The sequence below is a fragment of the Pseudoflavonifractor sp. genome (genome assembly GCF_050943825.1).
Lineage (GTDB): Bacteria > Bacillota > Clostridia > Oscillospirales > Oscillospiraceae > Pseudoflavonifractor.
The window spans coordinates 1-57,308 of record NZ_JBMNPX010000005.1 but is presented as its reverse complement, the minus strand read 5'-3'; the positions used below and the strand labels follow the sequence as shown (position 1 = coordinate 57,308).

Below are 57,308 nucleotides of genomic sequence, written 5' to 3'. Positions count from 1 at the left end.
ACTCTCCAGCGGATTTATCCCAGGTGAAGTCAGCGGTCATGCCTGCCTTCATCAGGCCCTGCCAGGCCTTGGGGTTGTTGTGGTACAGGTCCACAGCCTCGTGAAGGACCCACATCATGTCGTGGGCACTGATATTGGCGAAGGTGAAGCCGCGGCCCTGGCCGGTGAACTTGTTGTAGGGCCAGACGGTATCCTTCAGGCCGCCGGTCTCACGGACCACGGGGATGGTGCCGTAACGCATGGCGATCATCTGGGACAGGCCGCAGGGTTCGGCCTCGCTGGGCATGAGGAACAGGTCGGCGCCGCCGTAGATGGCGGTGGACAGGGAGGCGGAGTACATCATGTGAGCGGCAAAGCGGCCGGGGTACTGGGCCGCCGCATGGCGGAAGGCCTCCTCATAGTTCCAGTCGCCGGTGCCCAGCACCACCATCTGTACGTTCATGCCCATAATCTCGTGGATAGAGGAGGTGACCAGGTCAAAGCCCTTGTGCTTGACCAGGCGGGAGACACAGGCAATGATGGGCACATCGGGGTCCTGATTCAGGCCGGCGGCCTGCTGGAGGGCGGCCTTGCAGGCCTTCTTGCCGGACAGGTCGTCGGGACTGAAGGCGGCGGCCAGGCCGCTGCCGGTGGCGGGGTTGTACAGGTCGGCGTCAATGCCGTTGAGGATGCCGCGGATCTTGTTCCGGTTGTCGGCCACCACGCCCTCCAGGCCGTGGGCATAGAAGGCGTACTGGAGCTCCTGGGCGTAGGAGGGGGAGACGGTGGTGACATAGTCGGCGGCATAGATGGCGCCCTTCATCAGGTTCACGTCCCCGTGATACTCCAGCATATGCTCGTTGAGATAGCCCGGCGCCAGACCCAGCAGGTCCCTGAGCACCTGGCTGCCGTACCGGCCCTGATACTCGATGTTGTGGATGGTGTACACACTCTTGGCATCCTTCAGCTCGGGCACCACATAGCGCTCCTCCAGCAGGTAGATGGGCACCAGAGCGGTCTGCCAGTCGTTGCAGTGGATCACGTCGGGCCGGAAGCCGATGTGGCCGGGGGTCTCGATGATGGCCCGGGAGAAGAAGGCGAACCGCTCACCGTCGTCATAGTGGCCGTAGATCTGGGCGCGCTTGAAGTAGTACTCGTTATCCACAAAGTAGTAGGTGACGCCGTCCCGCTTCAGCTCGAAGATGCCGCAGTAGGGGGTACGCCAGGCCAGATGGACATGGAAATTGCACACGAATTCCATCTGATTGCGCCAATCCTGGCCGATGCCCTCATAGAGCGGGAGGATGACCCGAACATCATGCCCCATGGCGGCCAGCGCCTTGGGCAGAGAGCCGGCCACGTCCGCCAGTCCGCCAGTCTTGATGAAGGGGGCCACTTCGGAGGAGGCAAAGAAGATATTCATATGGGAGCTCCTTTCAGGGCCGGTCGCGTCCGCGGCCGGAACAGTTTGAATTAAGGGAGTATGCGCGCGAGAGACGAAGCCTGTGGGGCTCCGTCTCTCGCAGTTTCAGCGGTGCGCCGGCCGCCGTTATTATACGGTTTCGTCCTTGGCGATGGCCAGAGGATAGGTGGCATGGCCCATGAGCATCCGGCCGGGATTCACATGGACGTTCTTATCGGTGATGGTGTACTTGAGGACCGCGCCCTGCTGGATGGTGGTGCCCTGCATGAGGATGCAGTTCTCCACATGGGCGCCCGCCTCTACCCGCACGCCGCGGAAGAGGATGGAGTTGGACACAGTGCCCTCAATGATGCAGCCGTCGGCCACCAGGGAGTTGACCGATCTGCCCTCCTCACCGTAATAGGTGGAGGGGTTGGACTGGTCCTTGGTCTTGATGGGGCGGTCGGGCACGAACAGGTCGGCACGGACCTTGGGATCCAGCAGCTCCATGCTGCGGGCAAAGTAGCCGGGGACAGACTGGAGCCGGGCGGCATAGCCGTCAAAGATGTAGGGGACAATGTTCAGCGTGTGGACTCTGGACTGGAGCACGCCCTGGCTGAAGGAGGGGATGTTGTGGGCGGCGCAGTCATCCACCAGGGAGAGCAGCAGGCTCTTGGAGAGGATGTACACCTCCAGGGACTCACAGCCCTCCGGGGCGTAGGGGTGGACAAATACGTCGGTCACCCGGCCCTCAGCGCCGATGGTGAAGTAATCGGAGGACTTGGGGTCGCCCTTGGGGTTGCGGGTGCACACGGCGGTGATGTCAGCGCCGCTCTTGATGTGCTGCTCATAGATATCCCGCATGGGCAGGTTGACGGCGATATCGCCGCCGGCCAGCACCACGTGCTCCTGCTTGATGTTCTTCAGGTAGGAGTAGACGCCCTCCAGGGCATCCATACGGCCGCGGCACACGCCGCCCCGCTGCTTATTGGCATAGCCGAAGGGGGGCAGGATGCGCAGGCCGCCGTGCTTGCGGGACAGGTCCCAGTCCTTGCCGGAGCCCAGGTGGTCCAGCAGGGACTGATAGTTGGCGTGGACGATGATGCCCACATCCACCATACCGGCGTTGACGAAGTTGGAGAGCATGAAGTCAATGGTGCGGTAACGGCCGCCATAGGGCACGGAGCAGGTATTACGATGCTGGGTCAGCTCCCGCAGGTCGGCGTTGGAGCGATAAGCGAAAATGATGCTGTGCAGTTTGTTCATCATTTCGCAGCACCTCCTTCCACATTACGGGTAATCATGGCGTTGGCGGGCACGACGGCACCGTCGCCAACCTTGACGTCCTGGGCCACCACGGTGATGCCCCAGTCCTCCGAACCGCCTTCCGGCGGCGGTGTGCCGACGGTGGCGTTCTCACCGATGACGGCGTTCTCGGCCACAATGGCGTAGTCCACCACGGCGCCGGCCTTGACCACGGTTCCGGGCATCAGGATGGAGTAGCGCACCGTAGCGCCCTCCTCCACGATGACGGAGTGGAAGAGCACCGAGTTCTTAACGGTACCGTACACCTCGCAGCCGCCGGTGACCATGGAGTGAGAGATCTTGGCGTCGGGGCCGGTGAAGTGAGGGGGCTTGGTGGCAGGGCGGGCATAGATGGGCCAGCTGGGATCGTAGGGGTCGATACCCGTGCCGATGGACAGCATGTCCATGTTGGCATCCCACAGGGAGCTGATGGTGCCCACGTCCTTCCAGTAGCCCTTGAAGCGGTAGGCGGACATCTTCTCGCCGGCGTTCAGCATGGCGGGAATGATGTCGTGGCCGAAGTCGTTGGAGGAGTCAGGATTGGCCTCGTCGGCGATGAGGTAGTCGCGCAGCTTGGACCAGGTGAAGATGTAGATACCCATGGAGGCCAGGTTGCTCTTGGGCTGCTTGGGCTTCTCCTGGAACTCGTAGATGTTGTCCTCGCCATCCACGTTCATGATGCCGAAGCGGCTGGCCTCCTCCATGGGGACCTCCAGCACGGAGATGGTGCAGGCGGCGCCCTTCTCCTTGTGGTAGGCCAGCATGGCGCCGTAGTCCATCTTATAGATGTGGTCGCCCGAGAGGATCAGCACATATTCGGGATTGTACAGCTGCAGGAAGCCGATATTCTGGTAGATGGCGTTGGCGGTACCCTTGTACCAGGTACCGGAGTCGCCCTTCTGAACATAGGGGGGCAGCAAATGGACGCCGCCGTCGGACCGGTCCAGGTCCCAGGGCTGTCCGTTGCCCAGGTAGGCATTGAGCTCCAGGGGCTGGTACTGGGTCAGCACGCCCACGGTGTCAATACCGGAGTTGATGCAGTTGGAAAGCGGGAAATCGATGATGCGGTACTTTCCCCCAAAGGGGACGGCGGGTTTTGCCACGCGGCTGGTCAGGGCGTAGAGACGGCTGCCCTGTCCTCCGGCCAGCAGCATAGCGACACATTCCTTTTTCATTCCTAACACCTCTGCTTATTTGGTGGTAATGCGCACAAATTATGTACCTTTCCGCCGGCAGCGGGCCCATGGGGCGGACTGCCGGAGAAAAATCAGGATTTCTTGGCCGTGGAACGCTTCTTGCCCACGGGGGTCAGCTTGACGGCGCTGCCAGCCTTGGCGGCGGCCTTTTTCTTCTTGAGGGCGGGCTTCTTCCGGGTGCACCGGTAGATGACGCCGCTCATGGGCGGGATATCGATGACCAGAGACTGGTCCTGGCCGTGCATGGGGATGTCCTCGGAGCTGAGAGGCTCCTTGTCGCCCAGACCGGAGCCGCCGAAACGCTCGTCATCGGAGTTGAACACACACTGATAGGTGCCGCGGCAGGGGACGCCCAGCCGGTACCCGGGCCGGTGGACCGGGGAGAAGTTGCACACAGCCAGAATAAAGTCGCCCTTGCTGTCCTTGCGCAGGAAGGAGGCGCAGTTATTCTGGTTGTCGTCGGCGCAGATCCACTGGAAGCCCTCCCAGGAGAAGTCCAGATCCCACAGGGGCTTGTTCTCCAGGTAGAAAGCGTTGGCCGCCTGGAAGAAGGCCTTGATGTCCCGGTTTTCCTTGTTCTCCATCAGGTGCCAGTCCAGGGAGTACTCGTAGTGCCACTCATTCCACTGGCCAAACTCGCTGCCCATCATCAGCAGCTTCTTGCCCGGGTGGGTGAGCATGTAGGTGTAGAAGGCCCGGACGCCGGCGAATTTCTCCTCGTAGGGGCCGGGGATCTTGTTGAGGAAGGAGCCCTTCATGTGGACCACCTCGTCGTGGGACAGAGGGAGGATGAAGTTCTCCGAGAAGGCGTACATCAGCGAGAAGGTGATGTCCTTGTGATTAAACTGCCGGAAATAGGGGTCCAGCTTCATGTAGTGGGTGATGTCGTTCATCCAGCCCATGTTCCACTTCAGGTTGAAGCCAAGGCCGCCCTCGTCCACGGGGTGGGACACCAGGGGCCAGGCGGTGGACTCCTCGGCGATCATGAGCACGTCGGGATGGGGAACAAAGATATGTGTGTTGAGGGTGCGCAGGAAGTCGATGGCCTCCAGATTCTCATGGCCGCCGTACTTGTTGGGCACCCACTCGCCGCTCTGGCGGCTGTAATCCAGGTAGAGCATGGAGGCCACGGCGTCCACCCGCAGGCCGTCGATGTGGTACTGCTCCAGCCAGAAGAGAGCGGAGGAGAACAGGAAGGAGCGGACCTCCTTCCGGTCGTAGTCAAACACCCGGGTGCCCCAGTCGGCGTGCTCGCCCTTCCGGGGGTCGGCGTACTCATAGCAGGGTTCGCCGTCAAACTCGTACAGGCCGAAGGCGTCCTTGGGGAAGTGGGCGGGCACCCAGTCCAGAATCACGCCCACGCCGGCCTGGTGGAGCTGGTCGATGAGGTACATCAGGTCGTGGGGCACGCCGAAGCGGCTGGTGGCGGCAAAGTAGCCGGTGCACTGGTAGCCCCAGGAGGCATCCAGGGGATGCTCGGTGATGGGCATCAGCTCCACGTGGGTGAAGCCCATCTCTTTCACGTAGGGCACCAGCCAGCTGGCCATATCCCGGTAGCTGAGGAACTCGCCTTCGCCGGTGCGCCGCCAGGAGCCCAGGTGCATCTCGTAGATATTCAGCGGATTGTGGTAGACCGGATGGCTCTTGCGGTACTCCAGCCACTTCTGGTCACCCCACTGGTAGCCGGACAGGTCGTAGAGCTTGGAGGCGTTGCCGGGGCGGGTCTCGGCGTGGAAGGCGTAGGGGTCGGACTTGGCCAGCACCCGTCCGTCCCTGGCGTGGACGGCGTACTTATAGGTGTCGTACTGCTTCATGCCCGGGATGAACAGCTCCCAAACGCCGCCGTCCAGCTGGTTCATGGGGTGGGAATCCTCGCTCCAGCCATTGAAGTCGCCCATCACGGACACGCCCCTGGCGTGGGGGGCCCACACGCGGAAGACATAGCCGTCCTGCCCGTCTATGCTGGCGGGATGGGCGCCCAGATAGTCCTGCGCGTGACAGTTATCCCCCTGCAGAAAGTGAAAAAGCGGTGTGTCGGGCTGCTGAGGGGGCAGAGTTGCCTGATCCGTGTGGGACATAGGGAACACCTCCAGAAAATTGGAAAAAAGTTACAAAAACGAAACTTAATGAGCGGTTTTGATTGTCGAATTGACACAAATGACTGTTTTTAGCAGAACTTATTTGTATAAATTATACAACAATACAATGGGGCAGTCAAGTATGGAACAAGTAAAAAGTAAAATAGATCCAAAAGCAAAACGCCCTGAGGGGAAAAAAGGGGAATAAAGGCGCTCAAAAGGGACAAGCAGAAACAAAGGGAGGGAGGCCTGTCCGTCAATATCGGGCACAGCCCCGGGGAAGGAGCGGAAAGGGTGCAGCAACCCGGTTTATGCCCAGCAAAAAAGCAGACGGACTGCGATCAATCCGTCTGCCTGCCGGAGGCAGTCTGGTGATCCTGCTCCATGGACTCAAAGGCGCGGAGAAAGGCAGCCCGCTGCCGGGCATAGCCCTCCTCCCCCAACTGGGTGAGACAGGTACCCAGGATCAGAGCCAGCTGAGCCGAGAGCCAGGCGCTGCCATACATACCTTCCTGATTGTAATACTGTGCATTTTCCGCCAGTTCTCTGGCCTCTGCCAGGCGGCCCTCGTCCAGGGCCTCCTGGGCGGCGGCGGCGCCGGCCAGGGCGTGGAGCAGGTAGCCCTCGTCCGTGGTACCGGCCTTGTTGTCCGCCTCCAGGGCGGTGAGGCAGTCTGTCCAGCGGTGCTCCCGGTAGGCGGCCCGGGCCTCGTCAAGGCCATCGGGGGCGGTGCCGTCGGACACAGGGGCGTCAGAGAGAAAATATCCGGTGGGAAAGCCCAGGGCGCCAGCCAGATATTCCAGGGTGCGTACAGAGGGGACCGCGCTGTCATTCTCGATTTTGGAGAGCATATTGCGGGTAATATAGTCACCCACCAGCTCCTTCTGGGTCATGCCCTTGCTCTGACGGGCCTCTCTGATCTTCTGCCCAAGGGTCACAGTGAGTCCCTCCCTGCGTAACTGAAATTTACTTTTTCATTGTAACAGGTACAGGGAGAATTTACAATTGGAAAAAGAAGAGATTTCCCGCCGCGCTCAAGGGGTGGGGTAAGGCCCTGCTAACGTAATAGAGAGAAATGCGTTGGAGTAATTGGGCGTAGCGGGGAGTGAGACAGGTGTATTGTTGTCGGCAGAATCCACATGGATGCTCACCAGAAAGTTGGGAAGGAGAGGAACAGCAATGGTCCGGCTGACCATAACGCCGTTGGACAGGGGAGTGCGGGCCCAGGTGAGATAGCCCCCGGGAGTAATGCCAATGGTGATATAGTGAGGCAGGTCGGTGTTCGCAAGGGCGCCGAAGCTGATGAGATAGAGCCCGGCAGTGGAGATAACGGCATACTGTCCGCCGGAGCTCTGGGTGATGCCATTGCCGTTAAACTGGTCAAAGACGATGGAGCCGTAGAGCGGCGCGGAAAAGGTCTGGCCCGCGCTGCTGGAAAAATTGCCGTATACAGCGGGCAGGGAGGGACCGGTAGGCCCGGTCGCTCCGGTAGCGCCTGTGGCACCATTCTGGCCGTCGGTACCTGCCGGACCGGTGGGGCCTGTTACTCCCGTGGGCCCGGTGCTGCCGGTGGGCCCTGTGGGACCTGCTGCTCCCGTGGGCCCAGTGCTGCCGGTGGGCCCGGTGGGGCCTGCTGCTCCCGTGGGCCCAGTGCTGCCGGTGGGTCCGGTGGGGCCTGTTGCTCCCGTGGGCCCGGTGCTGCCGGTGGGCCCTGTGGGGCCTGTTACTCCCGTGGGCCCGGTGCTGCCGGCGGGCCCTGTGGGGCCTGTTACTCCCGTGGGCCCGGTGCTACCGGCGGGGCCTGCTACTCCCGTGGGCCCGGTGCTGCCGGTGCTGCCGGTGGGGCCGGTGGGGCCTGCTACTCCCGTGGGCCCGGTGCTGCCTGTGGGCCCGGCCGGTCCGGTTGCCCCTGTGGGGCCGGGGATGGAGCATACGGTTACCGTGGAGCAGGGACACAGCGGACAGCCGGGATTTTGATTGCCGCAAAACTTGTTCATAGTCAAAACCTCCGCCCCAGTATATGACGGGAGAAAGAGACAGGGGAGAAAAAGAAAACCGCCCCAGCCCGGAGAGATCCGGACAGGGGCGGCGGATATGGTTTGCGGTTGGGATGGAATCAGCCTACGGGCAGTACTTCCACGATACGACAGACAATGGAGTTCTCGGAGATACGGTCGTTGTTGGCCATCAGCTCGGCCAGGACATCCTGGTCCTCCTCCAGCTCCAGCTTGACCACAGCGCCTCTGTGGCGCTCTTCCTTGGTCTCGGCGGCAGTGTTGGGGATGTCGAACACCATCTTGGCCACCTTGTCCCGCAGGATATTGGTCTTGGTGGCGTTGTCGGCCAGTCCAAAGACAATGTGGCTGTCATCTCCGGCGGCGCCGGGGGTGAAGATGGCGATGTTGGGGGTGCCGTCGGCATTGACGGTGGACACCACGGACACGCCGCTGTAAGCGGCGATCTCGTCCAGCAGCTCCTGCTGGGTCAGATTGCCATACAGGCCGGTGGTGACGGAGGCGGTGGTGACGGCATCGGTGCTGCCGTCGGTGGGAGCGGGGGCGCTTTCACCGGCATCGGGCTGGCTGCAGGCGTTGAGACTGAGCGCCATAACACCGGCCAGAGCCAGAAGCACAAGAGAATTCTTCTTCATAACGATAAAACTCCTTCCTGTTTGGAACCTCATATGGGAGGTGAAGGGTATTCTATCGTATTGTTTGAAAATTGTCAAAGGTCAAATGTACAAAATGCGCATAAAACAATGAACTAAAAACTGTTACAAGGTAAAATTGCTATATTTAATAGGTATATTGTTCAGAGCTTCCCTTCCATGGGGCAGGGAGCGCCGTAGGAGGAGTAGGAGGCGGCGATGTCCAGGAAGCGCCGCAGAGTGTCGCTGATGACCTTGTTGCGGTGGTAGCACAGCAGGAAGGAACGCTGCCAGGCGCAGCCCTCCACGTTGACCCGATGCAGCTCACCCCGGGAGAGCTCCCCGCTGACCAGCCGGGCGGAGAGAACCGCCAGCCCATACCCCCGCATAACGGCCTGCTTGATGGCGGCGGTGCTGCTGCATTCCCACTTGACGTTGAGGGGCAGACGCCGGCGGGCCATGAAGGACTCAAAGAGGGCACGGGTGCCGCTGCCCTGCTCCCGGAGGACAAAGGGCTGTCCGGCCAGTTCCTCCGGATCCACCGACTTCCGGGCGGCAAAGGGGTGGTCGGGGGCGCAGACCAGGATGAGGCAGTCGCTGATAATGGGGGAGGAGAGAATCTCCTCCCGGTGGATGATACCCTCCACAATGGCCGCGTCCAGCTCGTTCTGGAGGAGCTTGCTCTCAATGGTGCGGGTGTTGTCCACCTGAACCGACAGATCCACATTGGGCCGGACGGAACGCAGCTCGTCAAGAATGGGACAGAGCACTGTGCTGCCCACGGTGAGGGTGGCGCCAATCCGCAGTGAGGGGCGCTCTCCCTCGCCCTGCATGACTTCGTCCAGCCGGTCAAATGCCTCTACCGCCAGGAGGGCCTGGGCGCGGAGGGTGCGCCCAGCCTCAGTGAGAAAGAGCTCCTTGGGGTAGCGCTCAAAGAGCCGGGCCTTGTACATCTTCTCCAGCTCGCCAATGGTCTGGGAGACCGTGGGCTGGGACACATAAAGCCGGGCGGCGGCCTCGCTCATGTTCCGGGTCTCGGCCACGGTGAGAAAAATTTTCAGGTGGCGGATGGTGATCAAGTCTGTCCCCTCCTTTGTGGGTATCGGTTTTTCTGATTGGGTCTATCCAATTTTACTATTTTACCAATAGCAGAACAAGTGATAAAATGAAGACAAAGTTTGAAAGGCGGGTCAGCCGCCGGAAAGGATGGATATTCCCGTGAAGATTTTGGTTATCGGCGGCGTAGCCGCAGGCACAAAGACGGCCGCCAAGCTCAAGCGCGAGGACCCCACGGCGGAAGTGACCATTCTCAACAAGGGTCAGGACATCTCCTATGCCGGCTGCGGCCTGCCCTACTATGTAGGCGGTCTCATCCACGAGCGGGGAGAGCTGATTGTCAATACCCCCGCCAAGTTCGAAAAGCTCACCGGCGTGACGGTGAAGTGCGGCGTGGAGGCTGTGGCTCTGGACCGGGCCGCCAAGACTGTCACCGCCAGAAATCTCTCCGACGGCAGCGAGAGCGTGTACAGCTACGACAAGCTGGTGGTGGCCGTGGGCGCCTCCCCTGTGAAGCCTCCCATTGAGGGTGTGGACCTGAAGAATGTGTTCTTCCTCCGTACGCCCGAGGACGCCGTGGCCCTGCGCCAGGCCGCCGAGAGCGGCGAGGTCCGCCGGGCCGTGGTGGTGGGCGGCGGCTACATCGGCCTGGAGGCCGCGGAGAACCTGGCCGCCCGGGATATCCGCACCACCGTTCTGGAGATGGCCCCCCAGATTCTCCCCGGCTTTGACAAGGAGATGGCCGCCTGGGCGGAGAATCATCTGGCCGAGGAGGGCATCATGGTCTTCACCGGCGAGCGGGTTACCGCCATCACCGGCGAGGGCAAGGTGGAGAAGGTTCTGTGCGAGAACCGGAAGATGAAGGCCGACCTGGTGGTGCTGTCCACCGGCATCCGGCCCAACACCGCCTGGCTCTCCGACAGCGGCCTGGACATGGTGAAGGGCACCCTGCTCACCGACCTCCACGGCCAGACCAACGACCCGGCTATCTGGGCTGTGGGCGACTGCGCCATGGTCCACAACCTGATTACCGGCGCCCCCGCCTGGTCCCCCATGGGCTCCACGGCCAACATCGCCGGCCGCAGCGCTGCCGTAAACCTGGCGGGCGGAGAGAGCGAGTACATGGGTGTGCTGGGCACCGCTGTGTGCAAGCTGCCTGGACTCAACGCCGGCCGCACCGGCATGAGCATGGAGCAGGCCGCGGTTGCCGGCATTGACGCTGAGAGCGTGGTGTGCGTCCTGGGCGACAAGGCCCATTACTATCCCGGTTCCGGCGACTTTATCATCAAGCTCATCGCCGCCAGAGAAGACCAGCGGCTCCTGGGCATCCAGGTGCTGGGCAAGGGCGCGGTGGACAAGATGGTGGACGTGGCCGTCACCGCCATCACCCTGAAGGCCCGCCTGGCCGACCTGGCCAACATGGACATGGCCTACGCGCCCCCCTTCTCCACCGCCATTCACCCCTTTGTGGCCGCGGTGCAGATTCTGCTCAACAAGCTCTCCGGCCGTCTGGTGAGCATGGGCCCCGCCGACTTCCAGGCTGGAAAGGCGGAGGGCCGCCGTATCATTGACGTGGGCCCCGCTCCCTCCCTGGAGGGTGCGCCCTATCTGGACTTCACCGCTCTGCCCAATGGGCTGGAGGGCATCGGCAAGGACGAGAAGCTCCTTCTGGTGTGCGCCAAGGGCAAGCGGGCCTACCTGACCCAGAACCGGCTGCGTGCCCTGGGCTATACCGACACCGTGGTGCTGGAGGGAGGCACCACCGTCAACGGCACCGACCTGGTGAAGTAAAACAAGACACATCCTGCGCTGAAATACAAAATAATTAAGGAGAGGTAATCAATTATGGCCTGCACCATCAAGCCCGAGGATATCAAGCGGGTGAAAGCCTTCGGCTTTCTCCACAACAAGGGAACCGACTGCTTTAACGGACGGATTATCACGGTAAACGGCAAGATCACCGCCAAGCAGAACCAGATCATCGCCGAGGCCGCCGAGAAATTCGGCAACGGCACCGTGGCCTTCACCACCCGCCTGACCGTGGAGATTCCCGGCATCCACTACGACAACATCGAGCCCTTCCGGGCCTACATCGCCCAGGCCGGGCTGGAGACCGGCGGCACCGGCTCCAAGGTCCGCCCCGTGGTGGCCTGCAAGGGTACCACCTGCCAGTACGGACTCCACGACACCTTCGGCCTCTCCGAGGAGATCCACGAGCGGTTCTACAAGGGCTACCACAATGTCCGCCTGCCCCACAAGTTCAAGATCGCCGTGGGCGGCTGCCCCAACAACTGCGTCAAGCCCGACCTGAACGACCTGGGCATCATCGGCCAGATGGTCCCCAACTTCGACCCCGAGGAGTGCAACGGCTGCAAAAAGTGCGGCGTGGCCCAGGTGTGCCCCATGGGCGCGGCCAAGCTGGCCGACGGCGAGCTGACCATTGACAAGGACGTGTGCAACAACTGCGGCCGCTGCATTGACAAGTGCTACTTTGACGCCATGGACGGCGGCACCTTTGCCTACAAGATCTACATCGGCGGCCGCTGGGGCAAGCGCACCGCCACCGGCCGTCCCCTCAGCAAGCTCATCACCACCAAGGAGGAGGCCCTGAACATCATCGAGAAGGCCCTTCTTCTGTTCCGTGAGCAGGGCAAGACCGGCGAGCGCTTTGCCGACACCATCGAGCGCCTGGGCTTTGAGCACGTGGAGAAGGAGCTCCTCTCCGACGACATCCTCTCCCGCAAGCAGGCCATTCTGGACGCTCAGCTCCACATCACCGGCGGCGCCACCTGCTGAGCCCCAAAAGCCAATACCACCAGAAAAATCCTCCGGACAGTGTGTCCGGAGGATTTTTTTGTCCACATGAGAGCGCGGTGGTGTGGAAAAAGATTCACAATTAATTTACAGACTAATCAGTCTGTTTGTATTAAAATAAAACAGACGGTACGGTCTGCTTTTTGAGTTGGGCGGGCCTGACGGAATAACGCTGTAAAAGAGGGAATCTGAGATGGTAATCGAGGAACTCATCCGGCTGCTCCTGACCGTAGGAGTGGCGTTCGTGGTGGGAAAGCTGGTGTCAAAGCTGCGGCTGCCCGCCATTCTGGGCTGGCTGCTGACGGGAATGGTGCTGGGGCCCCACGCCTTCGGCCTGCTGGACAACACGGTGCTGGACGCGGCGTGGTACGGTACGGCGGAGCACATTCTGGAGTGCATTGTGGGCCTGATGATCGGCACCGAGCTGCTGTGGCACAAGCTGAAGAAGGCCGGCAGGCAGATTGTGGTCACCACGGTCACAGAGTCCCTGGGGACCTTCCTGGTGGTCAGCCTGGTCTTTGGTGTGATATTCCTGGCGGCGGACGTGCCGGTCTATCTGGCCTTCCTCTTCGGCGGCATCGCCCTGGCCACCGCGCCCGCGCCGTCCCTGTCCATTGTCAGCGGCATGAAGACTGCCGGACCGGTCACCGACACCCTGATCCCCATGGCCGCCCTGGATGACCTGGTGGGCGCGGCGGTGTTTTTCGTGGTGGTGGCGCTGGTGTCCGCAAACCTGTCCGCCGGGCAGATTTCGGTGGGGGTCATGCTGCTCATCGTGCTCCTGCCTGTGCTCCTGGGGGCGGTTACCGGCTTTGTGACAGGAAAGCTGCTCCGGCTGGTGCGGGGACAGAAGGCCTCGGTGGCGGTGATGGCGGTCATGCTGCTCCTGTCCGCCGGGCTGGGGATGTTCCTCAACCAGGTGGTGCTGCCTGTGCCCGCCCTGAACTTCATGCTCATCGGCATGGCCTTCTCTACTGCGTTCGCCAATCTCATCCCGGAGAAGCAGCTGGAGGAGATCATGCAGGTGATGAATCCGGTCATCGGCGCGGGTCTGATTGTGGTCATTCTCAATCTGGGCGCCCCGCTGGATTACCACCTGATCTTCGGCGCGGGACTCTATACCGCCGTCTATATCGTGGCCCGGGCGGTGGGAAAATACAGCGGTGCACGGTTCGGCGCCACGGTCACCGGCGCGCCGGTCACCGTGCGGCGCTACCTGGGCCTCACGCTGCTGCCCCACTCGGGGGTGTCACTGGTCTTTACGGGTATTGCGGTGTCCGTCCTCAGCGGGCCCGCACCTGAGTGCGCCTCCATTCTCCAGGGTACCATCGCCGCGGCGGCAGTGATCAACGAAATTATTGCGGTATTTATCGCCAAAAAGGGCTTTGAGTGGGCCGGTGAGCTGAATCAGGCAGGAAAAAGACAGGAGGAGTGGAACCATGACGCAGAAGGAACGCCAGGAACGCAGCAGGCGTGAGATACGCAGGGCCGCCATGGAGGAGTTCGGGAGCAAGGGCTATGAGGCTGCCACCATGGATGGTATCTGCGTAAGAGGGGGCATCTCCAAGGGGATGATCTACCACTACTATACAGGCAAGGACGCGCTGTTCCTGCTCTGCGTGGGGGACATGTTCCGCAGCATGGCGGAGTATGTGAGCCGGGCCATGGAGGAGGAAGGAGAGGAACCTGAAAACGGCAGGAGCTGTATCAGGCGTTTCTTCTCCCTGCGTGAGCGCTATTTTCAGGAGCACCCTTTGGAGAAGACTGTTTTTGAAAATGCCATGCTCCATCCGCCCAAACATCTCCGGGAGGATATCCAGCGCCTGAGAGGTCCGGTTCAGGACATCAACCGCCGCTTTCTGGGGAGGGCTCTGAGTAGGCTCACCCTGCGGGAGGGAGTGGACAGACAGCGGGCTTACCGGTATCTGGAGAGCCTTGAGGGGACACTGTTCCCCATTGTGGAGGGCTATCAGGGACAGGAGAAGATTACAGATGTAAAGGCCCTCTTTGCCCTGTCGGAAGAGGTACTGGACATGCTGCTGTTCGGTATCGCCAGAGAATAAGTGCGGCAGGTCCCACGGCACAGCCGTGGGACCTGCTTTTTCATATTTCACAAACATCTCCTTGTCAAAACAAAAACAGCGGAAGGCTAGACTATCGCTACACAAAGCAAAACAAGGAGGAGCCCCTATGAACACGTCTGAAAAGCTTGAAAAGAAGATTTACCTGGTCACCGGAGCAGCCGGTTTTCTTGGCGGCACCATCTGCCGCCAGCTGGTGGCCCGGGGAAAGCGAGTCCGTGCCTTTGTTCTGCCGGGAGATAAGGCCAGGGCGTTTCTTCCCGAGGGAGTGGAAATCTGTGAGGGGGATCTGACGGACCCCGCCTCACTGAAGCGCTTTTTCACTGCGGAAGACGGCGCTGAGCTCTATGTGACACACTGCGCCTCCATCGTCACGGTGGACCCGGACTACAACGCCAAAGTGATTGACGTCAACGTGGGCGGGACGAAAAACATCATCGATTGCTGCCTGTCCGCGCCCCAATTCCGCAAGCTGGTCTACGTCAGCTCCACCGGCGCCATTCCGGAGCTGCCCAAAGGGGAGAAAATCGCGGAAGTCAGCCATTTCGAGCCTGAGACAATGCCTGAACTGGTGCGGGGCTGTTACAGCCAGAGCAAAGCGCTTGCAACCCAGCTGGTGCTGGATGCCGTCCGGGACCAGGGCCTGAACGCCTGCGTGGTCCATCCCTCCGGCATTATGGGCCCCGAGGATTATGCGGTGGGGGAGACCACCAGCACCATGATTAAGATTATCAACGGTGAAATGCCCATGGGTATCGACGGTACCTTCAATCTGTGCGATGTGCGGGATCTGGCGGCGGGCTGCATCGCCGCCATGGAGAGAGGCCGCAGCGGTGAGTGCTATATTCTGGCCAACCGGGAGGTGCGCTTTAAGGACTTTGCCAAGCTGGTGGCCGAGGAGGCAGGCTGCAAGGCGCCTGACGTCTTTCTACCCTGTGGTGTGGCCAACTTTATTGCCGGTATTGTGGAGAAGAACGCCAAAAAGCAGGGGAAAAAGCCGCTGCTCACCACGTTTTCTGTCTACAACCTGGCGCGCAACAACAATTTTGACTCCTGTAAAGCGGAGCGGGAGCTGGGATATCACACCCGCAGCTACCGTGAGACCATGCATGACGAGATCGCCTGGCTGAAGAGCACGGGTAAAATCAGGGGATGATGGCCAAAGATAGAGCCCGCTGGAGCGGGTCATTGCCGCACCGATAGTGCCTTTATAGAACAAGGGCTCCGCCGGTAAAACCGGCGGAGCCCTCTGTTTTATGGGTCAAGTTCTTCGTGCCAGGCCTCCAGAAAGGCCTCGTCCTTCAAATCCAGGCCCCGCTCGCCCGCCAGACCCTCGATGTGGTGGGTGAACTCGTGGGCCAGGGTGGCATAGAGCTCCTCCTCCCAGTCCGCTTCGGTCCATTCCTCTTTGGCGGCCAGGGCGGCAAAGGAGCCGTAGTACAGGAGAATGTACCGGCCCATCTGGTCGTCGCAGTACTCGCCCAGAATATACATCTCCCCCGACGGGAACTCCGGGTCCGGCATCTCGTCGGGCAGGAGGGAGATACCACCGTTGAGGTCGGCATAGAATTCCTCAGGGAACTCCTCCGCCATCCGGTCCAACAGGTTGCCTGCCTCATCAAAGGTCATACTGATTCCTCATTTCCTGCCTGCGGCGCTTACCATGCCGCAGAGAAGTCCTCCCACCGGAAAGACAATCCAGGTGGGGTGCCAGGCGTCGAACACAAAGCCCGCCACCAGGAAGATGATGGTGGCAGCCGACATAATAAAGCCGCACCGGCGGTCAGAAGCAGGGGAAGGGGTATAGGTCCAACTGGCCTCCTCCTGGGCAGCGCCGCTACCGTGGTACTTGCTGTGCTGGATGCCCAGGTAGACCAGAGCGGCCACTGCGGCCGCCACAATCAAGAAGAACACCGTACAGGCTGCTGCGCCGCCGTTGGGCTGGAACTGCCACAGCACGGACAGCCCTATCAGCAGGGCCACTGCCACCAGAATGGCGGCTACCCCGATGGCGATGCCCGCCCGGAATATTTTCCGGAAGGCGGTAATGGCATCGGCATTGTAGAAAGGCGGCACCGTTGGGTGGGCTTTGCGGAAGTCACTGTGGGCGATGCCGCCCCAGATAAACAGAAATACCGCTGCCGCCAGGCACAAAAAGAAGGGAAGTACGATAAAGCCCGTCTCACCCCAGACCAGACAGCCGCCCAGAATGGAGGCTATGCTGGCGACGGACAGGAACACTCCGGCGGCCATGAGGACGGAGAAGCGGTCCATGTGCTGGTCGTAGGCCACGAAGAGGGCGAACCGGGCCTCCTCAGCCGCAGTGTCAGGGGCGGGAGGCGGGGGAAAATCCGTCTCAGACAGCTCTTCCCGCATCAGCTGGTCCAGGGTGCAGGAGAGCAGGTCAGCCAGGGTGAGCAGGGTGGCGGCCTCGGGAAGGGTCTGGCCGCTCTCCCACTTGCTCACCGCCTGGCGGCTCACGCCCAGGGCCTCGGCCAGGCTCTCCTGGGTGTACCCGGCCCGGCGGCGGAGAATGGGCAGATTATGTTCAAAATGAGTCATTTGAATCGGTCACTCCTTTCAGCATCATTTTGCCGGAAGAAGGCCGGTTTTACCACCAACCCGGCGTTTCGGCGGGGATTTTTTCGCGCAACTTCAGGTTGCATGGCTGATTTTGGGCTCAGGAGGGCTTCTTCATGGTGAGGGAGATGCGCTTTTTCTTCTCGTCTACCTCCAGAACCCAGACGGTGACGATATCACCCACGGCGCACACCTCGCTGGGGTGCTTCACCCGGCGGCCCGCGCCCAGCTGGGAGATGTGGACCAGGCCGTCCTGATGGACGCCGATGTCCACAAACACGCCGAAGTCGATGACGTTGCGCACCGTGCCGGTGAGCTCCATGCCCGGCTTCAGGTCCTTCATCTCCATCACGTCGGTGCGCAGGATGGGCTTGGGCAGCTCGTCACGGGGGTCGCGGCCCGGCTTCATCAGCTCACCCACCACGTCCCGCAGGGTGGGCACGCCCACGCCGCAGGCCTGGGCGGCCTTCTCCTCGCCGTAGTCCTTCACCCGCTGGGGCAGCTGGGACAGGTTGCCCGCCTTCACGTCGGCCATGCCGTAGCCGCACAGCTCCAGCAGTTTGCCCGCGGCGTCGTAGCTCTCGGGGTGGACGCCGGTGTTGTCCAGCACGTTGGCACTCTCGGGCACCCGCAGGAAGCCGGCGCACTGTTCGAAGGCCTTGGGGCCCAGCTTGGGCACCTTCAGCAGCTGCCTGCGGGAGGTGAAGGCGCCGTTCTCCTCCCGGTACTTGACGATGTTCTTGGCAGTGGTGGCGTTGAGACCTGCCACCCGGGTGAGCAGGGGGGCGGAGGCGGTGTTCAGGTCGGCGCCAACAGAGTTGACGCAGTCCTCCACCACGCCGGACAGGGTCTCATCCAGTCGGGCCTGGGGCATATCGTGCTGGTACTGGCCCACGCCGATGGCCTTGGGGTCGATCTTCACCAGCTCGGCCAGGGGGTCCTGGAGACGCCGGGCGATGGACACGGCGCTTCTCAGGTTCACGTCGTACTCGGGGAACTCCTCGGCGGCCAGCTTGGACGCGGAGTACACACTGGCGCCCGCCTCGCTGACAATCATATAGCTCACGCCGCCCCCCAGCCGCTTGATCAGCTCCACCGTCATCTGCTCGGTCTCACGGCTGGCGGTGCCGTTGCCGATGGCGATGTGGGCCACACCGTGCTTGCGGATGAGTTTGGAGAGCACGTCGATAGCCTCCTCCTTCTTCCGCTCGCTGAAGGTGGGGTAGACCACCGCCGTGTCCAGCACCTTGCCGGTGCCGTCCACCACGGCCACCTTGCAGCCGTTGCGGTAGCCCGGGTCCAGGCCCATGGTGACAAAGCCCTTCACCGGCGGCTGCATCAGCAGGGGCTTCAGGTTCAATCCGAACATCTTGATGGCGCCCTCGTCGGCCTGCTCGGTGAGCAGATTGCGGATCTCCCGCTCGATGCTGGGGGCGATAAGCCGGTCGTAGGCGTCCTCAGCGGCGGCGCGGACAAAGGCCATGGAGGGAGCGCCGGGCACCAGCACAGCTCTGCGCACCACGATGAGGGCGGCCTCCCGGTCCATCTCCACCGAGACCTTCAGCACCTCCTCCCGCTCACCCCGGTTGATGGCCAGAATCTGGTGGCCCATGGCACGGGAGACAGGGGTGGTGAAGTCGTAGTACAGGCGGTACACCGTGTCCTCAGGCTCCTTGTCCGCCGCCTTGGACACCAGGCTGCCCTTGCTCCGCCACAGCTCACGCAGGCGCTTGCGCAGGTCGGCGTCGTCGCTGATGGCCTCGGCGATGATGTCGGAGGCGCCGGCCAGGGCCTCCTCCACCGAGCTGACCCCCTTTTCCGGGTCCACATAGTCGGCGGCGGCCACCTCAGGGGCGGGGCAGTCCCGGCCCTGGGCAAAGAGCAGCTGGGCCAGAGGCTCCAGACCCTTCTCCTTGGCGATGGTGGCCCGGGTGCGGCGCTTGGGCTTGTAGGGGCGGTACAGGTCCTCCACCTCCGCCAGAGTGGCGGCGGCGTCAATGGCGGCGGACAGCTCCTCGGTCAGCTTGCCCTGGCCCTCGATGGAGGCCTTGACCTCCTCACGGCGCTTGTCCAGGTTGCGCAGGTAGGTCAGGCGGTCGGCCAGGGTGCGGAGGGTGGTGTCATCCATGGTGCCGTGCATCTCCTTGCGGTACCGGGCGATGAAGGGGATGGTGTTGCCCTCGTCCAGCAGGGTGATGACATTCTGAATATGCTCTTCCTTGCGGCCCAGTTCCCGGGCCAGGATCTGAACAATAGTCTCCATTGCAAAACTCCTTTGTGTAGTATGCGTGTTCTTTGAGGTATATTTTACGGCATCTCAACCAGGAAGTCCAGGGGAAAGCTTGCGCGGTGACCGGCGAGCGGGTAGAATAAAAGAGAGAAAACCGGCGAAAGGAGAGACGGAATATGGCGCGTACACTGGAAGAACTGAACCGTACCCTGACGGAGCTGGGGGAGCGGCAGGAGAAGCGGTAGCAGCTGCTGGACCAGTGGTTCGTCCTGAAGAGAGAGAAGAACAGGTGTTCCGCACGGGCGGAGGAGCTGAAGCAGATCCTGGCCAAGGAGCGGCGGGATGTGGAGGAGCTGGAGGGCATGAGCCTGAAGGGGCTGTGGCTGCGCATCACCGGCGACCGGGAGGGCCGCCTCTCCAAGGAGAAGGCGGAGGCCCTGGCGGCCCAGGCCAAGTATGAGCAGGCCCTCCGGGACGTGGAGGACGCCAAAAACCGGCTGGCCGAAATGGGCCGGGAGCTGGACCAGGTACCCGACTGCACCGCCGAGCGGGAGGCGGCCCTGAAGGAGAAGCGTGCCCTGCTGCGTGAGGCGGGCGGCGCGGTGGGGGAGCGGATCGCTGCCCTGGAGGAGGAACTCGCTGCCCGGCAGAGCCGGAAAGAGGAGCTGGGCGAGGTCATTGCCGCCGCACAGGAGGTGTTCTCCCGCCTGTACGAGGCGATCCGCGAGATGAGTGAAGGTGAAGATACCTCCACCACCAGGATGAAGCAGTACGCATTGAATGAGACCCGGAACTATGTGGATCAGGCCCAGCAGCTCCTGTCCCGGTTCCGCACCGAGCCGGCCGACGCGGCCCTGAGCTCCCGGGCCAAGGTACCCATCGAGGCCTTCGCCGCCTTTCCCGGCTACTTCCTTTCCGACTTCCTTGACGACATGGCATTGCTGAAGCAGATTGGGCAGTCCGGGGAGAGCGTCATCCGGGCGGTGCATGAGGTGGAACGGGTACTGGACCAGCTGGAGGACCTGGACTGTCAGGAGGAAGTGGGCATCTCCCGCGCCCAGGACGCGCTGACGCAGCTGACTGAGACGGGATAAATCCAAATAAAACAGCGCGGCCCGGAAGAATCCGGGCCCCTCAATCAGGAAGTCCAGGGGAAAGCTTGCGCGGAGACGGGCCAGCGGGTAGAATAAAGGGGAGAAAACCGGCGAAAGGAGAGACGGAATATGGCGCGTACACTGGAAGAACTGAACCGCACCCTGGCGGAGCTGGGGGAGAGGCAGGAGAAGCGGCGGCGACTGCTGGCCCAGTGGTCCGTCCTGCAGGAAGAGGCGGACAAGCGTTCCGCCCGGGCGGAGGAGCTGAAGCAGCTCCTGGCCAAGGAGCGGCGGGACGTGGAGGAGCTGGAGGGCATAAGCCTGAAGGGGCTGTGGCTGCGCATCACCGGCGACCGGGAGGTCCGCCTCTCCAAGGAGGAGGCGGAGGCTCTGGCGGCCCAGGCCAAGTATGAGCAGGCCCTCCGGGACGTGGAGGACGCCCAAAACCGGCTGGCCGAAATGGGTCAGGAGCTGGATAAGGTACCCGACTGCACCGCGGAGCGGGAGGCGGCCCTGGAGGAGAAGCGGGCCCTGCTGCGTGAGGCAGGCGGCGCGGCGGGGGAGCGGATCGCCGCCCTGGAGGAGGAGATCGCTGCCCGGCAGAGCCGGAAAAAGGAGCTGGGCGAGGCCATTGCCGCCGGGCGGGAGGTGCTCTCCTGTCTGGATGCGGCGGACGGCAGCCTGGGTGAGGCCGAGGACCTGGGCACCTGGGACATGCTGGGCGGAGGCACGTTCACCACCATGATGAAGCACAACACCCTGGACGAGGCCCGGGACTATGTGGACCAGGCCCAGCGGGCTCTGTCCCGGTTCCGTACCGAGCTGGCCGACGTGGACCTGATCTCCCAGGCCCAGGTATCCATCGGGGACTTCGCCACCTTTGCCGACTACTTCTTTGACGGCTTCTTTGCCGATATGGCGGTACAGGAGCAGATTGAGCAGTCCCGGGAGAGCGTCATCCGGGCGGTGGATGAGGTGGAGCGGGTACTGGACCTGCTGGAGGATATGGACTGTCAGGAGGACGTGGGCATTGCCCGGGCTCTGGACCAGCTGATGCAGGTGACCGAGGCGGGATAAATCCAAATAAAACGGCGCGGCCCGGAGCAATCCGGGCCGCGCTGTTGTTTGTCTGTGAAGAGGGCCTCAGCCTGCTGCCAGAGCGGCGGCCTGCTCGCCAGCGATGTAGCCGCTGCCGAAGACCCACATGCCGGCGTCGCCGCCAATGGGGTACTCGGCACCGGTGGCCATGATGTTGCCGAAGCCGTCGTTGCCCGCCACGAAGAGGTTTTCGATGGCGGTGCCGTCCTCACGGACAGCCTGCATGTTCTCGTTGACCTCCACGCCGCCGCAGGAGCTGATAGCCAGACCGCAGCACTTCATAATGTAGTAGTACTCGCTGCCATCGGCGTTGGCGTCGGAGGTGCTGGTGCCGTAAGCGGCGGCCAGGGTGCCGTCCTCAAAGCCCAGCAGGGCGTCGCCCTCAGAGAGGGAGGACACCTTCCAGGCAAAGCCCTGGCTCACGGCCTGCTCCATCACCTGGTCCACCCAGTCGCCCAGGGCCATGCCGGTGGGGATGCCCAGACCCACGTTCTGGAAGCCCATGGCGTTGCTGGTCAGGCCGCTCTCGGCGTAGGCCTGGAGCTGGTCGGCGGAGTAGACCACGTAGTAGGAGGAGCCGATGGAGTAGGTACCCATGGCGCCGGAGAAGCCGCCCATGGGGTTGTAGGCGTCATAGTCCTCGGGGCGGAAGGAGGTGCCGTCGTTCTCCACGAACACGCCGTCGGGGTTGCAGGCCAGGATGACGGTCAGGTCGTTGGGGGACCACTGGGTGCCGTCGTCGGTGGTCTGGACCTCAAAGGCGGTGATGAACTGCTCGCCCATGCGCTGGTGGCTCATGGGGTAGGCGTCCAGATTGTAGGGGGCTGCGCCGGCGTCCATGGCCATGACGATGCCGTCGCCGTCGTTGCCCTGCCAGCCGTAGTAGAGCCAGTCGTCGCCGCCGCCGGCCCACTCGTCCATCAGCTCGTCGTTGCCGCCGTAGCCGCCGGTGGCCAGCACAACCGCCTTGGCGGCGACATGGTAGGTGGTGCCGTCGTCGCCCTGGGCATCCACACCGGTGATATTGCCGTTGTCGTCGTAGGTCAGATTGGTGACGGTGGTGGACAGGAGCGCCTGGCCGCCGTTGGCAATGTAGTTGTCGTACACGGTGTCAAAGTACTTCTCAGCCTGGTAGTAGGACACGCTGGTACCCTCGCCGTCGGTGCCGAAGGTGTACACGCTGTCAGCGGTGAGCAGGTCGGGGTCCTCGGGGGTGGTGGGCAGAGCCATGGGGCCGCCCTCGGTCATACCCTCCATGCCGCCCTCCAGCATGAGGCCCATCATGGACTTGGTGAAGGCCATGCCGTACTCCATGATCTTCTGCAGACCCAGACCGGAGGCGGGAACCACAGCCTTATAGGCCTCGGCGTTGACAGGGGTGTACTCGTCGGCGTGGGAGGAGACATAGTCCGGGTCGTTTCACTGGGAGTCCTCCTCGCCGTGGCGGTGGTTGGCGATGGTGGCCTCATAGGTGTCCAGGATGGCCTGGGCCTGCTCCTCAGTGGTGTCTGGGCTGTAGGCCTTGGGACCGCCGGTCATCATGGACTGACCGCCCCAGCGGAAGGTCTTCTCGATGTTGAGTACGGAGGCGCCGCTGTCCAGGGCGGCCAGAGAGGCTACGGTACCGGCGGCGCCGGCGCCCACCACCACCACGTCACAGCTCAGCTCCACCACCTCGTCGGTCTTGGAGGAGGGGGTCATGAACATGGCGTTGATGGCGGTGTTGATCTCGTTCTCGGAGTAGCCGGAAGCGGCGAAGGCCTGCTCCAGGGCGGAGCGGATGGCGTTCTTGATGCCGTTGGAGGAGCCGGTGGCGCCGGTGACGGCGTCCACGCCGATGCTCTGCAGCTCCAGAATCTCAGGCTCCAGCTCCTCAAAGGCGCCGGTGCACAGGTAGCGGTTCTCGTAGGAGTCCTGGTCGTCCACAAAATTGTCCTGGAGGGACAGGGAGACGATGCTGCTCTCGTCCACCGTCACGTCCACGGTGACGAAGTCGATGCAGGAGAAGCCGTGGGACTGGCCGGTGTAGGTGCCGGGGGTCATCTTGTACTCGGCGGTGTCCAGCAGCCCGGCCTGGCGCATGGCGTCCTGAAGGGCGGCGATGACGCCGTTGGAGGTGCCGGTGGCGCCGGAGACCGTGTCCACCTGGCCCTGATTTTCCACAATGGCGGTCTGGAAGTGGTCAATCTGGGCGCCGCCGATGTCGGGGGTCTCGTCGGGGGCGTCGATGGTGCAGGCGGTGATCACGCCGTCGGTTACCTCGATGGTGACGCTGATGTCCCCGCCGTAGCCCCGGGCGGTGCCGGTGTAGGACGCCGCCTGGCTCTGGGAGCCGGTGGGGCTGGTCTCAGGCTCCTGCTGGGAGCAGGAGGCCAGGGAGAACAGCAGCGCCAGCGCGAGGAACAGGGAAAAGGCTCTTTTCATAACAAATTCCTCCTCATGTGTGCCGTGGCAAATATGTAATATGCTATATATTAGAGGAAAAGAAGAAGGGCTATTCGCCCAACTCCTTCTGCAGGTTTTCACGCACCCGCTTCAGCAGCCGGATCAGCTCCGTCCGCTCCTCCGGGGTGAATCCGCGGGTGAGCAGCTCTTCGCTGTCCTCAATGGCGTCCAGAGATTCACCCTTGGCGTCCGCCGGGGGAAGGGGATAGAGATTCCTGGCCCGCCTGTCGTCCGGGTCGGGCACGCTGATCAGCAGACCCTTCTCCACCAGACGGCTCACCAGCCCCACCACCGTGGGGTGGGACACCCCCAGAAAGGCCTCCACATCCCGCAGGGTGATCCGTGCGCCGCCCTGGGACATGACAAAGCGGAGCACCTCAGCCTGGGCGGGTGTGATCCCCTCGGAGCGAAAACGCTGATAGAGCACCTTGCCGTGGTCATCGTAAATCAGCTTAATCAGGAACCCTACATCGTTTTCTCTGCCCATGAAACCCTCCGAATCAAATATATAGCATGTTACCTTTTTGAATTGTACGGCATACATGCGGGATTGTCAAGTATTTGACGTATAATAACAAGAAAGAAATTACTCCAGCATATCCGGCAGGAAGGCCTGCCAGGGCAGCACACCGGACAGCTCTATCAGCACAGGCGAGAAGCCGCCGGCAGTGTCGGCTATCTGCCGGGGTGTACGGAGAACGGGAGGCTGCTCCGGACGGCTGACAGGGAGCGAGACCGTGACCCGCAGGCCTTCGCCCGGCCGGCTCTCCAGCATCAGCGCGCCGCCGTGGAGGGCGGCGATCTGCCGTGCAATGGGCAGACCGGCTCCGGCGCCGCCGGCCTTTGCATCCGTCCCGATGTCCAGCCCGGCGCCGCTGTCCCACACGGTGAGAATGGCCCGGCCGCCTGCCTCTGTCAGCCGCAGCCCAGCCCGGCCGCCGCTGCCGGCTGCCTTCAGGGCGTTGGAGATGAGGCACAGCAGCATCTGCCGGATGAGTCCGCTGTCCCCGGTGGTGAGGAGAGAGCCGCACTGGTCGTCAAAGCGGAGGGACACGCCTGCCGTCTCTGCCAGGCCGGACACCTCCCGGCACAGCTCCCGGCACAGACCGGCCAGGTCCAGGGGGCCGGGGGAGAAGGTCAGCCGTCCCTCCGCCAGGGCACCTGCGGTCTCGGCGTTGTTCATCAGACGCATCATACGGTAAAAGCTCTGGCTCATAATGGCCAGGTACTGCTGATATTTGGGGCCCAGCTCCTGCAGGGCGGGGGTGATGAGCTGGGCGGCGGCAGTCAGATTGCCGATGTTCTGCCGCATCTGCTCCAGCAGGGCGGCAGTGCCGGGGAAGGGGGAACTGACCGGGTCCTCGGGCAGAAGCACCGCCAGGATGCCCTCCTCATACTGAGAAAGGGAGAGCCGCCAGGTCTGCCCGGCGGCGGTACAGGTGCCGGAGACAGTTCCTTCCGCGCCCAGGAGTCCGGCCAGAAATTCCGGCGCTTCACCGCCCGCGGGGGACAGCTTCAGCTGCTGGATGGCCGCGCCGTTGCAGGCTATGATTCTGCCGTCCCGGATGACCAGGGCGGGAAAGGGAGCGTGCTCCAGCGAGAAGAGAGAGGACGGGACTTGGTCCATAGGCCGCACTCACCTCCATCAAATCATTTTCTTATGATGTTGATATAGCTTATGCAGTTCAGGCGGGAACTGCGTTTTTTCCAGTATACCAAAATCTGGCCTGACCAACAAGGGAAAAAGTCGAAAACTGTCGAAAGGAAGGAGCAAAGGCGTAAGCTGATGTTTTTACGCATCCAGACAGGTTGAAGCGGGAGAAAAACCGGAATGACACACCTTTGGAGCGGATAAAGTGGAGGAAAACAACGGGAACGCCACACCAAAGGAGGGCGGGGGGATGCTTATGCCCGACTTAAGTGCCTGTCAAACCACACTTGCGATAACTTGAATAAAAAAAGCAAATTTTTTGGGAAATTTCAAAAAAACTCTTTAAAAACGCAACAAGATAGGCTATAATAGGGGGCGCACGAGGATACCTCGAAGATTTTAAAAGGAGAGAATTGAAATGAGCATTAAAGTCGGCATCAATGGCTTTGGCCGTATCGGCCGTATGGTCTTCCGCGCTAGTCTGAATCATCCCGAGATCGAGATCGTGGGCATCAACGATCTGTGCCCCGCCGACTACCTGGCTTACATGCTGAAGTACGACACCATGCACGGCCAGTTCGCCGGTGAGGTGAGCAGCAACGAGACCGGCATCGTGGTCAACGGCAAGTGCATCCCCGTCTTCGCCGAGCGCGACCCCGCCAACATTCCCTGGGGCAAGCTGGAGGCCGAGTACGTTGTTGAGTCCACCGGTCTGTTCCTGACCCAGGAGAAGGCAGAGGCTCACCTGAAGGCCGGCGCCAAGAAGGTTGTCATGTCCGCCCCCTCCAAGGACAGCACTCCCATGTTCGTCTGCGGCGTGAACCTGGACAAGTACACCCCCGACATGAAGTTCGTGTCCAACGCTTCCTGCACCACCAACTGCCTGGCCCCCATCGCCAAGGTCCTGAACGACAACTGGGGCATCACCGATGGCCTGATGACCACCGTTCACTCCACCACCGCCACCCAGAAGACCGTTGACGGCGTGTCCATGAAGGATTGGCGCGGCGGCCGTGCTGCTGCCGGCAACATCATCCCCTCCTCCACCGGCGCCGCCAAGGCCGTGGGCAAGGTCATTCCCGAGCTGAACGGCAAGCTGACCGGTATGTCCATGCGTGTTCCCACCCTGGACGTGTCCGTCGTCGACCTGACCGTCAACCTGGCCAAGCCCGCCAAGTACGAGGAGATCTGCGCCGCCATGAAGGCCGCCTCCGAGGGCGAGCTGAAGGGCGTTCTGGGCTACACCGATGAGGACGTGGTTTCCGCCGACTTCCTGGGCGACACCCGCACCTCCATCTTCGACGCCAAGGCCGGTATCGCTCTGACCGACACCTTCGTGAAGGTCGTGTCCTGGTACGACAACGAGATCGGCTACTCCAACAAGGTGCTGGAGCTGATCAAGCACATGTACTCCGTCGACCACAAGTAAGCTGGTCTTTCCGGAAATACGAAACCGCCCCGCCCGGCATTGCCGGGCGGGGCGGTTTTTTCTTTTATCACGGGCGGAAAAAACTGAAAGGCAGCTCAGAGGGCCAGGGACTCCTCGCCGGGGAGAGCCACGCCGGCCAGAGCCCGGCGGCCCAGCCGGACGCTGAGGAACAGCGTCACCAGCTCCACTGCCGGGAAGGCCAGCCAGATGCCGGTCATGCCGAAGAGGAAGGCGAAGAGACAGGCGGCGGGGACAATGCCCAGGCAGCCACGGAAGAAGGATACACGGAAGGAGGCGCTGGCCTGTTCCGTGGCGCCCAGCAGGGCGGCGGCCACAAAGTTGAAGCCCACAAACAGGAAGCCGATAAAGTAGAGCCTCAGTCCCGGCTCTGCGATGGCCTGGAGGGCGGCGTTGCCCTCGCTGTTGAAGAGGGACACCAGCTGCGAAGGGAAGAGAAGCGCGGCGGCCAGGGCCAGCAGGCCCAGGGCGGAGGCCAGCAGCAGCGCCTTATGGTACACCCGCCGCACCACATCCAAGTCCTGCATGCCGTAGGCGTGGCTGAGCAGGGGCTGGCTGCCCTGGGCGATGCCGGTAAAGACGGACAGCACCACCAGAGCCAGGTTGGCCACCACGCCGTAGGCAGCCACGCCGATGGTACCGGCGGCGTGCATCACCAGCAGATTGAAGACCACCAGGGTGATACCGGAGGAGAACTCGTTGATAAAGGCGGCGATACCCAGCCCGGCCACAGCGGCCATCTTCCGCAGGGACAGCCCCGTGGGCACGGCCTTGAAGCGGCTGCGCCCGGAGAAGATGTGGATGGAGGAGATGGCAATGCCGATGATGGGGGCGGTACCGGTGGCCAGGGCGGCGCCGAAGATGCCCATATTCAGGGGGTAGAGGAACAGGTAGTCCAGCACGATGTTGGACAGGCTGCCCACCAGCATGGCCGTCATGGCCAGCTTGGGGCTGCCGTCGTTGCGGACAAAGGCCACCAGGATGTGGTTGAGGATGAAGAAGGGGGCAAAGAGGAAGACGGTGCGCAGGTACACCGCGCACATGGGGAGGATACGCTCCTCTGCGCCCAGCAGCCCGGCCAGGGGCCGGGAGAACAGCAGGCCGAACGCGACCAGCACCACACCGGCCACAATTCCGGCGACCAGTGACAGGGTGAAGGAGGCGTTGGCCTCATGGTCATCCTCCCGGGCCTTGCAGATGGCGTACCGGGTGGCGCCGCCGATACCCAGCATCATGCCCAGGCCATTGATAAAGCCGAACACCGAGATGGCCAGGTTTAAGGCCGCCAGGCCGTCCGACCCCAGACGGCTGGATACAAAAAAGGTGTCCGCCAGGATATAGCCCGACATGCCCAGCATGCCCAGAATATTCAGGGACATGTACCGGGCAAAGGTACGGTTCAGATTCTGTTCGTCCATTGGTTGATCCCTCTCTCTGAAAAAATGGGGCGGCCGGACCCCGCAGAGCAAAAAAGTGCCTGGATATATTCCTTCTAAGACCTACGGAATATATACAGGCACAAACTGCATTTACCCGGTGGTAAATGCCGGCACAGGTAATAAAAATGTCGTAAGAGAGGATACCACAGGGCGGGGAGCATGTCAACCCCCTGCTCCTTACCCCAGGATGCCAAGATGCTCCAGCAGGATCTTTGCGCCGATGAGAATGAGCACGCAGCCGCCGAAGAGCTCCGCGCCGGAGCGGTACTTTGCGCCGAACACGCTGCCGATCTTGACGCCCGCCGCCGAGAACAGGAAGGTGATCACACCGATAAAGGCCACGGCGGGGCCGATGTCCACCCGCAGGAAGGCAAAGGTGACGCCCACGGCCAGGGCGTCGATGCTGGTGGCCAGGGCCAGAGGGAGCATGGCGGCAGGGGAGAAGGAGCCGTCCTGGTGCTCCTCCTCGCTGCGGGACTCCTTGACCATATTGCCGCCGATAAAGACCAGCAGCACAAAGGCGATCCAGTGGTCAATGTTGGTGATGAGGGCCTCAAACTGGGAGCCCAGCAGCCAGCCCAGGAAGGGCATCAGGGCCTGAAAGCCGCCGAACCACAGCCCGGCGGTGAGCATGTGGACCGGGCGTACCCTACCCACCGACAGACCCTTGCAGATGGAGACGGCGAAGGCGTCCATGGACAGCCCCACGGCCAGAATGAACAGTTCCAGAAGACCCATAGTAAAAAACCTCCGGTTGGGGGGATTTGGCCCGGCACGGCGGCCGGAAGGGGCGTCAGCGGCGTAATTTTCCAAAAACAGGCAAACAAAAAGAGACCTATCCGCCCCTTGGCAGATAAGTCTCGTCATTTCAGGCTGAACCAGAGGCCCGAGGCCTCAGTATGTTGGCTCCGCCGCGCATGCCGCGCCGACTACTCCCTTATGTTCGTCCATTCTAACATTTTCCGGCCCTGCCTGTCAAGAAAAAACGGGAGGATTTCCACCCCAGTCCGGGGTAGCCATCGGGGCAGCACTGTGATAAAATGTTGCATGCTCGACTGAAATACCACAGGCCGGAGGGAGAACCATGGGAAAAAGCACGGCGGGGGAGCGGCGCTACCCTGTGACGGAGAAAGGCTATCTGCTGGAGTTCCTGCTGGAGCAGGTGAAGGGGAAGTCCCGCAACGCGGTGAAGCACCTGCTGTCCGGGCGGCAGGTGGCGGTGGACGGGAAGATCGTCACCCGCTTTGACTGGCCTCTGGAGCCGGGGGAGGTTGTGACCATCCTGCCCCAGGGCAGGGAGGAGCAGGCCAAGACTCCCTTCCCCATCCTGTACCAGGACAGGGACCTTATCGCCATCGACAAGCCCGCCGGGCTGCTCACCGTGGGACACGAGGGGGAGCGGCAGCGCACCGCCTATCGGATGCTGGCCAACACCCTGCGGGACGGCAGCCGGGAGAAGAAGCTCTTTGTGGTCCACCGGCTGGACCGGGATACCTCGGGCGCGGTGCTCTTTGCCCGGAACGAGGAGATGAAGCGCGCCCTCCAGGAGGACTGGGACAGCCTGGTGAAGGAGCGGATCTACCTGGCAGTGACGGTGGGTGCGCCCGAGCGGGAGGAGGGCGTGGTCCGCTCCTGGCTGCGGGAGACCTCCACCCGGGTGGTCTACTCCGGCGGGCCGGGCAGCGGCGCCAAGGAGGCCATCACCCACTACAAGGTGCTCTCCCGGTCGGGGGAGTACGCCCTGGTGCGGGTGGCTCTGGACACGGGCCGGAAGAACCAGATCCGGGTCCACATGGCCGACCTGGGCTACCCCGTGGCAGGGGACAGGAAGTACGGCGACGGCTCCGGCCCCATGGACCGGCTGGCCCTCCACGCCGTCCGCCTCACCCTCACCGACCCACGCACGGGAGCCCCTCTTACCGTGACCGCGCCGGTGCCCAAACCCTTCCTGCGCCTGTTCCCCGGCGCGGAAAAAGGGGTATAACGGGCAAAAAGATAGGGGAACCGCGTTGTAAAGCGTGAAACAATCAGATATAATAAAAAAGATACAGACCCGTGCGCCAAATCCGGCGTGTGGAAAACGTTTTGAATAAAGAAGGAGCCTGCTGCATGTCAAATATCTGGCACGATATTAACCCCAAGCGCATTACCCCCGAGGATTTTGTGGCCGTCATTGAGATCCCCCAGGGCAGCAAGAAGAAGTACGAGCTGGACAAGGAGACCGGCCTCATCATCCTGGACCGGGTGCTCCACACCTCCACCCACTACCCCGCCAACTACGGCTTTATCCCCCGGACCTACGGCGATGACGGCGACCCCCTGGACGTGCTGGTCCTCTGCTCCGAGTCCATGGACCCCCTGACCCTGGTGCGGGTGTACCCCATCGGCTATATCTCCATGCTGGACGACGGCAAGAACGACGAGAAGATCATCGCCATCCCCTTCACCGACCCGGCCTACAACGGCTACCGGGACATCAGCGCCCTGCCCGCCCACGTCTTTGACGAGATGGCTCACTTCTTCACCGTGTACAAGCAGCTGGAGGGCAAGGACACCGTAGCCGGCGATGTAAATGGCCGTGAGGCCGCCATCAAGGTCATTCAGCGGGCCATTGACCACTACAACGACACCTTCCTGGGCAGCACCAGCGGGCCCACCAACGGGCGCTTTGACCGGTTCGGCGGCTCCGACCGCTGAAATATTGCGACGATTTAAGGCTTTCTTAATACTTTTTCCGTTCATTTTATCTGCGAAATCTGATAAGATGAAGGAAAGATTATGCTGTGAGGTGTTCATTCCATGAGTCAGAAGTACGACTGCCTGGTCATCGGCGCCGGTTTTGCCGGGGCGGTGACCGCCCGGGAGCTGGCCGAGCGGGGCGGAAAGCGTGTGCTGGTGCTGGAGCGGCGCAGCCATGTGGGCGGCAACGCCTACGACCGCCTGGACGACGCCGGCGTGCTCATCCACCAGTACGGCCCCCACATCTTCCACACCAACAGCCAGCGGGCCTATGACTACCTCTCCCGCTTCACCGCCTGGCGGGACTATCAGCACCGGGTGGTGGCCAATGTCCACGGCGCCATGATGCCCGTGCCCTTCAACCTGACCTCCCTGGAGCTGGCCTATGGCCCTGAGAAGGCCGCCCGGCTGGAGAAGAAGCTGGTGGAGACCTACGGCGCAGAGAAAAAGGTCACCATCCTGGAGCTGCGTAAGAGCGAGGACCCGGAGATCAAGGCTCTGGCGGATTATGTGTATGAGAATGTGTTTGTCCACTATACCATGAAGCAGTGGGGACAGAAGCCCGAGGAGATTGACCCCAACACCACCGCACGGGTGCCCGTGTTCCTCTCCCGGGACGACCGGTATTTCCAGGACACCTGGCAGGGCATCCCCGCCGACGGCTATACCCCGGTCTTTGAGCACATGCTGGACCACCCCAACATCACCGTGGAGCTGGGGGTGGACGCCGCCGACCGCCTGAAGCTGGACGCCGCCGGCCTCTCCCTGGATGGGGAGCCCTTTACGGGCACGGTGGTGTACACCGGCGCGGTGGACGAGCTGTTCGGTTGCTGCTTCGGCCGCCTGCCCTACCGTACCCTGGACTTCAAGTTCGAGACCCACCCGGTGGAGTGGTTCCAGCCCCGGGGCACGGTGAACTACACCGTCAGCGAGGACTACACCCGCATCACCGAGTTCAAGTACTTCTCCGGCCAGGACCTGCCCGACCGCACCACCATCGTCAAGGAGTACTCCCGCTCTTACACCGGCGCGGAGGGCGAGACCCCCTATTACGCCATCATCAACGACGAGAACAACGCCCTGTACGCCAAGTACCGGGCTCTGGCCGACGCCCTGCCCGGCTTCCACCTGCTGGGCCGGCTGGCGGAGTACAAGTACTACAATATGGACGCCATTGTGGTCCGGGCCCTGGAGCTGGCGGACCGTCTGCTGGGCTGAGAGCCCGGCCAAGAGAAGGGTGAGAAAAATGGATAAGATTATTACCTTTGCCGTGCCGTGCTACAACTCGGCGGCCTACATGGACCACTGCATCCAGACCCTCCTGGAGGGGGGCGATGACATCGAGATCATCCTGGTGGACGACGGCTCCACCAAGGACGACACCCCCGCCATCTGCGACCGGTACGCCGACCAGTACCCCGACATTGTCAAGGTCATCCACCAGGAGAACGGCGGCCACGGCGAGGGCGTGAACCAGGGTATCCGCAACGCCTCCGGCATCTACTACAAGGTGGTGGACTCCGACGACTGGCTGGACGTGGACGCCCTCCACAAGGTGCTGGGCAAGCTGCGGGAGTTTGCCAAGATGGAGCGGCCGGTGGACATGGTCATCGCCAACTACGTCTATGAGCACGTGGAGGACAACACACAGAAGGTCATGGGCTACGCCAACGTGTTCCCCAAGAACAAGATCTTCACCTGGAATGACATCGGCCGGTTCCGCGCCTCTCAGTATCTGCTGATGCACTCGGTCATCTACCGCACCAAGCTGCTGCGCAAGTGCGGCCTGGAGCTGCCCAAGCACACCTTCTACGTGGACAACATCTTTGTCTACCAACCTCTGCCCTACGTCAAGACCATGTACTACATGGATCTGGACCTGTACCGCTACTTCATCGGCCGCGCCGACCAGAGCGTCAACGAGAAGGTGATGGTGGGCCGTGTAGACCAGCAGGTCCGGGTGACCCGCCTGATGATCGACGCCCACGACCTGCGCCGGGTGCTCACCGTCCAGCCCAAGCTGGGCCGGTACATGCGCAACTACCTGGCCATGATGATGACCATCTCCTCCATCTTCCTCATCATCGACGGCTCTCCCGCCGCCCTGGGCAAGAAGACCGAGCTGTGGGAGTACCTCCGGTCGGTGGACCATGGGCTCTACCACAAGCTCAAGTACCGTGCGGTGTCCTTTGTGGGCAACATCCCCGGCTATCAGGGCCGGAAGCTGTCCGTGGGCCTGTACCGCATGGCCCGGAAGATCTACAAGTTCAACTGACAGAAAACAAAACCGGCTGTTCCCAACGGGAACAGCCGGTTTTTGCTGTACTTTAGATGTGGCCAGCCTGCTTGAGCAGCTCGTGCTTGATGTCCCACAGCTTCTGGGACAGGTCCACATAGTAGTTGTGGGGATTCTCAAACCGCTTGACCTCGTCCCACTGGAGGTCGATCTGGGCGGCGCAGTAGGCCCGCATCTCGGTGATGGAGGGGGACTGGTACACCAGCTTGCCCCCCTGGAAGATGGGCACCAGCAGCTCCACGGCGGTGAAGTCGGTGACAGTCTTGCGCTTCCAGGTGGCCTCCGGGTCGAAGAGCTCCAGAGGCTTGCTGGGGTCGATGACCTCGTCGTGGACGCAGATCAGGTCGGCCATGGCCTTGCCGGTCTCGTTCTCAAAGATGCGGTACACCTTCTTGAAATGGGGGTTCGTAATCTTGGCCGCGTTTTCAGAGACCTTGATCTTGGGGATGATATTGCCCTGCTTATCCTCCACAGCGGCCAGCTTGTACACGCCGCCGAACACCGGCTCACTCTTGGAGGTGATGAGCCGCTCGCCCACGCCGAAGGAGTCGATCTGGGCACCCTGGAGGAGCAGATCCCGGATGATATACTCGTCCAGAGAGTTGGAGGCCACGATGGAGCACTCGGTGAGCCCGGCGGCGTCCAGCATCTTGCGGGCCTTCCGGGACAGGTAGGTCAGATCGCCGCTGTCCAGCCGGATGGCGCACTTGGTGATGCCCTGGGGCAGCAGCACCTCCTTGAAGGCCCGGATGGCGTTGGGCACACCCGATTTGAGCACGTTGTAGGTGTCCACCAGCAGGGTGGCCGAGTGGGGATAGAGCTCGCAGTAGGTCTTGAAGGCGGTGTACTCGTCGGGGAACATCTGGACCCAGGAGTGGGCCATGGTGCCGCCGGCGGGGGAGCCGTACATCTGGTCGGCCAGGGTGCAGGCGGTGCCCACGCAGCCGGCGATATAGGCCGCCCGGGCGCCCAGCACGGCGCCGTCGGTGCCCTGGGCCCGGCGGGAGCCGAACTCGCTCACCGGGCGGCCGTCGGCGGCCCGGACGATGCGGTTGGACTTGGTGGCAATGAGGGACTGGTGGTTGAGGGTGAGAAGCAGGTAAGTCTCAATATACTGGGCCTCAATGGCGGGGGCGCGGACCGTCATAAAGGGCTCACCGGGGAAGATGGGGGTGCCCTCGGGCACGGCCCAGATGTCGCCGGTGAACCGGAAGCCCTTCAGGTAGGAGAGAAAGTCCTCGCTGAAGGTGCCCTTGCTCCGCAGAAAGTCAATGTCCTCCTCGTCAAAGCGCAGGTTCTCAATATACTCGATGACCTGCTCCAGGCCGGCCGCGATGGCAAAGCCGCCCCCGTCGGGCACAGTGCGGAAGAACACGTCGAAGTAGCAAATCTGATCTGCCATGCCGGTCTGAAAGTAGCCGTTGGCCATGGTCAGCTCGTAGAAATCGCAGAGTAGGGTGTAATTCATGGGATTCTTTTTCATGTTTATCAGCCTTTCAGCATGCGGCGCATTTACGCCCGGTTGATCACCGTCACCTGGAGTCCTCCCAGCACATCCAGGCACTTCTCGTGGAGGGCGGGGTCAAAGGAGGCGGTGCAGGCGGCGTCCACTACGATCTCTGCATCGGGCAGGGCGGCCTTGGCGATGACCGCATTGGACAGCACGCAGATGTTGGACACCAGGCCCACCAGCTCGATCTGGCCGTAGTCCTGTCCCTTCAGCCACTCGCCCAGGGCCAGGGAGGGGAAGGTGGGCTTTTCAAAGCGGCGGTCATCCTCATGGGCGGCCTTGGCCGTCTCGCCGTACAGCGCCCAGCCCTCACTGCCGCGGATACAGTGGGCAGCGGGCAGCTTGCGGCCCTCCTGGGTGCTCAGATAGTCGGGGGTATGGGTATCAAAGGTGAAGACCACATCGTCACCGGCGGCGTGGTAGGCGGCAATCTTGGCCGCAATGGGGGCGTCCAGCAGCTCGGCGCCGGAGAAGCCCAGGGAACCGTCTACGAAATCCTTCTGATAGTCCACCACAATGAGCAGCTTTTTCATGGGGAGAAACCTCCTGAATCAAAATAGATGCCGGGCTGTATTTTCCCCATTATATGTGATTTTCACCAAAAAAGCAAGGACGGCCGGTGGGAAGTCCGGCGGGAAACGGCTCAGAGCACCTTCTCGAAGCAGGGGAAGCCGTCGGGGCGGCCCTCCCGGTCAAAGTGGACCGTGCCCACCTGGGTGAAGCCCTGGCTGCGAATCAGCGCCTGCATCCGGTCGTTGCGGGCGTAGGTGTCCAGATGAAAGACGGGCAGACCCAGACGGCGGGCCATGGCCTCGCCAAACTGGAAGAAGCTCCGGCCCACACCCCGGCGCTGGGCAGCCGGGTCCACCGCCAGCCGGTGGAGCACCATGGCCGGGCCGGGGACTGCCCAGGGCAGGGGGGCATACTCAGGGGCCTGCTCCTGGTTGAGGCACACCGCCCCCAGAATGGTCCCGTCCTCATCTACCGATACATACAGCTCACCACGGGCCTGGTCGGCGGCGTAGTGGGCGCGGGTGGGGTAGTCCTCTCCCCACTGGGGATTGCCCAGGGCCTGCATATGGGCCGCCGCCCGCTGTACCAGTGCCCAGACCGCGTCCACATCCTCCGGGCGGGCAAGACGAATTACCGTCATAGTTGGCTCACTCCTCTGCAATGCTTTTCCACAGTATAACCCGCCGGGGCGGGAAAGGGAAGAAAAACTTGACAACCCGCCGGGGACAGGATATGGTGAACTTGGAGATGAAACCGCAGAATGTGGACGGGCTGGCCGGACAGCCCGGGGAAATGGGAGAAAGGAGATGCCCATGGAACAACTGACAGCGCTGTTTCAAGCGGAAAAAGTCCGCACGGACCGGCGGAAAGCGGCCGCCCTGGCGGCGGTGCTGGCCGCGGTGATGCTCATCACCTCTGCCTGTACCCCCGGAGCACCGACGGACACATCCGACCCTGTTCAGAGCAACACCCCCCAGCCAACGGAGAGCGCCTCAGCGGAGCTGTCTCAGGACTGGTCCCAGGTGAACGGCAGGCTGTACAGGCGCGGCTGGCAGGTGGACTACCAGCTGGCCCTGCCGGAGGAGTACAGCGGCGGTATTGAGAAAGGGATCACCTCGGTGACGCTGGGCATGGAGGGCTGCTCCCTGGCCCTCCTGGAGGCGGATGAGGTGCCCAGCGAGGCGGCGGTCCTTGGCGGAAAGACGGTCCGGATTGAGAATCTGGACGCCAACGGAAAGCCCATTGAAGAGGGGGTGTCGGACGGGATTGTGTGCACCGGCTGGTACATCCCCCTGGATGGGGAGCGGCGTCTCCAGCTGCTGTGGCCCACGGAGGAGGCGGAGCTTGGGGAACAGGTGGCGGCCACCGTCACCTGGAGCAGCCTGGAGAACAACCCGGAGCCCGACCTGCCCCTGCCCACGGCGGAGCAGATGGGCCTCACCGGTGATGCGGCGGTTCTCTTTGACGCCCTTCAGGCCCGGTACGCCGACCCGGAGCAGATCCCCGTGCGCTCCCGTCTCAATGACGTGATGCTTCCCGCCATTACCATCTGGGACAGCTACGAGGAGGACGGGGATACGGTGCTGGTGTGCAGCGTGAACGAGCGGTTTTACTACACCGTCCAGCTGGATGGCAGCTGCGGTGGATGGGGCGGCGGAGGCGGTCCTACCGCCTTCCGGGGATGTTACGATGAGGATGGAACTTTCCAGGTGACAGAGATTATGTCGGCTATGGACGGCGAGGGCTACGCCTACTCCATCCGGCAGATGTGCGGCCCGCTGGAGGAGCTGGCGGAGTGGCTGATCAGCGGCGAAGGGGAGCAGCCGGAGCCCATCTGGGACGAGATGCCGGACCAGGACGAGATGATGCGCATCTATCTGGCTGATCTGGGCCGGATGGTGACGGCGGGCGCCTTCGACTAACAGCAAACGACAAAAAACGGTCCCGGAGCTATGCTCCGGGACCGTTTGATTTAACTTACTCCTCAGCCTGCATGGCCTTAGCAGCGGCGATGGCCTTCTCCTGGACGGCGGGAGGCGCGTCCTCATAGCGGACAAAGTGGAAGGTGAAGGAGCCGCGGCCCTGGGTCATGGACCGCAGGTCGATGGCGTAGCGGCTCATCTCGGCCATGGGCACCTCGGCCTCAACCACCTGGTTGCCGTCGTGGTCGGGATTCATACCCATCACGCGGCCGCGGCGCTTGTTCAGGTCGCCGATAACGTCGCCCATGTAGTTGTCGGGGATGGTGACCTTCAGCTCGCCGATGGGCTCCAGCAGAACGGGGCTGGCATCGGGCAGACCGGCCTTGTAGGCCAGCTGAGCGGCGGTCTTGAAGGCCATTTCGGAGGAGTCGACGGGGTGATAGGAGCCGTCGAACAGGGTGGCCTTCAGGTTGACCACCGGGTAGCCGGCCAGCACGCCGTGCTGCACAGCCTCGCGCAGGCCCTTCTCAACGGCGGGGAAGAAGTTCTTGGGCACCGCGCCGCCGAAGACCTCCTCGCAGAACTCCAGCTCCTCGCTCTCACCGGGCTCGAAGCGGATCTTGACGTCGCCGAACTGGCCGTGGCCACCGGACTGCTTCTTGTGGCGGCCCTGGACCTCGACCTTCTTGCGGATCTTCTCGCGGTAGGGCACGCGGGGCTCGGACAGGGTGGCGTCCACGCCGAAGCGGCTCTTCAGCCGGGAGAGCAGCACATCCATCTGCATATCACCGGTGCCGGAGATGACCATCTGGTGGGTCTCGGCGTTGTTGACCCAGGAGAAGGTGAGATCCTCCTCGTTCATACGGGTCAGACCGGAGGCGACCTTGTCCTCCTGGCCCTTGGTCTTGGGGGCGATGGCCACGGAATAGCAGGGCTCGGGGAAGGGAATGGCCTCCAGCTTGACCACCTTGCGGGCGTCGCAGAGGGTGTCGCCGGTCTTCAGCTTATCCATCTTGCCAATGGCGCCGATGTCGCCGCACTGGAGCTCCTTGACCTCGTCGGCCTTCTTGCCGGTCATCACATACAGGCGGCCCAGCTTCTCAGTGGCGCCGGTGCGGGCGTTGACCATGGGCATGTCGGGCTTGATGGAGCCGGAGAGCACCTTGACATAGGAGTACTTGCCGTACTGGTCAGAGGTGGTCTTGAACACAAAGGCGGTGGGCAGGGCGCCGGGGGAGGAGACGAACTCGTCCAGCTCGCCGTCGGCGTTCTCGGCCACAAGGGCCTTGCCCTCCAGGGGGTTGGGCAGCAGCTCCACGATGGTGTCCAGCAGCATGCGGGTGCCCAGGCCGGACAGGGCGCTGCCGCACAGCACGGGGAACAGTGACAGGTCCTTCACGCCCTGGCGCAGGCCCTGGATCATCTCGGCGTAGGTGAAGTCCTCGCCGGAGAAGTACTTGTCCATGAACTCCTCGCTGGTCTCAGCCACGGACTCCTTCAGAGCGTCGTACAGCTCGTCCAGCACGGCTTTCTTGTCCTCGGGCACCTCGATCTCCTGGCGGGAGCCCTTGACAAACTCAAAAGCGCGCTTGTGGAGCACGTCGATGATGCCGATGACCTTCTTGTCGGCGTCCCAGATGGGGGCCACCAGAGGTGCGATGTTCTTGCCGAAGCGCTCACGCAGGGTGGCGAAGGCGGCGTTGTAGTCGGAGTTATCCTCGTCGGTCTTGGAGATGTAGAGCAGGCGGGGCAGCTTGCGGCTCTCGCAGAGCTTCCAGGCCTTCTCAGCGCCCACGCTCATGCCGCCCTTGGCGGAGCAGACGATAATGGCGGCGTCGGCGGCCTGCATGGCCTCGATGACCTCGCCGGAGAAATCGAAATAGCCGGGCGTGTCCAGAATGTTGATCTTACAGCCGTCATATTCCACAGGGGCCACGGCCAGGGAGATGGAAATCTGGCGCTTGGTCTCCTCGGGATCATAGTCGCACACGGTATTGCCATCGGGGACCTTGCCCAGTCGGGCGGTACCGCCGGTCAGATACAGCATACTCTCTGCCAGGGAGGTCTTTCCGTTTCCGCCATGCCCCAGCAGGCAGATATTACGAATGTTTTGCGCGGAATAGCTCATACGTTGTTTCCACTCCTTACTTTTAGGGTCGCGCCAGGCCCGCCGGACCCCGGCTGGCCTGTGATATTGGTCATTATACACCAAAGAGGGCGGAATGACAACTTATATTTTTAGAAAAAATATAGAACGGCGCCGGGTGTGTCCTAGTTTCTGGAACGGAAAGTTATTATTTTGACAAAGTTGAGAGGTAAGGGGGCATTTTTGGCGGAAATTCGGATGGACACAGGGCAAAATGTGGGATACTATAACTTATGGAAGATGACAGATGAAAACGGAGAAAGCGAGAACATATGGCAAAGAAGAAAACAGAAGAGATTATCACCGGCGTATTCCAGGGTACCAGCCGGGGCTTCGGCTTCCTGGTGCCTGAGGACGGAAAGAGCCGGGAGGACGATTATTTTATCCCGCCCAGAGCCACCGGCGGAGCCTGGGATGGGGACAAGGTCCAGGCCGCGCCCGACCCGGAGATGCCCTGGGAGGAGGGGCGGCGCACTGCCACTGTGGTGCGGGTGACCGAGCGGGCAAACCGGTTCGTCACCGGCACGGTGGAAAAGCTGGGCCGGGAGCTGTGGATGCGGCCCGACTCGGACAAGCTGCCCGGGCCCATCAAAATCTCCGGAAAGGCCAAGGGAGTGCGTATCGGAGAGAAGATCGCCGTGGAGATGCTGGGGTACGGCACCGCCAAGACGCCCCCTATGGGCGCCCTGCGGGAGACCTTCGGCCCCGCGGGCAACCGGGAATCCTCCACCGCCGCCATCCTCTACCACTACGAGATTGACCCGGAGTTCCCGCCCGCCGTGCTGGACGCGGCGGCGAGAGCGCCCCGTGAGGTGGAGAAGGACGCCCTGACCGGGCGCACCGACCTGCGGAACAAGATTATCATCACCATCGACGGCGCCTCCTCCAAGGACCTGGACGACGCGGTAAGCCTGGAGCGGGACGAGCAGGGCCGCTGGGTGCTGGGAGTCCACATCGCCGACGTGAGCCACTATGTGCAGGAGAAGTCCCCCCTGGACCTGGAGGCCTGGGAGCGGGGCACCTCGGTGTACTTCGCCGACCGGGTCATCCCCATGCTGCCGGTGGAGCTGTCCAACGGCATCTGCTCCCTGAATCCGGGCGTGGACCGGCTGACCATCTCCTGCTTCATGACCCTGGCCGCCGACGGCCGGGAGGAGGACCATACCATCTGCAAGAGCGTCATCCGCTCCACCGAGCGGATGACCTACGAGGACTGCAACAAGCTGCTCGCCGGAGAGGACCCGGACCTGGAAAAGCGGTATGACAATATCCTGCCCATGCTCAGGGACATGGCCGTCCTGGCCAAAGTGCTGGAGAAGCGCCGCAAGCTCCGGGGCAGCCTGGACCTGGAGACCAGCGAGAGCTATATCATCTGCGATGAGCACGGAACGCCGGTGGACATCAAGGTGCGCAGGCAGGGGGAGAGCGAGGCCCTCATCGAGTCCTTTATGCTCGCCGCCAACGAGTGCGTGGCCAAGCACCTCTTCGACCGGCACAAGCCCGCCGTCTACCGGGTCCACGAGAAGCCCAGCCAGGACAAGGCGGAGGGGCTCAAGACCATGCTCTCACCCTTTGGGTACACCTTCCAGGAGGCGGACAGCTTTGCCCTCCAGAAGATTCTGGAGGACGCCAAGGGCAAGCCGGAGGCCCCTATCATCAGCACCATGGTGCTCCGCTCCCTGATGAAGGCCCGGTACGACGTGCAGAACCTGGGCCACTTCGGCCTGGCGGCCAAGTACTATTGCCACTTCACCAGCCCCATCCGCCGCTACCCCGACCTGATGGTCCACCGGGTGCTCACCCAGGTGCTTGCCGACGAGGCCAACCCGGCCAACGTGGGCAAGACCATGCCCTGGGAGAAACGGATGGCGTCGGTGGCCGCCCGGGCGGCGGACCAGTCCTCCCAGCGGGAGGTGGCGGCCCAGAATGCCGAGCGGGAGATTGAGAAGCTCTACATGGCCGAGTATATGCTCGCCCACGTGGGAGAGACTATGGTTGGCACGGTGTCCGGCGTGACCAAGTTCGGCCTGTTCGTCATGCTGCCCTCCGGCGTGGAGGGCCTGATTCCCGCCGAGGCCCTGCCCAGGGACCACTACCACCACGACGACCAGCGCATGACCCTCCGTGGAGAGTACACCGGCCGGGTGTTCTCCTTCGGCATGCCCCTGACTGTGGTGTGCGCCGCCGCCGACCCGGGCAGCGGGCAGATCACCTTCCATCTCTCTGGCGAGGAGCCGGAAAATGTCCCTGAGCGCCCGGAGAACCTCCGGCAGGGACACCGGAACCCCGGTCCCCGGTCTGCCCGCCGGAACGGCGAGCACCGGAGCAATGAGCGCAAGAGCGGCGGGGAGCGCCGCAGCCGTCCGCCCCGCCACAAGCCGGGCAAGGGCGGCAAGCGACGCGGCTGAGGCCCGTAAAACGAGAAAAAATGTCCGTCCTCATTGAGGACGGACATTTTTTATGGTCAATCAGAACTGGAACACCACGCCGATGACGGCAGCGGCGGCGATGTATACAATGGGGTGGAGCTTTTTCAGGGCCTTCACCTGCATGCAGATAAAGACGGCCACGGCCAAGATGACGCCCTTCCAGTTGATGACGGCGGTGAGGGAGTTCCAGCCCGTCCAGGCCGCACCGGTGAGCAGGGCGATCTGGGCCACTGACAATCCGGCGGCGGCGATAAGGCCGGTGGAGGCGGGCCGCAGGCCGGAGAACACCCCGTCCACCACCCGGCTCTGGCGGAATTTCTGCAGGAACTTGGCGATGATGAGGATCACCAGGATGGAGGGGGCCACCAGGCCCAGGGTGGCGATGACCGCGCCCACGATGTTTCCACCGGGCAGGCCGGACTGGCCGCCCACGGTAAAGCCCACATAGGTGGCCATGTTGATACCCATGGCGCCGGGGGTGGACTCGGACACAGCCACCATGTTGGCCAGGTCGGCGGCGGAGAACCAGCCGGTCACCTCGCCCAGGTGCCGCAGGAAGGGCAGGGTGGCCAGACCGCCGCCCACCGAGAAAAGACCCACTTTAAAGAACTCGTAGAACAGGCGGAGGAAGATCATTTCGCCCCCTCCTTTCCGCGGTTCAGGTAGCGGATGCAGGAGCTGATGGCCAGGCCGCACACACCGGCCAGGATGACCAGCAGCACCGGGGACAGCCCCACAAAGGCGGACAGCACCAGCACCACCAGGAAGATAATGGCCGACCACCAGTTGACCACCGACTTCTTGGCCAGCTTGATGACGCTGGAGAAGATCAGGGCGCACACGCAGGCGCGGATGCCGGCAAAGGCGTGGATGACCACAGGGAAGTCGGCAAAGTTCTGGAGGAAGGCGGCGATGATACAGATAATCACAATGGAGGGGAACACCACGCCCAGGGTGGCCACGGTGCCGCCCAGCCATCCGGCCTGGGTGTAACCCACAAAGGTGGCGGTGTTCACCGCGATGATGCCGGGGGTACACTGGCCCACGGCGTAGTAGTCGGCCAGCTGGTCCTCAGTGGCCCAGTCACGCTTTTCCACAACCTCACGCTGGAGGATGGGCAGCATGGCATAGCCGCCGCCGAAGGTGCATACGCCGATTTTGGCAAAGGTCAAAAACAGGTCCAAACAACGGTTCAAAATTTCTCAGCCTCTTCCGGTATCTATGATTTCCGGCTCATTCATGACCCTGCCAGCCACCGTGTCCGTGGCCGTGGTGGCCGCCCTGGCCCCACCCGCCGCCGGAACCGGACTGCTGGACGTAACCGCCGGATGATGATTGGCTTCCCTGACCGGTCGAGGTCTCGGTCTCACCGCCGGAGAGGGCGGCGATTCTGTCCCGGATCTCCCGCATGGACATGGACTGCACATCCTCCGCCGTGACGGAGGGGTCCAGAGCCTGGAGCTCCAGAAACGCCCGGTACTTGCCCACCGACATACCCGCGTGGTGGGCCTCCTCCAGCTCCGCGCTGCCGCTCTCGTGGCAGTACACCTGCCCGCAGCCCTGGGCGCAGGCCTGGGCTGCCGAGAGCATCTGGGCGCTCTTGTCCGGATTGTAGCAGGCCACGGTGATGGACACAGCGTTGTCCCCTGCCAGATAGGCGGACACGGTCTCGCTGGACAGGATCTCCTCCAGCGCCTGGGTGTAGGGCTGGAAGGTCAAATCCAGAGAGCTGGCCAGAGCCTCGCCCTCCGGGTTGTAGCCCTTTACCGAGATGACCCGGTCCAGACGGTTGAGGGACAGCTCCAGGGAGGGGTTCACATCCACACTGATGGCGGACACCGGAACAAGCAGTGTGTAATACCCACTGGCGCCCAGTAGCACCAGCAGGCAGGCCGCCGCAGCCGCAATGGTCCGGCACAGGTGGCCGGCAGGAAGGCGGCGGGGGGGAGCTTCCTCTCCGGCGTGGGCCAGGAAGGCCATGGTGCGCTCCTTCAGCTCCGTCTCGGCGTGGACGCTGTCAAAGGCGGCGCGCAGCTTATCCTCCATGTCCGTCACCTCCCAGCCTGTCCTTCAGCAGCTTTCTGGCCCGGGTGAGCAGGGTGTACACCGTGTTGGGGTTCTTGCCCAGCAGGCGGCCAATCTCCGGGGCGGAGTAGCCCTCGTAGTAGTGGAGATACACCGCCTCCCGGTACTTGCCCGGCAGAGCGGCCACTGCCTCCAGCACCTCCCGGTGCTCCTCCGGTACGTCGGCGGGGATGTCCGGCAGCTCGTGGATGGACACCGTCCTGCTGCGGAAAAAGCCCCGCAGCAGATCCCGGCAGGCGTTGAGAGTGACCCGGATGAACCAGGCCTTTTCGTGCTCCTCGCTCTCGAACACAGCGGTGCTGAGGACGTATTTCAGAAACACCGTCTGAAATACGTCCTCCGTATCCGCGTGGTTTTTCAGCTGGAGCAGACAGATGCGCCGGACCGTATCGCCGTACCGGTCGATGGCCCGGAGTGCCTCCGCCTCGCTGCGCATGGACCTCCCCCATTTGAACCGTTTAGCTGTGCCGTCCGCCGTGGTGGCCGCCGCGGCCGGAGCCATTGCCCCAGCCGGAACCGCAGCCAGAGCCCTGACAGCCGGAGGCGTAGTTGTCGCAGATACCGTCGTTGTCGGCGTCCACAAAGCCCAGGCCGCAGCCGGTACCCCGGCAATTGGTGCCGCAGTTGTCGCAGATGCCGTCGTTGTCGGCGTCTACAAAACCCAGGCCGCAGCCGGTGCCCCGGCAGTTGGTGCCGTAATTGTCGCACACACCGTCATTGTCGGCGTCCACATAACCTGTACCATAGCCGGTACCCTTGCAGTAGGCTGCGTAATTGTCGCAGATGCCGTTGCCGTCGGCATCCACAAAGCGGCTGCCCTGGCCACGACCAGCGGCAAAAGCGCCTGCGGTAATCGCGGTGAGAACCAGTACCACAGTCAGAGTGCCAATCAATACCTTTTTCATCTTCTTACCCTCCGAAATCGTGAGATAATCCTCAGCGGGTTTCACCCATAATACGATTGGCGAAGGGATTTCCATTCACTTTAGAAAAAATATTTTTTATTTCCAGTCGCCCTGTCTTATGGGTGGCTGACAGGTTCAGCTCAGTGTCTCCAGCTCCTCCATCCAGAGGCGTGCCGAAGCATCAGAAGGCATCCGCCAGTCGCCGCGGGGAGACAGGGTCACCGAGCCCACCTTGGGGCCGTCGGGCAGACAGGAGCGCTTGAACTGCTGGGCAAAGAACCGCCGGTAGAAGTTCTTCAGCCACTTGAGGATGACGGCACGGTCGTACCGGTCACCCAGGGCCTGCTCCGCCAGACGGAACACCTTCCGGGGCGGAAAGCCCCAGCGGATAATATAGTAGAGGAAGAAGTCGTGGAGCTCATAGGGGCCCACCAGGTCCTCGGTGCGCTGGGCGATCTCGCCGCCCACGGCGGGGAGCAGCTCGGGGGACACAGGGGTGTCCAGAATGTCCTCCAGCACGTGGGACAGACGGGGGTCCTCCGCCACCTTGTCCCCGGCCACAAAGGCCACCAGATGGCGCACCAGGGTCTTGGGGATGGAGGCGTTGACGCCGTACATGGACATGTGGTCGCCGTTGTAGGTGGCCCAGCCCAGAGCCAGCTCGCTCAGGTCGCCGGTACCCACCACCAGGCCGCCGCACTGGTTGGCAATGTCCATCAGCACCTGGGTCCGCTCTCTGGCCTGGCCGTTCTCAAAGGTCACGTCGTGGTTGTCCATGGACTGGCCGATGTCCTTGAAGTGCTGCTTCACCGCCTCGCCGATGTCGATGCGCTTCAGGGTGGCACCCAGCCGTCCGGCCAGCTCCACGGCGTTGTCCCGGGTGCGGTCGGTGGTGCCGAAGCAGGGCATGGTCACCGCGATGATGTCCGACGCGGGACGGTCCAGCAGCTTCATGGCCACGGCGGCGATGAGGATGGCCAGGGTGGAATCCAGTCCGCCGGACAGGCCCACCACCGCGGCAGAGGCGTGGGTGTGCTCCAGACGGCGCTTCAGGCCCAGGGCGGCGATCTTCAGAATCTCATCGCAGCGCTCGGCACGGTCGGTGCTGTCCTCGGGCACAAAGGGGGTGGGGGAGAAGCGGCGGGTGAGATGGGTCTCCTCCCGCTCCAGGTCAAAGTTGACGCGGCCAATCTCCATGGCCTCCTTGGAGGGGGCATAGGTGTTCATCCGGCGGCGCTCGTACACCAGCCGGTCCACGTCGATCTCGCTGACGGTCAGGCCGCAGGCGAAACGCCGCTCACCCAGCAGAGCGCCGTTTTCAGCGATGAGGTTGTGGCCGGTAAAGACCATGTCGGTGGTGGACTCGCCCTCACCGGCGTCGGCGTACACATAGCCGCACACCAGCCGGGCGGACTGGCCGGTGACCAGGGCACGGCGGTACTCCGCCTTGCCCACCACCTCGTCGGAGGCGGACAGGTTGAGCATCACAGTGGCTCCGGCGGCGGCCAGAAGGCCGGAGGGGGGCTGGGTGCCCCACAGGTCCTCGCAGATCTCCACGCCGATGACCAGGTTGGGCATGGTCGTGCAGCCGAAGAGCTGACGGGCGCACAGCTCCACATCCTGACCGCACAGCGGGATATAGAACTCCACGCCCTCGCCGGAGGCAAACCATCTGCCCTCGTAGAATTCGCCGTAGTTGGGCAGTGCGGTCTTGGGAACCAGGCCTAAAATCTCTCCTTTGTGTATAACTGTTGCGCAGTTATACAGTTTGTTGTCCCATTTGCACCGCACCGGCAGGCCCAGAGCGGTGACCATGTCCAGATTCCGGGTGGCCTCCAGCACGGTGGCCAGGGCCTCCTCCGCGCCCTGGAGCAGGGTGTCGTGGAGGAACAGGTCTCCGCAGGTGTAGCCGGTGAGGCACAGCTCGGGCAGCACCAGCACCTTGACCCCCTGCTTGGCCGCCTCCCGCATCAGGGTGAAGCAGGCCTCCGCGTTGTGGCGGCAGTCGGCCACCCTGATTTCAGGGGTGCCCGCCGCGACTTTGATAAATCCGTCCCGCATACAAATAACCTCCTTAACGAGGAATAGAATCCAATCAATTTAACACTATATTTTACCCCAATCGCCGAGGGATTGCAACTGCCCCCGGAGGGGCGGAAAGGAGAAAACGCCCCGGAGCTGTGCTCCGGGGCGTCTGATAAATCACTCTGTCAGGTCCAGAATCCAGTTGAGCCAGCCCGTCACGGTGGAGGCCCGGCGGAAGTAGGTGCTGTCCGAGGCCACGTGGTAGAGACCGGAGGCCTTCATAATCTCCACCACCGCTCCGGCGGGCGGCATTTCCCCGCTGCTCAGGCACACTCGCATGGTCTCCCGGAAGGCACGGTGGCCCAGAATCTGCCCGGCCAGGGCCAGCTGCCGCTCCCGCAGATCCATGGAGAGGATACGCCGTCCCAGCGGGGACAGGCGGAAGCACACCGCGCCGTCCTTTCTGTCCTTCTCCATCAGGCCCAGATAGCGGCCCGCGTCGGTGTAGTAGTTGGTCTGCCGGGCGTCAAAGGCGTACTCGGCGGTAATCTCATCCCGGGTCATGTCCCGGCCGGACAGCAGCTCGGCCAGGTTGACCACACGGGCCATGCTGTTGGCCTGGGGGAAGGAGATCTCCGGCTCAGGCAGGAGGGGCACGCCGGTCAGCAGGCGGCCGATGTCCGAGCGGGTGATGCCTGTGGTCAGGGTGTAGCTGCGCTGCTTCACCAGACGGAGGGAGCAGTACCGCTCCGGCTGTTCAAAGCGGTACTCGTACAGGTGGAACACGCCATTGGTGAACACCAGGAACACACTCTTCACCGGCTTGGTCACCCGATCCGACCACACCCGGTAGGGGTAGTAGAGCTGGCGGACCAGAAAGTCGTCGGCCAAGTCCCGCTTGGCCTCGAAGAGGGAGAGAAAGCGGCTGCCCTCGCAGGCGGCGTCAATCTCAATCTGGGCGTTGTTCACCTCCACCTGACGCTGGCCGTCGGGTACGTCGATGGAGAAGGAGACCCGGCCAGAGCCCATGCGGCCGCTGACCGTGGGCACCACGGCCTGGTCCTCCAGAAAGTCCTCCAGAATTCCGCAGGCCGCCGCGCAGTTGAGGGCAATGGCCTCACTGACCAGAAAGCGGGGGGCCAGACTCTGGAGCCCTACGGGGAGCCGCACCCGTGTGGGCGAGCCCTGGGGCGGCTCAAAGTCGTGGTAGGCGGCAAAGGGGGCGATGACGTAGTCCCCACGGGTCACCGGCAGGATGGCAAGGCCGTTGTCCGCGAACAGCTGGGGCAGGTTGACCCGGTGGTCGAACTTGGTCATGAGCCGGGGCTCACGGAACTCCTTGATCTGATTGGCGGAGATGAAGAACTGTCCGTCCGCCTCAATGCGGCTGAGGATGTCATACTTCCGAAAGAGAGCCTCCCAGGCGCTGTCATTGAGTCCCATAGTTGCGCACCAGCACCTCCTCAATGGCGCCACGGCGGCTGGCCACCGAGTTGACCGCCCGCCGGGCCTGGACGATGGAGACGCGATAGGAGCTGTACAGCTCCCGGATGAAGGGGGTGGCCGAGTTGGAGAGCAGGAACTTTACGCCCCGGGCGGTGAGTGCGTCGCAGCACTCCTTCAGCCGCACCTGTTCCTCCCGGCCGAAGCCGCCCCGGTTGTACCCGGTGAAGCTGGCGGTGTCGGACACGGGGTCATAGGGCGGGTCAAGATACACAAAGCCGCCCTTGGGCACCTGCTCCAGCACGGAGGCAAAGTCCCCACTGAAAAAGGTGATGTCGCAGGCATTAAAATACCGGCTCACGCCCCGGATGGTCTGCTCGTTGACGATGTTGGGCCGGCGGTAGTGGCCGTAGGGGGAGTTGAAGGCCCCTGAGGCGTTGACCCGGAAGAGGCCGTTGTAGCAGGTCTTGTTGAGGTAGAGCAGCCGGGAGGCCTTCTCCACGTCAGACAGGGCGGCATAGGCCTCCTTGTCCCGGTCCAGGTCCCGGATGCGGTAGAAGTACTCCGGGGTGTTCTCGTGGCGGGACAGGTGCTCGATGAGGGCGTCGGCGTCCTCCTTGATGACCCGGTAGACGGTAATCAGGTCCTTGTTCAGGTCGTTGACCAGGGCACGCTTGGGCTGAAGGGCAAAGAGAACCGCGCCGCCGCCCAGAAAGGGCTCGCAGTAGGCGGTCATCCGCTTGGGGATCAGGGGGAGAATCTGGGGCAGCAGCTGCCGCTTTCCCCCCACCCACTTGACCACAGGGGCCGCATGGGCGATATGTTCCACGGCCGGTTCCTCCTTTCACACAAATACCCTAATACTCTAACACATGTTCGCCTGTTTTGGTACCTCTATTTTTCGCACAAATCTTTTTCTTCCGGTCCCGCCGGGAGAAAGAAGATTTCAACAGCACCGAAAAGCCCCGGCCTTTCGGCCGGGGCTTTTCGGGTGTGTGTTGTTCTGCAAAGGTGTTGGAGAGGGATTGGTTGTGTTGGGAGGATTTTAAGTTCTTCTTCCTGAATCCGTTTACATCATAACCAATAATTAAGGCTAAATCATGAAGGCTTTGTGAATAATCTATGAATTACACGGAAAGCCTAAACTGTTACCTAAAATCCCGTGATATTTCGTATGGATAGGGATTGACACCCCAATTGAAAGGGTAGTATAATTCACCCCAGGAAATTTGATTTACCTCCTGCAAATTTAAAATGAAGGTGAACAAGATGGACACGGAAAAGTGGCTCTGGCATACGCTGGAGGCTGACCAGACCCTCACGGCGCTGAAGAGCGACCGGCAGAGAGGTCTCTCTGGGGCGGAGGCGGCGCAGCGCCTGGAGAAGCACGGCCCCAACGCCCTGAGCGAGGGCAAGAAAAAGACGGCGCTCCAGGTGTTTCTGGAGCAGTTCAAGGACCTGCTGGTGGTGATCCTCATCGCCGCGGCCCTGATCTCCCTGGCCACCGGCGAGGCGGAGAGCACCATTGTTATCTTTGCGGTGCTCATCCTCAACGCTGTGCTGGGCACGGTGCAGCACTTCAAGGCGGAGAAGTCCCTGGAGAGCCTGAAGGCCATGTCCGCCCCCAGCGCCAAGGTGATACGGGACGGCGTGCGCACCACTGTGCCCTCTGTCCAGGTGGTCCCCGGCGACATTGTGGAGCTGGAGGCCGGCGACATGGTGGTGGCCGACGGCCGGATTCTGGAAAACTACTCCCTGAAGGTCAACGAGAGCTCCCTCACCGGCGAGAGCGAGGCGGTGGAAAAGACCGCCGAGGCCATCCCCCAGGCTGATGTGGCCCTGGGCGACCGGAAGGACATGGTGTTCTCCGGCTCCCTGGTGACCTACGGCCGGGCGGTCTTTGTGGTCACCGGCACGGGCATGGACACCGAGCTGGGCAAGGTGGCCGCCCTGATGAACCAGACCCAGCAGCGCAAGACCCCCCTGCAGCAGAGTCTGGACAATTTTTCCAAGAAGCTGGCCATTATCATCATGGTCATCTGCGCCCTGGTGTTCGGGCTGTCCCTGTACCGCCAGAAGCCCATTCTGGACGCGCTGATGTTCGCCGTGGCTCTGGCCGTGGCGGCTATCCCCGAGGCGCTGTCCTCCATCGTCACCATTGTGCAGGCCATGGGCACCCAGAAGATGGCCCGGCAGAACGCCATCATGAAGGACCTGAAGGCGGTGGAGACCCTGGGCGCCGTGTCCGTCATCTGCTCGGACAAGACGGGCACCCTGACCCAGAACAAGATGACACCCCAGAAGATCTACGCCGACGGCATGCTGCTGGATGGCGACCAGCTGGACCTGGCCAACGACGTGCAGCGCCTGCTGCTGAAGGAGGCCCTTCTGGCCAGCGACGCCACCACCGATAAGGAGACGGGTACTGAAATCGGCGACCCCACCGAGGTGGCCCTGGTCATGCTGGGCGACCGCATCGGTGTGGATGAGGTAATCTATCGGAAGCAGCACCCCCGCCTCAGTGAGCTGGCCTTTGACTCCGACCGGAAGCTGATGTCCACCCTCCACAACATCGAGGGTGTGCCCACCATGTACACCAAGGGCGCCATTGACACCCTGCTGGACCGGTCCGCCTGGCTGCTCACCAGCCAGGGCAAGGTGGAGATGACCGACGAGCGCCGCGCGGAGATCGCCCGGGTGAACCTGGAGCTGTCCCAGCAGGGCCTGCGGGTGCTCTCCTTTGCCTGCAAGGAGCTGGACTCCGTCCGCTCCCTGGCGCTGGAGGACGAGCGGGACTTCACCTTTGTGGGCCTCATCTCCATGATTGACCCGCCCCGGCCCGAGGCCATCCAGGCCGTGGCCGACGCCAAGCGGGGCGGCATCCGCACCATTATGATCACCGGCGACCACAAGGTCACCGCCTCCGCCATCGCCAGGCAGCTGGGCATCTTCCAGGACGGGGACGAGGCCCTGTCCGGCGTGGAGCTGGACGCCATGAGCGACGAGGAGCTGGACAAGCGGCTGGAGAAGATCTCGGTCTACGCCCGTGTGTCCCCTGAGAACAAGATCCGCATCGTGGGGGCCTGGCAGCGGAAGGGCCGCATCGTGTCCATGACCGGCGACGGCGTCAACGACGCCCCCGCCCTCAAGGCCGCCGACATCGGCGTGGCCATGGGCATCACCGGCACCGAGGTCAGCAAGGACGCCGCGTCCATGATTCTCTCCGACGATAACTTCGCCACCATCGTCAAGGCCGTGGTCAACGGCCGCGGCGTGTACACTAACATCAAAAACGCCATCAACTTCCTCCTGTCGGGCAATATGGCGGGTATCTTCAGCGTGCTCATCTGCTCCATTGCCAACCTGCCCACCCCCTTTGCGGCGGTGCACCTGCTGTTTATCAACCTGCTCACCGACTCCCTGCCCGCCATCGCCATCGGCGTGGAGCCTGCGGGAGACGGCCTGCTGGACCAGAAGCCCAGAGACCCCAAGGAGCCCATCCTCAACCGCTCCCTGTTCACCCGCATCATGGTCTACGGCGCCCTCATCGCCGCCGCCACCATGGCCGCCTTCTTCGTGGGCCTGAACAACGGCGGGGACGCCTTGGCCATGACCATGGCCTTTGCCACCCTCACCCTGGCGCGGCTGTTCCACGGATTCAACTGCCGGGGTCAGGCCTCCCTGTTCCGCCTGGGCCTGCTCACCAACCGGGCCAGCCTGGGCGCCTTTGCCGCCGGCGTGGTGCTCCTGGCTGCGGTGCTCTTCATCCCCGGCCTGACCACCCTGTTCCAGGTAGCCCCCCTTACCCTGCCTCTGCTGGGCATCATCGTGGGCCTGGCCTTTGCCCCCACCCTGGTCATCCAGATTTGGAAGGTCATCTGCGACCTGCGGAAGGGCCGCTGAGCTTAAAAGCATATGAAATGAACCGGGGTCCGGTCCGCATTGTCTGCGGTCCGGACCCCGGTCTGTTATTCCCGCATATCGCACCGGGCATGGAAATCCACGTACTGGGACTCGGCCTGAACCACCAGACGACGGGTGCCATCCTCACTCAGATCCAGCTCGGCGGGGAGGATGAACCGGACTCCTTCCGCCTGGACGTCCATGGGCCGGGTGCTGTGGTGGGCGGGCAGGAGCAGGGTGCGCATCCCACGGAGGAAGGCCCGGCCCTCACCGTCCAGCTCCAGCAGGGTGATGGCCACGGCGGTGCGGGTGTCGGGCGGGACGGCGGGCAGAGTGAAGGCAAACTCCACCACGCAGCCGCCGGCGGCCGGCGGGATGCTCCCCAGATAGTGCACCAGCAGCCCGTCCTGGGCGCCGGTCTCCACCGTCTGCCTGCGGGCGTGCTCCTCTTGGGCGTGTTCCATAACAGTACCGCCTCTCAGCAAAATTCATACGCCCTGTCGGGGCGTATGTACCTATGAATCGGGCGGCGAGGCGGTAGTTCAAAAAGAAAAGGAGGGGCGGTTCTCCGCCCCTCCTATCTTATGTTTACCGGACCTGTCCGGTGCCGTAGATGACGTACTTGGAGCTGGTCAGCTCCTCCAGACCCATGGGGCCCCGGGCGTGCATCTTCTGGGTGGAGATGCCGATCTCCGCGCCCAGGCCGAACTCAAAGCCGTCGGTAAAGCGGGTGGAGGCGTTGACGTACACCGCCGCCGCGTCCACCTCGTCCAAAAAGCGCTGGGCGGCAAAGTAGTCGGCGGTGACAATGGCCTCCGAGTGGCCGGTGCCGTGGGCGGCGATGAAGTCCATAGCCTCGTCCTGGTTCTCCACCACCTTGGCGGCCAGAATGTAGTCGCCGTACTCGGTGTCCCAGTCCTCCGCCGTGGCGGGTACCGCGTCGGGCAGAATGGCGCAGGTCTCGGGGCAGCCCCGGAACTCCACGTGCTTGTCTGCCAGACGGGCCTGGGCCATGGGCAGGAACTGCTCCGCCACCGCCCGGTCCACCAGCACGCACTCGGCGGCGTTGCACACCGAGGGACGGGAGCACTTGGCGTTGTAGAGAATGTCGGCGGCCATCTGCAGGTCGGCCTTCTCGTGGACATAGATGTGGCACACGCCCACGCCGGTCTGGATGACGGGCACACGGGCGTTCTCCACCACCGAGCGGATGAGCCCCGCGCCGCCCCGGGGGATGAGCACGTCCAGATACCCGGTCAGGTTCATCATCTCGGTGGCGCTCTCCCGGCTGGTGCTGGCCACCAGGGACACGCAGTCCATGGGCAGACCGGACTGGTTCAGGGCGTCCCGCATGATGGCGGTCAGGGCCATGTTGGAGTGGAGGGCCTCCTTGCCGCCGCGGAGGATGACCGCGTTGCCCGACTTGAGACACAGGGCGGCGGCGTCCACCGTCACGTTGGGCCGGGCCTCATAGATGATGCCGATGACCCCCAGAGGCACCCGGCGGCGGCCGATGATGAGGCCGTTGGGCCGCTTCTCCATCTTGGTCACCTGGCCGATGGGGTCGGGCAGGGCGGCCACCTGCCGTACACCCTCCACAATGCCGGCGATCCGCTTCTCGTCCAGGGCCAGCCGGTCCTGGAGGGACTGCCGCATGCCGCTCTCACGGGCGGCCTCCAGATCCTGGGCGTTGGCGGAGAGAATCTCCTCCTGCCGGTCCAGCAGCGCCTGGGCAATGGCCTCCAGCGCCTTGTTCTTCCGGGCCGTGTCCGCTACGGACAGCGTCCGGGCGGCCACCTTGGCGGCCAGCCCCTGGCCTTCCAGAATTGTCATGTCAATCACCCATTTCTCCGCTTGCGCGGTGAGATTTCAAATATATGTAATGTATAGGGAAATTACTGCTTCTGTTTCCCGGCGGAGAACCGGGTGCCGATGTCCTCACCGGCCACAATGCCGTACAGGTCCTCCACCCGGGCGCCGTTGGTGATGACCATGTCAACACCGGCGGCCATGGCGATCTCAGCGGCGTTGAGCTTGGTCTGCATGCCGCCGGTGCCCCGCCAGGTGCCCGCACCGCCTGCCATGGAGCGCAGCTCGGGGGTCACCGCGTCCACATGGTGGATGAGCTTGGCGTCCGGGTTGCCGTGGGGGTCGGCGTCGTAGAGGCCGTCGATGTCGCTCAGGAGCACCAGCAGGTCGGCACCCACCAGCTGTGCCACGATGGCGGACAGGGTGTCGTTGTCGCCCAGGACCTTGCACTTGCCCGTCTCGATCTCGGCCGAGGACACCGAGTCGTTCTCGTTGACTACGGGGATAACTCCCAGCTCCAGCAGGGATTCAAAGGTGTTGTGCAGGTGCTCGGCCCGGACAGGGGCGTCCACATCCTCGCCGGTCAGTAGGATCTGGGCCACCATCCGGTTGTACTCGCCAAACAGCTTGTCGTAGAGGTGCATGATGGCGCACTGACCCACGGCGGCGGCGGCCTGCTTCATCCGCAGCTCCTTGGGCCGCTCCTTCAGACCAAGCTTGGTGGAGCCCACGCCGATGGCGCCAGAGGACACCAGGACGATCTCGTGGCCCATGCCCTCCAGGTCGGAAAGGGTGCGGGCCAGCAGGTCCATATTGTGCAGATTCAGCCTTCCGGTGTCGTGGGTGAGAGAGGAGGTGCCCACTTTCACCACAATTCGGAGGCGTTGTGTCTGAGTTTCCACGTTCATTCTCCTTAATCCATCATTTTCCCCGCAGAAATACATAAAATTTAGTCTGTACTTAATGCGGGGCGGGACCGCTTTACCCCGCAGCAAAGCGGAATACGGCCCTGTTACTGCCGATATTGTAGCACAACTTTTCGCAACTATAAAGCATAAAACGCTCCGACAGCGAAACAACGGGGAATTGTTCAATAAAAAATGAATTTTTGTGGGATTATCGACGTATTTGCTGTTGAAATTCTGCGGGATTCGATGTACAATAACACCGCTGTAAATGGGGGGTGGGCCGGATTTATGCTGAATCTTGTTCTGGTTGAGCCGGAAATTCCGCAGAACACCGGCAACATCGCCCGGACCTGCGCGGCCACGCGCAGCCGCCTGCATCTGATCAAGCCCCTTGGGTTTGACATCTCGGATCGGGCGGTGAAGCGGGCCGGACTGGATTACTGGCACATGGTGGACCTGACGGTCTATGAGAATCTGGAGGAATTCTTCGCCCGCACCGGTGCGAAGGACCTCTGGCTCATGACCACCAAGGCGCCCCGCCCCTATACGGAGGCGGAATTCCGGGATGAGTGCTGGCTGTTCTTCGGCAAGGAGACGGCAGGCCTGCCCCAGGCGTTCCGTGAAGCCCACCGTGACCGGTGCATCCGCATCCCCATGCGCCCCGACGCGCGCAGCCTGAATTTGGCAAATTCCGTCGCCATAGTGACCTACGAAGCATTGCGCCAGTTAGAGTTCCCCGGATTGTCCGGGGAAGGAGAGATGAAAGGAGCTTTCGTATGAACTACAACAAGAAGACCGTGAAAGACATCGACGTCGCCGGCAAGAAGGTCCTCCTCCGCTGCGACTTCAACGTGCCTCTGGCCAAGGATGGCAGCGGCACCATCACCGATGACAAGCGTATCCGCGCCGCGCTGCCCACCATCCAGTACCTGCTGGACCAGGGTGCCGCCGTTATCGCCTGCTCCCACCTGGGCAAGCCCGTCGCCACCTTCGACTCCTATGTGAAGAAGCAGGCCGAGAAGGGCAAGGACCCCGCCACCATCACCGAGGAGAGCTGGAAGAAGTCCCTGAAGGCTCTGTCCCTGACTCCCGTTGCCAAGCGCCTGAGCGAGCTGCTGGGCAAGGACGTCATCATGGCCGCCGATGTGGTGGGTGAGGACGCCATGGCCAAGGCCGCTGCCCTCCAGCCCGGCCAGATCCTCCTGCTGGAGAACACCCGCTTCGAGAAGGGTGAGACCAAGAACGACCCCGAGCTGGCCAAGAAGATGGCTTCCATGGCTGAGGTCTATGTGTCCGACGCCTTCGGCGCCGTGCACCGCGCCCACGCCTCCACCGCCGGCGTGGCCGACTATCTGCCCGCTGTGTCCGGCTTCCTGATCCAGAAGGAGCTGGAGATCATCGGCGGCGCTCTGGCCAACCCCAAGCGTCCTCTGGTGGCCATCCTGGGCGGCTCCAAGGTCTCCTCCAAGATCGGCGTCATCAACAACCTCCTGGAGATTGCCGACACCATCATCATCGGCGGCGGCATGGCCTACACCTTCTCCGCCGCTCAGGGCGGCAAGGTGGGCGACAGCCTGCTGGAGGCCGACTGGGAGTCCTACGCCAACGACATGGTGAAGAAGGCTGCCGAGAAGGGCGTCAAGCTGCTTCTGCCCGTGGACACCGTGGTGGCCAACGCCTTTGCTGCCGACGCTGAGAGCAAGGTTGTCAAGACCGGCGAGATTCCCGACGGCTGGCAGGGCCTGGACATCGGCCCCGAGACCGTGAAGCTGTACTGCGACGCCGTGAAGGATGCCGGCACCGTTATCTGGAACGGCCCCATGGGCGTGTTTGAGTTCCCCGCCTTCGCCAAGGGCACCGAGGCTGTGGCCAAGGCTCTGAGCGAGACCAGCGCCATCACCATCATCGGCGGCGGCGACAGCGCGGCTGCCGTGCAGCAGCTGGGCTATGCCGACAAGATGACCCACATCTCCACCGGCGGCGGCGCCTCCCTCGAGTTCATGGAGGGCAAGGAGCTGCCCGGCGTTGCCTGCCTGCTGGACGCCTAATTATCCGCAAAGGCGCCGCCGCGCGAGCGCGAGCGAGCCGCGCCAAAGGCGCGTCCAAGCGTTTGCGCAGCAAACCTTGCCGCAG

The 57,308-nt window shown here is 62.7% G+C and carries 47 protein-coding genes and 2 pseudogenes (1 of these 49 running past the window's edge); 17 read left to right on the top strand and 32 right to left on the bottom strand.

All coding sequences use genetic code 11. The features are described from left to right. From glgA to ACOX7T_RS06660, 8 genes and pseudogenes are all read right to left on the bottom strand, one after another. Positions 1 to 1,402 carry the 5' portion of a glycogen synthase GlgA gene (gene glgA, locus ACOX7T_RS06695; protein ID WP_433441110.1) on the bottom strand. Its footprint begins 35 nt before the window's first position, so only the first 1,402 of its 1,437 coding nucleotides appear in the window; the start codon lies at positions 1,400 to 1,402; its stop codon lies beyond the left edge, outside the window. A gap of 129 nt (positions 1,403 to 1,531) precedes the next feature. After that, on the bottom strand, positions 1,532 to 2,650 hold the full coding sequence (gene glgD / locus ACOX7T_RS06690; protein WP_433441108.1) for a glucose-1-phosphate adenylyltransferase subunit GlgD: 1,119 nt from the start codon (positions 2,648 to 2,650) through the stop codon (positions 1,532 to 1,534). After that, positions 2,647 to 3,861: a glucose-1-phosphate adenylyltransferase gene (locus ACOX7T_RS06685; protein WP_433441106.1), complete on the bottom strand. Its 1,215-nt coding sequence runs from the start codon at positions 3,859 to 3,861 to the stop codon at positions 2,647 to 2,649. Before ACOX7T_RS06685 ends, glgD begins: the two co-directional genes overlap by 4 nt. A 92-nt stretch (positions 3,862 to 3,953) precedes the next feature. Next, the gene (gene glgB, locus ACOX7T_RS06680; protein ID WP_433441104.1) at positions 3,954 to 5,960 is read right to left on the bottom strand and encodes a 1,4-alpha-glucan branching protein GlgB; all 2,007 of its coding nucleotides are present in this window, start codon (positions 5,958 to 5,960) and stop codon (positions 3,954 to 3,956) included. Positions 5,961 to 6,301: 341 nt separating this feature from the next. Further along, positions 6,302 to 6,898, bottom strand: coding sequence for a helix-turn-helix domain-containing protein (locus tag ACOX7T_RS06675; RefSeq protein ID WP_433441102.1), 597 nt, complete (start codon positions 6,896 to 6,898; stop codon positions 6,302 to 6,304). Positions 6,899 to 7,471: 573 nt separating this feature from the next. Continuing rightward, positions 7,472 to 7,879 (bottom strand): annotated as a pseudogene (locus ACOX7T_RS06670) (hypothetical protein); the annotation flags it as partial. A 197-nt stretch (positions 7,880 to 8,076) separates the two neighbouring features. Further along, positions 8,077 to 8,610, bottom strand: a complete 534-nt coding sequence (locus ACOX7T_RS06665; RefSeq protein ID WP_433441101.1) for a hypothetical protein — start codon at positions 8,608 to 8,610, stop codon at positions 8,077 to 8,079. Between the two features lie 161 nt (positions 8,611 to 8,771). Next, on the bottom strand, positions 8,772 to 9,686 hold the full coding sequence (locus ACOX7T_RS06660) for a LysR family transcriptional regulator (protein WP_433441099.1): 915 nt from the start codon (positions 9,684 to 9,686) through the stop codon (positions 8,772 to 8,774). 139 nt (positions 9,687 to 9,825) lie between these two features. Between ACOX7T_RS06660 and ACOX7T_RS06655 the strand changes: the two genes are divergently transcribed. The 5 genes from ACOX7T_RS06655 to ACOX7T_RS06635 all read left to right on the top strand — a co-directional run bounded on the left by ACOX7T_RS06655 (position 9,826) and on the right by ACOX7T_RS06635 (position 15,714). After that, entirely contained in the window at positions 9,826 to 11,454 is a 1,629-nt protein-coding gene (locus ACOX7T_RS06655) for an FAD-dependent oxidoreductase (RefSeq protein WP_433441096.1), read from the top strand. Between the two features lie 54 nt (positions 11,455 to 11,508). Beyond that, on the top strand, positions 11,509 to 12,459 hold the full coding sequence (locus tag ACOX7T_RS06650) for a 4Fe-4S binding protein (RefSeq protein ID WP_433441094.1): 951 nt from the start codon (positions 11,509 to 11,511) through the stop codon (positions 12,457 to 12,459). A 211-nt stretch (positions 12,460 to 12,670) separates the two neighbouring features. Then, on the top strand, positions 12,671 to 13,954 hold the full coding sequence (locus tag ACOX7T_RS06645) for a cation:proton antiporter (RefSeq protein WP_433441092.1): 1,284 nt from the start codon (positions 12,671 to 12,673) through the stop codon (positions 13,952 to 13,954). Then, complete coding sequence (locus ACOX7T_RS06640) at positions 13,917 to 14,540, top strand: TetR/AcrR family transcriptional regulator (RefSeq protein ID WP_433441090.1); 624 nt, start codon at positions 13,917 to 13,919, stop codon at positions 14,538 to 14,540. The genes ACOX7T_RS06645 and ACOX7T_RS06640 overlap by 38 nt, the downstream gene beginning before the upstream one ends. Positions 14,541 to 14,667: 127 nt before the next feature. After that, positions 14,668 to 15,714, top strand: a complete 1,047-nt coding sequence (locus tag ACOX7T_RS06635; RefSeq protein WP_433441088.1) for an NAD-dependent epimerase/dehydratase family protein — start codon at positions 14,668 to 14,670, stop codon at positions 15,712 to 15,714. A gap of 98 nt (positions 15,715 to 15,812) precedes the next feature. Here the strand turns inward: ACOX7T_RS06635 and ACOX7T_RS06630 are convergent, their stop codons facing one another. The 3 genes from ACOX7T_RS06630 to ACOX7T_RS06620 all read right to left on the bottom strand — a co-directional run bounded on the left by ACOX7T_RS06630 (position 15,813) and on the right by ACOX7T_RS06620 (position 19,401). Further along, positions 15,813 to 16,187: a metallopeptidase family protein gene (locus ACOX7T_RS06630; RefSeq protein WP_433441086.1), complete on the bottom strand. Its 375-nt coding sequence runs from the start codon at positions 16,185 to 16,187 to the stop codon at positions 15,813 to 15,815. Between the two features lie 9 nt (positions 16,188 to 16,196). After that, on the bottom strand, positions 16,197 to 17,120 hold the full coding sequence (locus ACOX7T_RS06625) for a helix-turn-helix domain-containing protein (RefSeq protein WP_433441084.1): 924 nt from the start codon (positions 17,118 to 17,120) through the stop codon (positions 16,197 to 16,199). A gap of 118 nt (positions 17,121 to 17,238) precedes the next feature. Continuing rightward, positions 17,239 to 19,401 carry a Tex family protein gene (locus ACOX7T_RS06620; RefSeq protein WP_433441082.1) on the bottom strand — a complete coding sequence of 721 codons (2,163 nt, stop codon included), beginning with the start codon at positions 19,399 to 19,401 and terminating at the stop codon, positions 17,239 to 17,241. A gap of 311 nt (positions 19,402 to 19,712) precedes the next feature. Between ACOX7T_RS06620 and ACOX7T_RS06615 the strand changes: the two genes are divergently transcribed. Both ACOX7T_RS06615 and ACOX7T_RS06610 read left to right on the top strand, forming a co-directional pair. Then, positions 19,713 to 20,462, top strand: coding sequence for a hypothetical protein (locus ACOX7T_RS06615; RefSeq protein WP_433441080.1), 750 nt, complete (start codon positions 19,713 to 19,715; stop codon positions 20,460 to 20,462). 129 nt (positions 20,463 to 20,591) lie between these two features. After that, positions 20,592 to 21,539 (top strand): hypothetical protein, encoded by a 948-nt coding sequence (locus tag ACOX7T_RS06610; protein ID WP_433441078.1) that lies wholly within the window; start codon positions 20,592 to 20,594, stop codon positions 21,537 to 21,539. 66 nt (positions 21,540 to 21,605) lie between these two features. On the opposite strand, the gene ACOX7T_RS06605 is transcribed toward ACOX7T_RS06610, so the two are convergent. From ACOX7T_RS06605 to ACOX7T_RS06590, 4 genes are all read right to left on the bottom strand, one after another. Next, on the bottom strand, positions 21,606 to 22,910 hold the full coding sequence (locus ACOX7T_RS06605; protein ID WP_433441075.1) for an FAD-binding protein: 1,305 nt from the start codon (positions 22,908 to 22,910) through the stop codon (positions 21,606 to 21,608). A gap of 69 nt (positions 22,911 to 22,979) precedes the next feature. Then, on the bottom strand, positions 22,980 to 23,984 hold the full coding sequence (locus tag ACOX7T_RS06600; RefSeq protein ID WP_433441073.1) for an FMN-binding protein: 1,005 nt from the start codon (positions 23,982 to 23,984) through the stop codon (positions 22,980 to 22,982). Positions 23,985 to 24,054: 70 nt separating this feature from the next. Beyond that, positions 24,055 to 24,492: a MarR family winged helix-turn-helix transcriptional regulator gene (locus ACOX7T_RS06595; protein ID WP_433441071.1), complete on the bottom strand. Its 438-nt coding sequence runs from the start codon at positions 24,490 to 24,492 to the stop codon at positions 24,055 to 24,057. A 99-nt stretch (positions 24,493 to 24,591) separates the two neighbouring features. Continuing rightward, entirely contained in the window at positions 24,592 to 25,632 is a 1,041-nt protein-coding gene (locus tag ACOX7T_RS06590) for a sensor histidine kinase (RefSeq protein WP_433441069.1), read from the bottom strand. A 442-nt stretch (positions 25,633 to 26,074) separates the two neighbouring features. Between ACOX7T_RS06590 and gap the strand changes: the two genes are divergently transcribed. Beyond that, a complete protein-coding gene (gap, locus tag ACOX7T_RS06585) occupies positions 26,075 to 27,085 on the top strand; it encodes a type I glyceraldehyde-3-phosphate dehydrogenase (RefSeq protein WP_433441067.1) in 1,011 nt (336 codons plus the stop codon). 95 nt (positions 27,086 to 27,180) lie between these two features. On the opposite strand, the gene ACOX7T_RS06580 is transcribed toward gap, so the two are convergent. Both ACOX7T_RS06580 and ACOX7T_RS06575 read right to left on the bottom strand, forming a co-directional pair. Continuing rightward, entirely contained in the window at positions 27,181 to 28,521 is a 1,341-nt protein-coding gene (locus ACOX7T_RS06580; protein ID WP_433441065.1) for an MATE family efflux transporter, read from the bottom strand. A 198-nt stretch (positions 28,522 to 28,719) separates the two neighbouring features. Next, a complete protein-coding gene (locus ACOX7T_RS06575) occupies positions 28,720 to 29,280 on the bottom strand; it encodes a manganese efflux pump MntP (protein ID WP_006572900.1) in 561 nt (186 codons plus the stop codon). Positions 29,281 to 29,626: 346 nt separating this feature from the next. Between ACOX7T_RS06575 and ACOX7T_RS06570 the strand changes: the two genes are divergently transcribed. The 4 genes from ACOX7T_RS06570 to ACOX7T_RS06555 all read left to right on the top strand — a co-directional run bounded on the left by ACOX7T_RS06570 (position 29,627) and on the right by ACOX7T_RS06555 (position 33,556). Further along, complete coding sequence (locus tag ACOX7T_RS06570) at positions 29,627 to 30,526, top strand: RluA family pseudouridine synthase (protein WP_433441063.1); 900 nt, start codon at positions 29,627 to 29,629, stop codon at positions 30,524 to 30,526. 125 nt (positions 30,527 to 30,651) lie between these two features. Beyond that, positions 30,652 to 31,239, top strand: coding sequence for an inorganic diphosphatase (locus ACOX7T_RS06565; protein ID WP_433441061.1), 588 nt, complete (start codon positions 30,652 to 30,654; stop codon positions 31,237 to 31,239). A gap of 102 nt (positions 31,240 to 31,341) precedes the next feature. Beyond that, on the top strand, positions 31,342 to 32,499 hold the full coding sequence (glf, locus tag ACOX7T_RS06560) for a UDP-galactopyranose mutase (RefSeq protein ID WP_433441059.1): 1,158 nt from the start codon (positions 31,342 to 31,344) through the stop codon (positions 32,497 to 32,499). A gap of 28 nt (positions 32,500 to 32,527) precedes the next feature. Next, on the top strand, positions 32,528 to 33,556 hold the full coding sequence (locus ACOX7T_RS06555; RefSeq protein ID WP_433441057.1) for a glycosyltransferase family 2 protein: 1,029 nt from the start codon (positions 32,528 to 32,530) through the stop codon (positions 33,554 to 33,556). 52 nt (positions 33,557 to 33,608) lie between these two features. Here ACOX7T_RS06555 and ACOX7T_RS06550 read toward each other — a convergent pair whose 3' ends face one another. The 3 genes from ACOX7T_RS06550 to ACOX7T_RS06540 form a co-directional block, all read right to left on the bottom strand. Continuing rightward, positions 33,609 to 35,060, bottom strand: a complete 1,452-nt coding sequence (locus ACOX7T_RS06550) for a nicotinate phosphoribosyltransferase (protein ID WP_433441055.1) — start codon at positions 35,058 to 35,060, stop codon at positions 33,609 to 33,611. Positions 35,061 to 35,089: 29 nt separating this feature from the next. Next, entirely contained in the window at positions 35,090 to 35,620 is a 531-nt protein-coding gene (locus ACOX7T_RS06545) for a cysteine hydrolase family protein (protein WP_433441053.1), read from the bottom strand. A gap of 110 nt (positions 35,621 to 35,730) precedes the next feature. Next, entirely contained in the window at positions 35,731 to 36,240 is a 510-nt protein-coding gene (locus ACOX7T_RS06540) for an N-acetyltransferase family protein (RefSeq protein WP_433441051.1), read from the bottom strand. A 172-nt stretch (positions 36,241 to 36,412) separates the two neighbouring features. Between ACOX7T_RS06540 and ACOX7T_RS06535 the strand changes: the two genes are divergently transcribed. Continuing rightward, positions 36,413 to 37,522 (top strand): hypothetical protein, encoded by a 1,110-nt coding sequence (locus ACOX7T_RS06535; RefSeq protein ID WP_433441049.1) that lies wholly within the window; start codon positions 36,413 to 36,415, stop codon positions 37,520 to 37,522. Between the two features lie 55 nt (positions 37,523 to 37,577). Here the strand turns inward: ACOX7T_RS06535 and ACOX7T_RS06530 are convergent, their stop codons facing one another. Then, a complete protein-coding gene (locus tag ACOX7T_RS06530) occupies positions 37,578 to 39,650 on the bottom strand; it encodes an elongation factor G (RefSeq protein WP_433441046.1) in 2,073 nt (690 codons plus the stop codon). Positions 39,651 to 39,934: 284 nt separating this feature from the next. Between ACOX7T_RS06530 and rnr the strand changes: the two are divergent. Continuing rightward, positions 39,935 to 42,076: pseudogene (gene rnr, locus ACOX7T_RS06525) on the top strand (ribonuclease R); the annotation flags it as partial. A 60-nt stretch (positions 42,077 to 42,136) separates the two neighbouring features. Here the strand turns inward: rnr and ACOX7T_RS06520 are convergent. The 8 genes from ACOX7T_RS06520 to ACOX7T_RS06485 all read right to left on the bottom strand — a co-directional run bounded on the left by ACOX7T_RS06520 (position 42,137) and on the right by ACOX7T_RS06485 (position 49,384). Continuing rightward, on the bottom strand, positions 42,137 to 42,733 hold the full coding sequence (locus ACOX7T_RS06520; RefSeq protein ID WP_433441044.1) for a chromate transporter: 597 nt from the start codon (positions 42,731 to 42,733) through the stop codon (positions 42,137 to 42,139). Continuing rightward, positions 42,730 to 43,293 carry a chromate transporter gene (locus ACOX7T_RS06515; protein ID WP_433441041.1) on the bottom strand — a complete coding sequence of 188 codons (564 nt, stop codon included), beginning with the start codon at positions 43,291 to 43,293 and terminating at the stop codon, positions 42,730 to 42,732. The genes ACOX7T_RS06520 and ACOX7T_RS06515 overlap by 4 nt, the downstream gene beginning before the upstream one ends. 37 nt (positions 43,294 to 43,330) lie before the next feature. Next, positions 43,331 to 44,143 carry an anti-sigma-I factor RsgI family protein gene (locus tag ACOX7T_RS06510; RefSeq protein WP_433441039.1) on the bottom strand — a complete coding sequence of 271 codons (813 nt, stop codon included), beginning with the start codon at positions 44,141 to 44,143 and terminating at the stop codon, positions 43,331 to 43,333. After that, complete coding sequence (locus tag ACOX7T_RS06505; RefSeq protein WP_433441037.1) at positions 44,133 to 44,618, bottom strand: RNA polymerase sigma factor; 486 nt, start codon at positions 44,616 to 44,618, stop codon at positions 44,133 to 44,135. The genes ACOX7T_RS06510 and ACOX7T_RS06505 overlap by 11 nt, the downstream gene beginning before the upstream one ends. 22 nt (positions 44,619 to 44,640) lie before the next feature. Further along, positions 44,641 to 45,087 (bottom strand): hypothetical protein, encoded by a 447-nt coding sequence (locus ACOX7T_RS06500; RefSeq protein WP_433441035.1) that lies wholly within the window; start codon positions 45,085 to 45,087, stop codon positions 44,641 to 44,643. 135 nt (positions 45,088 to 45,222) lie between these two features. Next, entirely contained in the window at positions 45,223 to 47,148 is a 1,926-nt protein-coding gene (locus ACOX7T_RS06495) for an NAD(+) synthase (RefSeq protein WP_433441033.1), read from the bottom strand. Between the two features lie 141 nt (positions 47,149 to 47,289). Next, the gene (locus tag ACOX7T_RS06490) at positions 47,290 to 48,555 is read right to left on the bottom strand and encodes a type II restriction enzyme (RefSeq protein WP_433441031.1); all 1,266 of its coding nucleotides are present in this window, start codon (positions 48,553 to 48,555) and stop codon (positions 47,290 to 47,292) included. Next, positions 48,542 to 49,384 (bottom strand): DNA adenine methylase, encoded by an 843-nt coding sequence (locus ACOX7T_RS06485; protein WP_433441029.1) that lies wholly within the window; start codon positions 49,382 to 49,384, stop codon positions 48,542 to 48,544. Before ACOX7T_RS06485 ends, ACOX7T_RS06490 begins: the two co-directional genes overlap by 14 nt. 440 nt (positions 49,385 to 49,824) lie before the next feature. Here ACOX7T_RS06485 and ACOX7T_RS06480 point away from each other — a divergent pair, with 440 nt between their 5' ends. Then, on the top strand, positions 49,825 to 52,458 hold the full coding sequence (locus ACOX7T_RS06480) for a cation-translocating P-type ATPase (RefSeq protein ID WP_433441027.1): 2,634 nt from the start codon (positions 49,825 to 49,827) through the stop codon (positions 52,456 to 52,458). Between the two features lie 65 nt (positions 52,459 to 52,523). On the opposite strand, the gene ACOX7T_RS06475 is transcribed toward ACOX7T_RS06480, so the two are convergent. The 3 genes from ACOX7T_RS06475 to proB all read right to left on the bottom strand — a co-directional run bounded on the left by ACOX7T_RS06475 (position 52,524) and on the right by proB (position 55,175). After that, positions 52,524 to 52,922 (bottom strand): hypothetical protein, encoded by a 399-nt coding sequence (locus ACOX7T_RS06475; RefSeq protein ID WP_433441025.1) that lies wholly within the window; start codon positions 52,920 to 52,922, stop codon positions 52,524 to 52,526. 124 nt (positions 52,923 to 53,046) lie between these two features. Continuing rightward, positions 53,047 to 54,291 carry a glutamate-5-semialdehyde dehydrogenase gene (locus ACOX7T_RS06470; RefSeq protein ID WP_433441023.1) on the bottom strand — a complete coding sequence of 415 codons (1,245 nt, stop codon included), beginning with the start codon at positions 54,289 to 54,291 and terminating at the stop codon, positions 53,047 to 53,049. Positions 54,292 to 54,353: 62 nt separating this feature from the next. Beyond that, entirely contained in the window at positions 54,354 to 55,175 is an 822-nt protein-coding gene (gene proB / locus ACOX7T_RS06465) for a glutamate 5-kinase (protein ID WP_433441021.1), read from the bottom strand. Between the two features lie 288 nt (positions 55,176 to 55,463). Between proB and trmL the strand changes: the two genes are divergently transcribed. Both trmL and ACOX7T_RS06455 read left to right on the top strand, forming a co-directional pair. Then, entirely contained in the window at positions 55,464 to 55,955 is a 492-nt protein-coding gene (gene trmL / locus ACOX7T_RS06460; RefSeq protein WP_433441019.1) for a tRNA (uridine(34)/cytosine(34)/5-carboxymethylaminomethyluridine(34)-2'-O)-methyltransferase TrmL, read from the top strand. Next, the gene (locus tag ACOX7T_RS06455) at positions 55,952 to 57,223 is read left to right on the top strand and encodes a phosphoglycerate kinase (protein ID WP_433441017.1); all 1,272 of its coding nucleotides are present in this window, start codon (positions 55,952 to 55,954) and stop codon (positions 57,221 to 57,223) included. The genes trmL and ACOX7T_RS06455 overlap by 4 nt, the downstream gene beginning before the upstream one ends. Positions 57,224 to 57,308 lie beyond the last annotated feature (85 nt).

Bases quoted from the DNA above. Each gene is read 5' to 3' on its own strand.
- ACOX7T_RS06535 (WP_433441049.1), top strand. From the start codon at position 36,413: ATGGAACAACTGACAGCGCTGTTTCAAGCGGAAAAAGTCCGCACGGAC.
- ACOX7T_RS06510 (WP_433441039.1), bottom strand. From the start codon at position 44,143: ATGGAGGATAAGCTGCGCGCCGCCTTTGACAGCGTCCACGCCGAGACG.
- ACOX7T_RS06665 (WP_433441101.1), bottom strand. From the start codon at position 8,610: ATGAAGAAGAATTCTCTTGTGCTTCTGGCTCTGGCCGGTGTTATGGCG.
- ACOX7T_RS06650 (WP_433441094.1), top strand. From the start codon at position 11,509: ATGGCCTGCACCATCAAGCCCGAGGATATCAAGCGGGTGAAAGCCTTC.
- ACOX7T_RS06600 (WP_433441073.1), bottom strand. From the start codon at position 23,984: ATGAAAAGAGCCTTTTCCCTGTTCCTCGCGCTGGCGCTGCTGTTCTCC.
- ACOX7T_RS06505 (WP_433441037.1), bottom strand. From the start codon at position 44,618: ATGCGCAGCGAGGCGGAGGCACTCCGGGCCATCGACCGGTACGGCGAT.
- ACOX7T_RS06550 (WP_433441055.1), bottom strand. From the start codon at position 35,060: ATGAAAAAGAATCCCATGAATTACACCCTACTCTGCGATTTCTACGAG.
- ACOX7T_RS06685 (WP_433441106.1), bottom strand. From the start codon at position 3,861: ATGAAAAAGGAATGTGTCGCTATGCTGCTGGCCGGAGGACAGGGCAGC.
- proB (WP_433441021.1), bottom strand. From the start codon at position 55,175: ATGAACGTGGAAACTCAGACACAACGCCTCCGAATTGTGGTGAAAGTG.
- ACOX7T_RS06470 (WP_433441023.1), bottom strand. From the start codon at position 54,291: ATGACAATTCTGGAAGGCCAGGGGCTGGCCGCCAAGGTGGCCGCCCGG.
- glgD (WP_433441108.1), bottom strand. From the start codon at position 2,650: ATGATGAACAAACTGCACAGCATCATTTTCGCTTATCGCTCCAACGCC.
- ACOX7T_RS06630 (WP_433441086.1), bottom strand. From the start codon at position 16,187: ATGACCTTTGATGAGGCAGGCAACCTGTTGGACCGGATGGCGGAGGAG.
- ACOX7T_RS06625 (WP_433441084.1), bottom strand. From the start codon at position 17,120: ATGACTCATTTTGAACATAATCTGCCCATTCTCCGCCGCCGGGCCGGG.
- ACOX7T_RS06490 (WP_433441031.1), bottom strand. From the start codon at position 48,555: ATGGGACTCAATGACAGCGCCTGGGAGGCTCTCTTTCGGAAGTATGAC.
- ACOX7T_RS06500 (WP_433441035.1), bottom strand. From the start codon at position 45,087: ATGAAAAAGGTATTGATTGGCACTCTGACTGTGGTACTGGTTCTCACC.
- ACOX7T_RS06480 (WP_433441027.1), top strand. From the start codon at position 49,825: ATGGACACGGAAAAGTGGCTCTGGCATACGCTGGAGGCTGACCAGACC.
- gap (WP_433441067.1), top strand. From the start codon at position 26,075: ATGAGCATTAAAGTCGGCATCAATGGCTTTGGCCGTATCGGCCGTATG.
- ACOX7T_RS06645 (WP_433441092.1), top strand. From the start codon at position 12,671: ATGGTAATCGAGGAACTCATCCGGCTGCTCCTGACCGTAGGAGTGGCG.
- ACOX7T_RS06610 (WP_433441078.1), top strand. From the start codon at position 20,592: ATGGCGCGTACACTGGAAGAACTGAACCGCACCCTGGCGGAGCTGGGG.
- ACOX7T_RS06455 (WP_433441017.1), top strand. From the start codon at position 55,952: ATGAACTACAACAAGAAGACCGTGAAAGACATCGACGTCGCCGGCAAG.
- glf (WP_433441059.1), top strand. From the start codon at position 31,342: ATGAGTCAGAAGTACGACTGCCTGGTCATCGGCGCCGGTTTTGCCGGG.
- ACOX7T_RS06520 (WP_433441044.1), bottom strand. From the start codon at position 42,733: ATGATCTTCCTCCGCCTGTTCTACGAGTTCTTTAAAGTGGGTCTTTTC.
- ACOX7T_RS06495 (WP_433441033.1), bottom strand. From the start codon at position 47,148: ATGCGGGACGGATTTATCAAAGTCGCGGCGGGCACCCCTGAAATCAGG.
- ACOX7T_RS06640 (WP_433441090.1), top strand. From the start codon at position 13,917: ATGACGCAGAAGGAACGCCAGGAACGCAGCAGGCGTGAGATACGCAGG.
- ACOX7T_RS06475 (WP_433441025.1), bottom strand. From the start codon at position 52,922: ATGGAACACGCCCAAGAGGAGCACGCCCGCAGGCAGACGGTGGAGACC.
- ACOX7T_RS06620 (WP_433441082.1), bottom strand. From the start codon at position 19,401: ATGGAGACTATTGTTCAGATCCTGGCCCGGGAACTGGGCCGCAAGGAA.
- ACOX7T_RS06590 (WP_433441069.1), bottom strand. From the start codon at position 25,632: ATGGACCAAGTCCCGTCCTCTCTCTTCTCGCTGGAGCACGCTCCCTTT.
- ACOX7T_RS06565 (WP_433441061.1), top strand. From the start codon at position 30,652: ATGTCAAATATCTGGCACGATATTAACCCCAAGCGCATTACCCCCGAG.
- ACOX7T_RS06530 (WP_433441046.1), bottom strand. From the start codon at position 39,650: ATGAGCTATTCCGCGCAAAACATTCGTAATATCTGCCTGCTGGGGCAT.
- ACOX7T_RS06540 (WP_433441051.1), bottom strand. From the start codon at position 36,240: ATGACGGTAATTCGTCTTGCCCGCCCGGAGGATGTGGACGCGGTCTGG.
- ACOX7T_RS06570 (WP_433441063.1), top strand. From the start codon at position 29,627: ATGGGAAAAAGCACGGCGGGGGAGCGGCGCTACCCTGTGACGGAGAAA.
- trmL (WP_433441019.1), top strand. From the start codon at position 55,464: ATGCTGAATCTTGTTCTGGTTGAGCCGGAAATTCCGCAGAACACCGGC.
- ACOX7T_RS06580 (WP_433441065.1), bottom strand. From the start codon at position 28,521: ATGGACGAACAGAATCTGAACCGTACCTTTGCCCGGTACATGTCCCTG.
- glgB (WP_433441104.1), bottom strand. From the start codon at position 5,960: ATGTCCCACACGGATCAGGCAACTCTGCCCCCTCAGCAGCCCGACACA.
- ACOX7T_RS06635 (WP_433441088.1), top strand. From the start codon at position 14,668: ATGAACACGTCTGAAAAGCTTGAAAAGAAGATTTACCTGGTCACCGGA.
- ACOX7T_RS06575 (WP_006572900.1), bottom strand. From the start codon at position 29,280: ATGGGTCTTCTGGAACTGTTCATTCTGGCCGTGGGGCTGTCCATGGAC.
- ACOX7T_RS06545 (WP_433441053.1), bottom strand. From the start codon at position 35,620: ATGAAAAAGCTGCTCATTGTGGTGGACTATCAGAAGGATTTCGTAGAC.
- ACOX7T_RS06595 (WP_433441071.1), bottom strand. From the start codon at position 24,492: ATGGGCAGAGAAAACGATGTAGGGTTCCTGATTAAGCTGATTTACGAT.
- ACOX7T_RS06555 (WP_433441057.1), top strand. From the start codon at position 32,528: ATGGATAAGATTATTACCTTTGCCGTGCCGTGCTACAACTCGGCGGCC.